Consider the following 57671-nt stretch of genomic DNA (forward strand, 5'->3'; position numbering starts at 1 on the left):
TTAATGGCCTCACAGCGTCAAACGCTTTTCATCAAATCCCTCGCTGACTGCTGCGTTTTATAGCAATCAACAGACCGTCTGGTAAAAAAAAGCGCAGCCGCGCCGCGCCGCGCTTACTTTTTCGCCGCCCTGGCCGATAACGATAGCGACACTACATACTCATAATAAGGTGCACCATGTTTTCCACTATTTCATCAGGTCTCCTGTCGCGCCTTGCGTGGCAAAAACAGGCGCGCTCCTCGGCGACGCTTAGCTCGCTCAACGACGCTATCGCGATGATTGAGTTTACGCCCGACGGCATCATCCTTAACGCTAACCCGCTGTTTCTCGACCGTATGGGCTATGCGCTGAACGACATCGTCGGCCAGCATCACAGTCTGTTTTGCACCGCCGACTTTGCGCGATCGTCGGACTATCGCGACTTCTGGCTGCGCCTGAAGCGCGGCGAAAGCTTTAGCGACAAATTCCTGCGCCTGGCGAAACACAGCCGTCCGGTCTGGCTAGAGGCCAACTATGTGCCGGTGCAGGACCGCAACGGCCGCGTGGTGAAAATCGTCAAGCTGGCGACCGATATCACCGCGCGTATCGTCGACGCCCAGGAGCAGCGCGCCATGACTACCGCGATTGAGCGGTCGATGGCGGTTATCGCTTTTAACCTCAAAGGCGAAGTGCTGAAGGCGAACGCCAACTTCCTCAAAACCATGGGCTATCGCGCCGAGGAGGTGATCGGCCTGCCGCACAGCCGCTTCTGTTCCGAAGCGCTGCGTCAGAGCGACGAATACAAAACGTTCTGGGAAAAGCTCAACCGCGGCGAGTTTATCTCCGGTCAGTTCCAGCGGGTAAATAAACAGGGCCGCACCATCTGGCTGCGCGCCACCTATAACCCGGTGTTTGATGACGAAGGCAAGCTCTATAAGGTGGTGAAGTTCGCCACGGACGTGACGGCGCAGGTGGAGAAAAACCAGCAGGAGCGCGACGCGGCGCAGCAGGCTTATCAGACCGCGCTGCAAACCCGCGAAAGCACCCGCCACGGCGCCAGCGTGATCGAAGAGAGCGTGCAGACCATTAATGCGCTGGCGGGCGAGCTGCACGGCATCTCTGATAATATCGCCGATCTCAGCGACTCCTCCGATCGCATTGGCGCGATAGTCGCCAGCATTCGACGCATCGCCGATCAGACCAACCTGATCGCGCTTAACGCCGCGGTAGAGGCGGCGCGCGCCGGCACGCACGGCCGCAGCTTCGCCGTGGTGGCCAATGAGGTGCGCACGCTGGCGGCCAATATCAATCAGGCCACCAGCGAGATTGAAAATCGGGTGCGGCAGAATCATCTGCTGGCGTCCTGGGCGCTGAAAGGCATAGCTTCCAACATGAAGCGCGCCGATCACGGCGTGGAGCTGGCCCAGCAGGCGGGCAGCGTAATCGGCGAGCTGCGCGACGGTTCGTCGGAGGTGGTGCGCGCCATCAGCCACGTTACCCAGACCTTAAGCCAGGAGTAGCGCGCAAGGCCGGCCCTGTGCCGGCTTTTCGCTGTGCGACTGCCCTGCTTTAGCCGTTTTTTACGGCTGATGCGCCATCTCGACCGGCGCCGTCGTCGTCGGCGGCAGGAAGATATGGTCGAGGATCTGCCGCATCACCGGCGCGGCGGTCACGCCTTCATTACCGCCGTTCTCCAGTATCAGCGCCACCGCCACCTTCGGGTTGTTAAACGGCGCGAACGCGGTATAGAAGATATGGTCGCGCAGGCGCACCGGGATCATCTTCGCGTTATAAGTCTGGTTCTGCTTCAGGCTGAACACCTGTGAGGTGCCGCTCTTCGCCGCAATGCCGTAAGGCGCGGTGTGGAAATACTTATAGCCGGTGCCGTTCGGCGCGTTGGCCATGCCAAACATGGCGCGGCGCACCAGCGCCCAGTAAGGCGAACGGGCGTCGCCGATCTGCGGCTGCGGCAGCGTCGGCTGATAGGGCTCCACGGTTTTGCCGCGCTCGGCTTTCGCCAGCAGATGCGGCGCAATCACCTTCCCGTTGTTGATCAGCGCCACCATCGCCTTCACCATCTGAATCGGCGTGGCGATCCAGTAGCCCTGCCCGATGCCCACCGACACCGTATCGCCCTGATACCACGCTTTTTTATGCACCTTGAGCTTCCATTCGCGGCTCGGCAGCAGTCCGCTGTACTCTTCGTTAAGATCGATACCGGTGGATTTGCCGTAGCCGAACTGACTGAGCATGGTGTGGATACGGTCGATGCCCATCATAAACGCCACCTGATAGAAGAAGGTGTCGGCGGACTCCTCAATCGCTTTGGTGACGTCCAGCATGCCGTGGCCGCTTTTTTTCCAGTCGCGATAGCGGCGATCGGTGCCCGGCAGTGTCCAGGTCGGCGCGCCGTAGAAACTGGTCTGCGGCGTGATGACCCCGGTCAGCAGCGCCGACATCGCCATATAGGGCTTCACCGTCGACGCGGGCGGATAGAGTCCCTGGGTGACGCGGTTAATCAGCGGCAGATTCTTGTCCTGCAGCAGGGACTTGTAGGCCTGATAGCTGATGCCCTTGACGAAGGGATTGGGATCGTAGCTCGGGCTGGAGACCATCGCCAGCACCGAGCCGTCGTGCGGATCCTCCACCAGCACCGCCGCGCGCTGCCCGGCCAGCAGGCTCTCTACGTACTGCTGCAGATGCAGATCGATGGTCAGCGTAATATTTTTGCCCGCCACCGGCGGCACCTCTTTCAGCACGCGCACGATGCGGCCGTGGTTATCTACTTCCACTTCCTGATAGCCCGGCTTGCCGTGCAGCAGCGACTCGTAATACCCCTCGATGCCCTGCTTGCCAATATTGTGGTCGGCGGCATAGTTCTCGGCGATGCCCGCGGCGTTGAGACGCTTGTAGTCGTTATCGTTGATTTTCGAGACGTAGCCGACGACGTGCGCCAGGTCGGCACCGTAGGGATATTCGCGATCCTGATAGGTCTCGACGCTGACGCCGGTGAAGCGATACTGATTCACCGAGAAGCGCGCCACCTCTTCGTCGGTCAGCTCCTCTTTCAGCACCACCGGCTTGTAGCGGCTGCTCTGCTTCAGCGTGCGGGTAAAGGCGTCGATCTCGTCGGGCGTCAGATCGACAATCGGCGTCAGCGCCTTCAGCGTCGCCTGCATATCGTCGATTTTGTACGGCGTCAGCGTGATGTCGTACCAGGTAACGTTATGCACCAGCGGGATGCCGTTGCGATCGAAGATCAGCCCGCGCGTCGGCGCGATGGGGATCATTTTGATGTCGTTCTGGTTCGATCGCGTCTGGTAGTAGCCGTGATCGCGCACCTGCAAACAGTAGAGATTGACGCCGAGAATAGTGAAACAGATAACGACTAACGCAAAGGCGACCAGCGCGCGGCGCGCGAAGAGCTTTTCTTCAGCTTCGAAATTACGGAAATTCATTAGGCGGCATTGGCGGACTGGTTATTTTTGTTGTCGCGCTAATGATAGGGAGCTAAGAGGTCAGCGCCAGCAGGAAGATGCACAGGAGTCGGGAAAAGTGTGTCATTTGGTGAGAATGTTACGAAAACGGCCTGAAACTCCCCGCCTCGCGCGGCAGAGCACGAGACGGGGAACAGGCAAGCGCAGGCTTAGTCGCCCAGCAGCACCGACTCCAGCGCGATCTTAATCATATCGTTGAAGGTGGTCTGGCGCTCGGCAGAGGTCGTCTGCTCATGGGTGCGGATATGGTCTGACACGGTGCAGATGGTCAGCGCTTTCGCGCCAAACTCCGCCGCCACGCCGTAGATGCCCGCCGCTTCCATCTCCACGCCGAGGATGCCGTACTTCTCCATCACGTCGAACATCTGCGGATCCGGGGTATAGAAGAGATCGGCAGAGAAGATGTTGCCGACGCGCGCCTCCACGCCCAGCGCTTTCGCCGCGTCAACCGCGTTGCGCACCATATCGAAGTCGGCAATCGCCGCGAAATCGTGATCCTTGAAGCGCATGCGGTTGACTTTAGAGTCGGTGCAGGCGCCCATGCCGATAACGATATCGCGCAGCTTCACGTCGGCGCGCACCGCGCCGCAGGAGCCGACGCGGATGATCTTTTTCACGCCAAAGTCGGTGATCAGCTCTTTGGTGTAGATCGAGCAGGACGGGATGCCCATGCCGTGGCCCATGACGGAGATTTTACGCCCCTTGTAGGTGCCGGTGTAGCCCAGCATGCCGCGCACGTTGTTGACTTCAACCGGATTTTCCAGAAAGGTTTCCGCAATGTGCTTCGCGCGCAGCGGATCGCCCGGCATCAGTACCACGTCGGCGAAGTCGCCCATTTCTGCATTAATGTGAGGAGTTGCCATTGTTGTTTGTCCTTTTTAAATTTAGCGGCTCTGTTTACAGCATGCTCTTGCCGTAGTCCATATCGGACAGGCCAAAATAGTGCGCAATCGTCTGACCGATATCGGCGAACGTTTCGCGATAGCCCAGCGAGCCGGGTTTCACTTTCGGGCCGTAGATCAGAATCGGAATATGCTCGCGCGTATGCTCGGTGCCCTGCCAGGTCGGATCGCAGCCGTGATCGGCGGTGAGGATCAGGATGTCATCCTCTTTTACCAGCGCCATCAGCTCCGGCAAACGACGGTCGAACAGCTCCAGCCCGCCCGCGTAGCCGGCGACGTCGCGGCGGTGACCCCAGGTCGAGTCGAAATCCACAAAGTTGGTAAAGACGATCGACTGGTCGGGCGCCTTCTTCATCTGCTCGATGGTGGCGTCGAACAGCGCGTCCAGGCCGGTCGCTTTCACCTTCTGCGTGATGCCCTGCTGAGCGTAGATATCGGCGATTTTCCCCACCGAAATCACTTCGCCGCCCTTTTCGTCCACCAGCTTTTTCAGCATGGTCGGCGAAGGCGGTTCTACCGCCAGATCGTGACGGTTGCCGGTACGCTCGAAATGGCCCGCTTTGTCGCCGACAAACGGACGCGCGATGACGCGGCCGATGTTGTAGCCGCCTTCGGTCAGCTCTTCACGGGCGATTTCGCACAGCTCATAGAGGCGATCGAGACCGAAGGTCTCTTCATGACAGGCGATCTGGAACACCGAGTCCGCAGAGGTGTAGAAAATCGGCTTGCCGGTTTTCATATGCTCTTCGCCCAGCTGGTCGAGGATCACCGTGCCGGAGGAGTGGCAGTTGCCAAGATAGCCCGGCAGCTTCGCGCGCTCGACCAGCTTGTCGAGCAATTCCTGCGGGAAGCTGTTCTCTTTATCGCTGAAGTAGCCCCAGTCGAACAGCACCGGCACGCCGGCGATTTCCCAGTGGCCGGACGGCGTGTCTTTGCCGGATGAGATTTCGCTGGCGTAGGCGTAGGCGCCGGTGATCTCCGCATTGGGATCGAGGCCCAGCGGGAAGCGGCCGGTAGAGAGCTCGGCGGCTTTACCCAGCCCCAGCGCGGTCAGGTTCGGCAGATGCAGCGGGCCTTTACGCCCCTGATCCGCTTTGCCGTTAAAGCACGCTTCGGCGATATGGCCGAGCGTATCCGATCCTGCGTCGCCAAATTTGTCGGCGTCTTTGCTTGAGCCGATTCCAAAGGAATCGAGCACCATAATAAAAGCACGTTTCATGCAAGTCTCCTGCGCCTGCGCGCGTGACAAGTCAAAAAAAAGCGATCAGATCAGTATACCCGAATGAGTGCGCAGCGGCAGCATAAAGCCGCATTTTTGCGGCTTTTTTGCGACAGCGTCGCGGATGACAGCGGCCGTTCGCAAAGAGAAACGCTCTGCCCATTCGGCCGCTGTCAGACGTGTTATGCCTGGCCGTCGCCGGCGCGCACGCGACGGTAAACCGCAGGCAGCGGCTCGGGCGCGCTGTCGCTCAGCGTGACCGCGGCACGCACCGCGGCGGCGGCCTGCTGCCAGCTCGCCTCGCTGCTGGCGTGCACAATCGCCAGCGGACGTTGCCCATCGGCGCGTTCGCCCAGCGCGATGGTCTCGCTCAGTCCGACGCTGTAGTCGATGGCGTCGCTGGCGCGCTGGCGCCCGCCGCCCATCGCCACTACCGCCATACCCAGCGCGCGCGTGCCCATGCTGCTGACGATGCCGGGACGATCGGCGTAGACCGCCTTGCTGAGCGTCGGCTGTGGCAGATAAGCCTCGTGCCGTTCGACGAAATCGGCGGGGCCGCCCTGCGCCGCGACCATACGCGCGAATACTTCGGCCGCCCGGCCGTTATCCAGCACCTGCTGCAGCTTGCCGCGCGCCTCATCTTCGCTGGCCGCCAGCTTGCCGGACATCAGCATCTCGCTGCACAGCGCCAGCGTCACCTCCAGCAGGCGCGGGTTACGCTCCGCGCCGGTCAGGAAGCGTACCGCTTCGCGCACTTCCAGCGCGTTGCCCGCGCTGGAGGCGAGCACCTGGTTCATATCGGTGAGCAGCGCGGTGGTGGTGCAGCCCGCACCGTTGGCCACGCCGACGATCGCCTGCGCCAGGTCGAGCGACGCCTCGAAGGTCGGCATAAAGGCGCCGGAGCCGACTTTGACGTCCATTACCAGCGCGTCCAGCCCTTCAGCCAGCTTTTTCGCCAGAATCGAGGCGGTGATCAGCGGAATAGAATCCACCGTAGCGGTGATATCGCGCGTGGCGTAAAAGCGCTTATCCGCCGGCGCCAGCGAGCTGGTCTGGCCGATAATCGCCACGCCGACCTGTTTGATAATCTGGCGGAAACGATCGTCGTGCGGGAAAATATCGAAGCCAGGGATCGCTTCCAGCTTGTCCAGCGTGCCGCCGGTATGGCCGAGGCCGCGTCCGGAAATCATCGGCACATAGCCGCCGCAGGCGGCCACCATCGGCCCCAGCATCAGCGAGGTGACGTCGCCGACGCCGCCGGTGGAGTGCTTATCCACCACCGGACCGTTGAGGTTCAGCGCCTGCCAGTTCAGCACGGTGCCCGAGTCGCGCATCGCCATGGTGAGCGCCACGCGCTCCGGCAGCGACATATCGTGAAAAAAGATGGTCATCGCCAGCGCGGCGATCTGACCTTCGGAAACGCTGTTATCGCGCACGCCGTTGATGAAGAAGCGAATTTCCTCTTCACTCAGCCTCTGGCCATCGCGTTTTTTACGGATAATTTCTTGCGGCAGAAACACAATCGCCCCCATGATCAGGGTTGAGATGAGAATGGCGGCCTGCGGCCGCCGTCACGCAATCAGTAGCCGGTTTTGCTGGTGGCGGTCTGATGGCCCAGCGCGTTCAGCAGGCTGGCTAACAGGCTGGAAGCGCCGAAGCGGAAGTGGCGCGCGTCTGCCCAGCCTTCGCCAAGAATATCGTCCGCCAGCTTGAGGTAGATGGCCGCATCCTCCGCCGTGCGCACGCCGCCCGCCGGCTTAAAGCCCACCTTCTCTTTCACGCCTTTGTCGCGGATAACGCTCATCATGATCTGCGCCACTTCCGGCGTGGCGTTGACCGGCACCTTGCCGGTAGAGGTCTTGATAAAGTCCGCGCCTGCGTCGATGGCGATCTCAGAAGCCTGACGGATCAGCGCCTCTTCTTTCAGCTCGCCGCTTTCAATGATGACCTTCAGCAGCACGTTAGCCTGCGCGCACGCCTCTTTGCAGGCTTTCACCAGGTCGAAACCGATCTGGGCGTTGCCGGCGATCAGCGCACGGTAAGGGAACACGACGTCGACTTCGTCCGCGCCGTAGGCGATGGCGGCGCGGGTCTCCGCCAGCGCGATGTCGATATCGTCGTTGCCATGCGGGAAGTTAGTGACGGTGGCGATGCGGATGTCGGGCGTGCCCTGCTCGCGCAGCGCTTTGCGCGCCACTGGAATAAAGCGCGGATAGATACAGATCGCGGCGGTGTTGCCCGCCGGTGATTTTGCCTGACGGCAGAGCGCGATCACCTTCTCGTCGGTATCGTCTTCGTTCAGGGTCGTCAGGTCCATGAGTTGCAGCGCGCGCTGCGCGGCGGCGGTAATGTCAGTCATGTTGTTCTCCAGATAACAAACAGACGCGGAAGCGCCGGTTTAATGTGATAATTCTAACAATATAAGGCGGCAAATAATGCGTATTTCATCACATTGCCTCGATGAACTATTAGCAATAGCGTCATTATAACGCAGAGAGGGGCGATGTTACTATTATCACATCGGAGAGATTAGTCAGGCAGGTTGAACAGCGTGCGCGTATTGCGCCACAACGCCTCGGCGATGACCTGCGGCGGTTCCGGGCGCAGTTCGCACAGGGTCTGCCACACCAGACGCGCCCGCTCCGGCCGGTTCGGCTCGCCCTGGAAGCCGTGCAGCGGCATATCGGGCGCGTCGGTCTCCAGCAGCAGCGCGTCGAGCGGCAGCTGCGCCAGCGTGTTGCGGGTTTTGCTGGCGCGTTCATAGGTCAGGGTGCCGCCAACGCCGATCGCGTAGCCGAGTTTGATAAACGCCTGCGCCTGCTGCAGGCTGCCGGCAAAGCCGTGCACCACGCCGCGCCGCGGCAAATCGTGACGGCGCAGATGCAGCGCCAGCTTGTCGTGGGTGCGGCGCGAATGCAGGATCACCGGCAAATCATACCGCTTCGCCAGCCGGAGCTGCGCGTCGAGCAAAAATTCCTGGCGCGCAAACTGCGGATTTTCCATATAGAGGTCGAGGCCGATCTCCCCTATCGCCGTCAGCTTGGGCGGCTGCTGCCGCAGCCAGTTTTCCAGCTGCTCGAGATGGGCGTCCTCGTGGCGATCGATGGCGATGGGATGAAGGCCGAGCGCGGCGTAAAGAGCGCGATGCTGCGCCGCCAGCGAAACGATGCGCGCAAAGCGGCTGGCCTCCACTGCCGGCACGATAATGCGCTCCACGCCCGCTTCGGCGGCGCGCGCGATGCTGGCAGACTCATCGCCGACAAAGGGCGGGAAATCGAAATGGCAGTGGGTATCGGTAAATCTCATGCCAGCGAACCTTCATCGTAGTCTGCGTCGTTGCCCGCCACCGGCGGCGTCATAATCGGCCGGTTGTCGGGCGCGTTGGCGACCGGCGCGGGCGGCGTAACGGTGGTATAGCGCACGAACGGCTCGGCGTCACTGAGCCACTGCCCCAGCGTGGCGAGAAAGTAGCGGCCGCAGCGCCGTCCCAGGTGATAATCCTGATTCAACGAGGCGACGCGGCTGCCCAGTGCCATGCTCGCCAGCACATGCGGCGGATAGATTTCGATGATACGCAGGTCGTCGGGCGGCTGCTCGATAAACTGCTGAATCTCGCGGTAGCTCGCCTCATGGTGATGCAGGATATTGATCATCGGCTGCAGCGCGCTGGCGTTGAGCCAGCGCTCCATGCGCTTCATCCATTTTGGCGTATAGAACATCTGCGACGGCACGGTGCGGATCACCACGATGGTGTCGGCACCGCGTCGCGCGGCTTCGCGCACTGGAATGGCATCGCTGATGCCGCCGTCAAGATAGCTGATGCCTTCCAGATCGACGCCAAGACGGTAAAAGCCGGGGATAGCGCTCGACGCCTTAATCAGATCGTGCCAGTTGGCGCTGGTCGGTGCGAAATAGCCGGGCGAGTAGTCGTCGCTGCGGCAGGCGCACATATAGAATTCGCGCCCGCCGTCGAACAGCAGCTTAGCGCTGTCCAGCGCCAGCGGCAGTTCGCGCTGGGTGACGTCTATCAGCCAGTCGAGATCGATTAAGTTGCCGCCGCGCACGAAACGCAGCGGATCGAAAAAGAGTTTGCTGGTGGTATAGCGGGTAATGACGCGCCGCGCGTAGCCCTGCTGTCCGCAGACAAAGGCTGAGAGATTCTGCGCGCCGGCCGAGGTGCCGATAAAAAGATCGAAGGGATTGAATTTGGCCCGCTGGAACTCATCCAGCACGCCTGCGGTGAAAATGCCGCGCTGACCGCCGCCTTCGCACACCAGGGCGATTTTTCGCGCTTTAAACGGGGATAGGGCCAGGGGCTCAATCGCGCCCAGCGTTACAGGGATCCGGATACCCACTTCTGTTCCTCAGAAAGGGTTCTGAGGTTTGCCGTTGCGTTTATCCGCTTTAGGTCGACAGCATCCCGGAGAACCAGCCATGTTTTACTCCTGACCTGCCGCAGAAAGTCTGGCGGCCGCCGCCGCGCCTGATGCGTTTTCCTTTACGCGGCGCGGCGGCTGGCTGGTCTCCGCTTTATGCATGCTCGTTGCGAAAATCAGAATGACACAACCGGTCAGGGTCGTTTGCGGCCGGTAAACAGGCTCACGAGGAACAGGATAATACCAACAACGAAGACAACTTTAGCCGCCCATGCTGCCGTACCGGCGAGGCCGCCAAATCCTAACGCCGCCGCGATCAGTGCAATTACCAGAAAAATAATACCCCAACGAAACATAAGCCTCTCCTTACCATAGTGAAATCGAACTGCTCGTTTCTTCCCATTTTGGGTTTGTTTTGTCAACGCGGCGCCACGCGGACGCCGCGCTCACGACGTTAAGACTTCACAGTCAGGTCATTCTTAACGCTTTTAACGCCTTCAATGGCTTTCGCGATACTTTCAGCGCGATCCGACTGCGCTTTAGTGGCGACGGTTCCTGAAAGCTGGACAACGCCGTCGGTGGTTTCTACCTTGACGTTACGTGACGGGACAATGTCGTCGGCTAACAGTTTAGCTTTAATTTCGCTAGTCGTTGCCGCATCCCCGGCATATCCCTTCATACTTTGTGATTTGCTGTCTTTAACGTGCAGTTTGTCGCTGACGGATTTAACACCCTCTACGTTTTTCACAACGGCGACGGCTTTTTCAGCCTGATCCTGCGAGGTGACAAAACCGCTCAGGGTCACTACGCCATCATGGGTTTTCACGGAGATATCCGTACTTTTTATTGCTTCGTCATCTACCAGAGCCGCTTTAGCTTTTGCAGTGACGGCGCTGTCATCCATAAATCCATCGACTTTTTTCATAGAACTATTGATTTTCGCACCGGCGTTGTCCGCGCTTTGCTGCGCTTTTTGCGTCAGCGAGTCGTCAGCCAGGGCGCTTCCGCTTAACAGGGCGGAACCAACCATTACCGCCATCAGCGTTTGGGCAATCTTAGTCTTATTCATCGATATCTTCCTTCTGTCAGTGAGCTCACCCACAACCGTGGGCGCAACAGCAGCAAACGGCGCTGCTGCATCGTTGGACGTAAGCGAGAAGCTATTTCTCTTTTCCCGTCCGACAGAATAATCATAGTCGGTGTTTGGCGTTTTGCTTGAATAACTGGTTGATAGCACGCCAGTTAAGCGAAAAAACAGAGTTTTTAGGAGGAGTCTGGAGAGGGAGAACAGGGCCAGCCAAAGCTGGGCGGCCCTGTTGCAGTGCGGATTAATGCTCGCGGGTTTTACGGAAAATCACGTCAGGATAGCGCTCTTGCGTGATGTTCAGGTTAACCATGGTCGGTGCGATGTAGGTCAGGTTATCGCCGCCGTCCAGCGCGAGGTTCACCTCGTTTTTACGCTGGAACTCTTCGAATTTCTTCGCATCGCTGCACTCGACCCAGCGCGCCGTCGAAACGTTGATCGCTTCGTAGATCGCTTCGACGTTATATTCGCTTTTCAGACGCGCCACGACGACGTCGAACTGCAGCACGCCCACCGCGCCCACGATCAGATCGTTATTGTGCACCGGACGGAACACCTGCACCGCGCCCTCTTCCGACAGCTGCACCAGCCCTTTCAGCAGCTGTTTCTGCTTGAGCGGATCGCGCAGGCGGATGCGACGGAACAGCTCCGGGGCGAAGTTCGGAATGCCGGTGAACTTCATGTTCTCGCCCTGGGTAAAGGTGTCGCCGATCTGAATGGTGCCGTGGTTGTGCAGACCGATGATGTCGCCCGGCCAGGCCTCTTCCACGTGCGAGCGGTCGCCCGCCATAAAGGTCAGCGCGTCGGAGATCACCACATCTTTGCCGGTGCGCACCTGACGCAGCTTCATGCCCTTTTCATATTTACCGGAAACCACGCGCATAAAGGCGACGCGGTCGCGGTGTTTCGGATCCATGTTCGCCTGAATCTTGAACACGAAACCGGTAAACTTCTCTTCCTGCGCGGTCACGGTACGCACGTCGGTCTCGCGCGGCATCGGCGCGGGTGCCCAGGAGACCAGGCCGTCAAGCATATGATCGACGCCAAAGTTGCCCAGCGCGGTGCCGAAAAAGACCGGCGTGATATCGCCGCTCAGGAACAGCTCGCGATCGAACTCGTGCGACGCGCCTTTCACCAGCTCCAGCTCGTCGCGCAGCTGCGCCGCCAGCTCTTCGCCGACCGCGCTGTCCAGCTCAGGGTTGTCCAGCCCTTTAACGATGCGCACTTCCTGAATGGTGTGGCCTTTGCCCGTCTGGTAGAGATAGGTTTCGTCGTTATAGAGGTGGTAAACGCCTTTAAACAGCTTGCCGCAGCCGATAGGCCAGGTAATGGGCGCGCAGGCGATTTTCAGCTCGCTCTCCACTTCGTCCAGCAGTTCCATCGGATCGCGGATGTCGCGGTCGAGCTTGTTCATAAAGGTCAGGATCGGCGTGTCGCGCAGACGGGTGACTTCCATCAGCTTACGGGTACGATCCTCGACGCCTTTGGCCGCGTCGATCACCATCAGGCAGCAGTCCACCGCCGTCAGAGTACGGTAGGTATCTTCCGAGAAGTCTTCGTGCCCCGGCGTGTCGAGCAGGTTGACCAGGCTCTCGCGGTAGGGGAACTGCATAACAGAAGTGGTAATAGAGATGCCGCGCTGCTTCTCCATCTCCATCCAGTCCGATTTGGCGTGCTGGCTCGAGCCGCGGCCTTTTACCGTACCGGCGGTCTGGATAGCCTGTCCGAACAGCAGCACTTTTTCAGTGATGGTGGTTTTACCAGCATCGGGGTGCGAAATGATCGCAAAGGTGCGGCGGCGCGCCACCTCTTGCATGAAATTAGACATGAGTGAGTTCTTCTCATCGAGGCAACGTCACACAGGAGGACGCTGCAGAGTAATCATGATGGCCGGAAATCCGGCAGGTAAACGGAGCCAGGCGTGACGCAACTGCGTCAGAAGGCGGTGGTTGATGCGCGTTCTACATTGGCGGCGATTCCGGTTACCCAGTCTTCGTTAAGGCGGCATAGCATACAATATTTTGCGCGCGGCGGCGAACAGGGCAGGGAAAATTTCAGCGCCGCCCGCAGGCATGCGGGCGGACGGCCTCTTATTTACCCCAGCACCTTTTTTACGCAGGATTTAAAAATATTCACCCCGATCTCCAGCGCGTTGAGATCGAAGCGCATGTCGGGATGGTGCAGGCCCGGCGTCAGGTTAGTGCCGAGACCCCAGAAGCCCGCCTTGACGTGCGGGCGCTTGACCGGATAGAAAAAGAAATCTTCGCTGCCCGGCGTGGTTTTCGCCTCCAGCAACCCTTCTGCGCCCAGCACCTCGGCAATCGCCGCGCGGATCACCGCCGTCGCTTCATCATGGATCTCCGCCGCCGGCATCTCTTTCAGCACCGCCACCTGCGCCGTCGCGCCCAGCGCCGCGACGCTGTGCTGGATCGCCTGAGCGACCTTCTCCTTCAGCTCCTCCATCGGCGCGTTCTCCTGCGAACGCAGATCCCAGACCACGCGCGCCTCGTCGGGCACCGAGTTGGTGACGCCGGCGTCGCAGAGAAAGCGAGTCGCCTTCACGCTCCAGTTAAGCCCCGGCGAGAGATGAATCGCGTTGACCGCATTGACCGCCTGCACCGCCGCGTCCAGCGCGTTGACGCCGAGATGCGGACGCGCGGCGTGCGCGGGCGCGCCTTTAATGGTGGCTTCCAGCGTCGAGCAGGCGGAGTAGAGTACCGCTGGCGTCGCCTGGCCCACCACGCACTCCTCCAGCGGCCGCAAATGGAAACCGAAGATCATCTCCACGTCATCCAGCGCGCCGCCCTCAACCATCGCCAGCGCGCCGGCGCCCAGCTCTTCGGCGGGCTGGAACAGAATTTTCAGCCGGCCTTTTCTCACCGCGCCTTCCGCCAGCAGCTCCTGCGCGGCGGTCAGCACCACGGAAGAGTGGCCGTCATGGCCGCAGGTATGGCGCGCGCAGGCGACGCCGTCGATGATATGGCCGAGCGCGTCCATGTCGGCACGCAGCGCCAGCACCGGGCCCGGTACTCCGCTGTCGATCTCCGCCACGATGCCCGTGGTCTGATTGATATTGCGCGTCACCTTCAGCCCGGCTTTCTCAAGCTGCTCGGCAATGTAGGCGGAAGTTTTAAACTCCTGAAAGCCCAGTTCTGGAATCTCATGCAGATAGTGATAGTGCTCTAAGACCTTTGACACCGCTTCTCTCCTAAACAAAAAGACGCATAACGAACATCGCGATCGCCGCATTGATGACGCTTACCAGCATCAGCAGCGGCCAGTATTTTTTCGGCACGTCGGCCACGCCCAGCAGGCGGCCCATGTACTGCAGCTGCGATCCCATCAGGAAAATGGCGGGGGCCAGAATAGTGACATCTGCGCCGGTCAGTATCCCTTTGGTCAGCAGGCTCACCGCCACGCCGGTACCGGCTGAAGAAGAGAGCCAGGCGGTCAGCAGTACGGTAATCGCTTCGCCCGGCAGGCCGAACAGCCCCATCACCGGCGCGAACAGCTGGCCGAGAAACGGCATAATACCGAGTAAATTAAGCACTTCTGCCAGCACATAGGCCATCACTACGTTCGGCATCAGGTTATGAATGGCAATATGGAAACCTTTGCGCGCGCCGGCGACAAAAATATCAAAAGGGTTCTGACTGCTTTTTACCGCGCCGTTATTTTCCATCGCCAAAATCCTTTTTATAGACACTGTTTAACACACAACGCGTCAGCGCCGCACCGACAAATTTAAGAACGAACATCAAGGCGAGCGGAATAATAATCGGCAATGTCATTGAGGCGAACAGCGCCGACCCGATAGCAAAATAGTTATTGATCAATCCTGCGCCGGAATATTGCCAGGCGCTCATCACCACAATATCTTTTTTCGTTACCTGACCGCGGTCATACATCTCTTTGGTCAGCGCAGCGCCCGCATCGGTGCTCTGCAGATCGGTGATTAGCGCCAGGCCGCAGCGCCCCGGCAGTCCCATCAGCGGCTGCAGCAGCGGCGTCAGCAGCTTGTGCGCCGCGCGCATCGCGCCGTAGTGGGTAAAAATTTCCAGCACGCCCAGCGCCAGCATAACGGTTGGCGTCAGCGAGAGCGCGAAGAGAAAACCCGCTTTGGCACTCAGTCCGCCTGCGCCGAGAAAGGTATTGCTGGCGGGATCCTTCATGGTGCCGAAGCTGCCGCCCAGCGTGGTGAAGTCAAAGGCGCCGAGCCAGTGGAAGCCGTCGACCCGGTAGAGCAATCCTGAAAAAAAGAGGATAGCTACAATCAGCGCCAGATAACTTCCTTTGCTGGCTGAAACCCGTTCGCCTGTCAGCGTTATTTTTTCTTCAGACATGGTTATTCCTGCGAATAGTTTATCAGTTGCGATATATGGAACTCTGACGGTTGCAGGATTTATGCCAGCCGCCACGTAACCTCTCTTTTGAAAATAAAGTTTTTCTCTCTTTGGTTTTTGAATAGACAGTTGATTAAATCTGCATCGCTTTATATTTCTTAGCGGCAGGGTGGCGTGGCGAATATCGCTTTCTTTTTGCATCGCAACCGGAAATAAACCGTTCTGCACCATCAATGCGCAAAGGCTGCGCACTGACGTAGTGCGAAGCGCAACCGCTCGAGGAATGATAATCGCTCGCATTCAAATAGCTGAATAATTCTATTTAAATCAATTAGATAAAATGTGATTTTTCAGTAAAAAACTATCTTTCTCTACGATTCATGGTGCATAATTCACCACTTCTCACCTGTTTACTTATTCTGCTTCTATAAAGGAATCGCTCATGCTGACTGCTGAAATGACTGCGCGTCTTAACGATCAACTTAACCTCGAATTTTTCTCCGCGAATCTCTATTTACAGATGAGCGCGTGGTGCAGCGATAAAGGTCTGGAAGGCGCAGCGGCGTTTCTGAAAGAGCATTCCCGCGAAGAGATGGAGCATATGCAGCGCCTGTTCGACTACCTGAGCGATACCGGCGCGATGCCGGTGCTGGGCTCTATCGCCGCGCCGCCGGTCGCCTTTAACTCGCTGCCGGAGCTGCTGGAGCAGGCGCTGGAGCACGAGAAGCTGATCACGCGCAAGATCAACGAGCTGGCGCATGCGGCCATTACTTCTCTCGACTACTCCACTTTTAATTTCCTGCAGTGGTACGTGGCTGAGCAGCACGAAGAAGAGAAGCTGTTCAAAACCGTGCTGGATAAGCTGGCGCTGGTGGGCAACAAAGGCGAAGGCCTGTTCCTGGTCGATAAAGATCTGGCGCGTATGAATGCGGAAAGCCACGGCGCTAACTAGTACCTCTGTTGTTGCCTTTAAAGGCGTACAGACAGCATAAAAAGTCAATAAGCGGGTGAGATGGCCCGAAGAGCAAAGCGTCCCGCGACAGGGATGTCGCGGGCCGAGCGAGCAAGGATGCGTAAAGCGACTTTGCGATCGGGCCATCTCACCTGCTTTCGCGCCTCGCTCGCAAACATCTCTTCTTCGTTTTTACAAGCTAAACCGCCCGCCCTTCTCGCCGTTGATCCACAGTTCGCGCCGCTCGCCTGCGGGCAGCAACACCTCGATCTCACGCCAGGCCGGCTGATAGTCGCCGCGCTTCTCCAGCGTCAGCTCAAGCCGATCGCTGCTGCTGCGCAGCGCCCAGCGTATCCAGAGCGCATTGCCCTGCCGCCAGCCGTGACTTTCGCCGTCGTCGTCAAAAAACTCGCCCTCGGTGCGCGCGTCCCCCGGCGCAGGCCACAGCTGCAGTTCGCGCACGCTGTCGAGCCGCGCATCGGTGGTGCTTTCGCAGCGTCCCAGCGGAATGGCGGAACCGGCGCGCGCCAGCAGCGGCAAGCGATCGAGCGGCGCGTCCAGCGTCACGGTCTGACCGCCCGCCAGCCACTGGCCGCTGTGCCAGTCATACCAGCCGTGGGCGTTGCGCGGCAGATAGACCTCGCGCTCGCGACTGCCCTCCTCCACCACGCTGGCCACCAGCAGATCGCGCCCCAGCAGAAAGTCGTCGTTTTCCCGGTACGTCTCGCTGTCTTCTTCATGATCGAGGAAAGTTGGACGCAGCATCGGCTCATCCTGCGCGCTCGCCTGCCACAGCAGCGTGTAGAGATAGGGCATCAGGCGGTAGCGCAGACGGATCGCCTCGCGGATCAGCGGCGTCACCTCTGGATACATCCAGGGTTCGTTCACGGTGTGATCGTCGTTCCATGAGTGGATGGTGAAGCGCGGATGCATCACGCCGTTCTGCACCCAGCGCACAAACAGTTCGGCATCCGGCTTGTCGCCGGAGAAGCCGCCGACGTCGTGACCGACGTTAAACAGGCCCGAAAGGCTCATGCCCAGCCCCATGCGGATGTTGTAGCGCAGCGTCTGCCAGCTGGTGCGGTTATCTCCGCTCCACGTCTGCACATAGCGCTGCATCCCGGCGCAGCCGGAACGGGAGATCAGATAGGGCCGCTTCTCCGGCGCGAAGCGCTGCTGAGCCTCCAGCGAGGCGCGCATCATCAGCAGCGGCATCACCGGGCGAATGTGTTTAATGGCGATGCTCTGCCCGAAACCGTGGCAGCGCGCTTCGCCGTCCCATACCTCATATTCGTTGTTATCGTTCCAGGTCGCGTCGATCCCCTTCTCCAGCAGCTGCGCGGTCACGTTCTCCTGCCACCAGCGCACCGCCTGCGGATGCGTAAAGTCGAGGTGCGATCCTTCATCGTCCCAGAACACCGAACGTTCGGGGCGATCCTGCTCCGAGTCGCGAATAAACAGCCCCTGCGACGCCACTTCCTGATAGCGCGGATGATCCTGCAGCAGACAGGGTTTGATATTGGCCGCCAGCTTCATGCCCGCCGCGTGGAACGCCTCGCTCATGCCGTTGGGATTCGGCACTTTGTCGTAGTTCCAGTTAAAGACATAGCGCTTGTTGTTGATCGAGGTATAGCCCGACGAGAGCTGAAACGAGTCGCAGGGGATCTCATGTTCGCGGCAGAGGCGGATAAAGCCCTGCAGCTGCTGCTGCGCGTCGGGGGCGTCGGTGTAGTGCATGGTCGAGCCGCTGTAGCCCAGGCTCCACTTCGGCTGAAAAATAGTGCGGCCGGTCAGGCGCACGAAGGCCTGGGTTACATCCAGCAGCTTCGGCCCCAGCATCAGGTAATAGTCGAGATCGCCTGCTTCGGCGCGGTAGCGGCGATACGGCAGATGGTAGTTGTCCAGCTCGTTGCCGAGATCGAGCCAGCTGCTGCTCAGGTTGTCATAGAACAGGCCGAAGCTGACGCCGTCGCGCTGCGTCAGGGTAAAGGGAATATGCTTATAGAGCGGATCGGTGCTGGCGGCGTTATAGCCCATCGCGTCGAGGTTGCGCATTTCGAAGCGACGGCCGCTGCGGTTCAAATCGCCGCTTTTTTCGCCGAGGCCGTAGACGCGATCCTGCGGCTGACGACGCTGATAGTGCTCGACGCCGTCGCCGTGCGCGTTCAGCAAATAGGCGCCGGTGTGGCGATCGGCCGCCAGCGGCTGCCACTGCCCCTGATGATAATGCTCCCAGCTCAGGCAGAGCGGATGATGCACCGTCACGCGCAGCCGGTCGGTGCTGATGCGCAGCTGGTTCGCCTCGTGCTCCAGCTGAAAGCCCGGCAGCCCGAACCCGTCGAGGGATTCGCGATCGCGCCCCTCCCAGGGCACGTCGTCCCCTGGCGCGATGCTCCAGGTCCGGTTCAGGGCCAGCTCGCCGTCGCGCTTCAGCAGCACGCGCATCAGACCCGACTCCAGCACATACAGGCGCAGCAGATGGCGGTTATCCACTTTCAGCTCGACAAAATGATCGGCGTGCTGACTCAGCGTCCAGTTCTTCAGGGTTTTCATAACGGTGTCCTTATTATTCCGCGCTGCGCTGACGACGTTCGGCGATAAACATCACCAGGAAAATCGCGCCCACCAGGTCGAAAAAGCCCATGGCGACGAACAGCGGATTGAAACCAATGGTGTCGGCGGTGACGCCGATAATCAGAGAGAAGATAAAACTGGCGATCCAGGCGCAGGATCCGCGCATGCCGTTAACCGTTGCCATCTGGCGACGATCGAAGCGCTCCACCACCAGCGCGCTGAGCATGCAGGAGATCACCTGATGGCCGAAGCCGCCGATCGAGATCAGCGCGATCGCCAGATAAGGATCTTTAACGAGGGTCATTAGCGCCAGCGAGATCATCAGCACGGCGCCGGTGATCGAGCTGGCGACGATAGAGTTGACGCGCGTCAGGCCGAACCACTTCACATAGATTTTGGTCAGGTAGCCGCTGGCGACGCTGCCGAGATCGGCGGCGAGAAACGGCAGCCAGGCGAACATCACGATCTGCTTAAGATCCATGCCGCGCTCGTTAGCCAGATAGAGCGGCACCCAGAAGCTCAGCACGGCCCAGGCGGGCTCGGCGAGAAACGCCGGAATGGCGATGCCGTAGAATTTCTTCTCTTTGCCGATGGTTTTCAGCGCCTGAAAGAACGGCAGCTTTTCGCCCACGGCTTCGTTGTCCTGCGTAATCCAGGCGCGCTCTTCATCAGAAAGCCGGGCATGCTTTTCCGGCGACTGATAGCCCCACCACCAGAGGCCGACCCACAGCAGCCCCAGGCCGCCGGTGAGCAGAAACGCGCCCTGCCAGCCGAAGGAGATATGCGCCACATAGATGATCGGCGGCGCCAGCATCGCGCCGACCGAAAAGCCGACGCCCGCCCAGCCTGCGGCGACCGGACGCTCTTTTTTCGGGAACCAGTCGCCGATCGCCTTGGCGTTGGCAGGCGTCGCCGCCGCCTCCGATGCACCCATCACAAAGCGCAGCAGCGCCAGATGCAGCCAGCTTCCCGCGCCGGCGTGCAGCAGACAGGTCACCGACCAGATGAGCGCGCAGATCAGGAAGCCCATCTTCAGGCCGATGACGTCGATTAGCCAGCCGCAGAGCGGCTGAAACAGGGTATAGGCAAGCTGAAACGCCGCCACCACCCAGGAGTAGTGTTCGGTGCTCATATTGAGGCTGGTTTTCAGCTCCGGCGCCAGAATGCCGAGCGAATTGCGCGTCACATAGTTGACCGTCACGCCCAGCAGAAACAGTCCCAGCATCCACCAGCGGAGATTTTTAACGGCGCGTATCGTTCGTGCGGCGCCGATAGGTTTAGTCGTTGATTCAAGGCTCATTTGTCAGCTCCTGTGCAGGCTTTTAACGGCCGGTTTGATCCTTCACACCGCCCTCCGGCGTACTGCGTGAACCTGTCTGGCACCTTAAAAAAGCGCGAAACGTCGGTATAGCCTCTTTTTTGCAACTTTTTTCATGGCAAACTTTTTGTCGCGTTTAAAGCGGGTTCGCTGCCTTATCTGACGCGATTCAGCACGCAATGAAAATTTTTTCATCAGCAGATTTGAGGACGATCACAAAATGAAACAAAGGCTGAAAATCAGCGAAATTGCGGCGCTGAGCGGCGTCTCGATCAGCACCGTGTCGCGCGTGCTGGCCGGCAAAGCCAATACCCGCGCCAGCACGCGCGACAAAGTGCTGGCGGTGGCGCAGCAGCAGGGCGTGCTGGATAACCTGCACAGCGGCCGCCTGCTGCTGAATAATTTGATGGTGTTCGCGCCGCCCCGCGCGTTCGACGTGCGCAGCGATATCTTTTACTACAAGGTGATTCAGGGCATCGCCCAGGCGATCGCCCCGCACGAGGTGCGTTTACGCTACTGCGCGCTGGAGGAGAATGAGAGCGACACGTCGCTGTTTCTGGAGAAGATGCAGCAAACCGACGCCGCGCTGCTGGTCGGGATCGACGACGATCATATCCACCAGCTCGCGGCGGAGATCGATAAGCCCTGCGTGTTGATCAATGCGATGGATCGCCGCATGCGGCTCTCCTCGGTCTCGCCGCATCATCAGCTGATTGGCGAAAGCGCCGCCCGCTATCTTTTCGAGCAGGGGCACCGCCAGATTTTGTCGCTGCACTGCCTGCGCCGCTACACCATGGAGCAGCGTCTGCAGGGCGTACGCGATGCCTGGCACGCCATGAATCTGCGCTTCGACAGCCGCCAGCATCTGTTGACGCTCAACAGCTTCAGCCGGATCGAGGCGGCGGAGAGGCTGAGCGAATATCTGAAGCACTGTCCGCACGCCCAACGCCCTACCGCGATTCTGGCCAGCGGCGACTATATCGCCGCCGGCGCGGTGGAGGCGCTGCAGCAGGCCGGACTGCGCGTGCCGCAGGATGTTTCGGTGATGAGCATGGACGGCTTTAATCTCGCCGCTATTCACGATATTCCGCTCACTTCCGTGCAGGTGCCGCGCGACGAGCTGGGCGCGGAGGCGGTGCGCATGGTGCAGAGCATGCGCCTGAACGCGCAGACGCTGCCCGGCACGCTGCTGCTGCACGGCAAGCTGGTGGTGCGCGAGTCGGTGCGCCGCATCCGCGACAACCTCAGCCACGCGCCGGTGCAGCAGCACGGCCTCTACGATTAGGTCGGGTCGGACAGCGCCTTCAACCGCAGCTCCGACGGCTGCGGACGGCCGAAGTAGTAGCCCTGGAACAGGGTGCAGCCCTCTTCGCGCAGCTTCGCGAACTGTTCGCTGCTCTCCACGCCTTCGGCGGTGATCTGAATATCCAGGCTACGGCTCATGCCGGTAATGGCGCGGATAATCGCCAGCGCCTCGCGACTGTCGCCCATATCGCTAATAAAAGATTTGTCGATTTTGATTTTGTCGAACGGAAAAGATCGCAGATAGCTGAGCGACGAGTAGCCGGTGCCGAAGTCGTCCAGCGCGATTTGCACGCCGAGTTTCTTCAGGCTCTCCAGCGTGCGAATATTGCCGAGCGAATCGTCGAGCAGCACCGACTCGGTGATCTCCACCTCCAGCCGGCTCGGCTCCAGCCCGGAGTCGCGCAGCGCGGCCTCCACTACCGAGACCAGCGAGCTGTTTTTGAACTGCAGCGGCGACAGGTTGACCGACACCGACTGCTTGCCGTCCCAAGTGGTCGCCTCGCGGCAGGCTTCGAACAGCGCATAGGCGCCAAGCATATGGATCAGCCCGCTCTCTTCCGCGATGGGAATAAAGTCGTTCGGCATAATCAGCCCTTTCACCGGATGGTGCCAGCGCATCAGCGCCTCGTAGCCGATAATCGACTGTACCGCTTCACCGTCGGTAATCGGCTGGTAGTAGAGCTTAAGCTGCTGGCTGCCGATCGCCTCGCGCAGATCGTTCTCGATCACACGGCGGCTGCGCGCCATGTCGTCCATCTCCAGCGTAAAGTGCTCGTAGCGGTTGCGCCCGTTGCGTTTGGCTTCATAGAGCGCCATATCGGCGCAGCGCAGCATCTGTTCCGGCGTGTTGGTAAGGGTCGCGCTCAGGGCGATGCCGACGCTGAGGCCGACGCTCAGGTTATGGCCTTCGATATTGACCGGCGGCCGTATCGCTTCGATCAGCCTCTGAGCGACCAGCGCCGCCTCTTCCGCGCTGCCGATAGAGGGCAGCACAATGGCGAACTCGTCGCCGCCGATGCGCGCCAGCGTGTCGCGATCGCGCAGCGCGGCGCGCAGGCGTTTAGCCACCGCGCGCAGCAGTTCGTCGCCGATCTGGTGGCCGAGCGCGTCGTTAACGTTCTTGAAGTTGTCGAGATCGAGGCAGAGCGTGGCGGTGTGTCGGCCGCTCTGGGTATCGCTGCGCAGCGCCTCGCTCAGCCGCTGACGGAACAGAATACGGTTCGGCAGGCTGGTGAGGTTGTCGTGGTGCGCCATATGGTGAATGCGCGCATCGGCGGCGCGCTGGTCGGTGACATCCTCGACGAGCAGCATAATGTAGTTCTGGCGCGCGTCCTGACCGCGAATGGTGGTGGCGCGGGTATGCAGGATGCGTTCGCCGCTCGCGGTAAGCAGCTGCTGTTCGCGCTGGTGGATGCCTTCGCTGCGCAGGGCGATATCCGCCAGGCTGTCGAAGTAGTCGCTGAGTTCCGCCGACATGCATTCGTGCGGCTTTTTGTTGAGCAGCAGCGCTTTCGAGACGCCGAACAGCCTTTCCGACCGGTCGTTGACCAGCAGGATTTCGCGCGTAATGGCGTCTTCAACCACCACGCAGGAGGGAATATTGGCGATGATATTGTCGAGGAATTTCGACAGCGCCGACATCTTCGCGCTCTGCGCTTCCGCCAGATCTTTGGCGCGCAGCAGCTTCTGCTCCTGCTCGCGGCGTTCGGTGATATCGCGCGTGATTTTGGCGAAGCCGATCAGCCGCCCTTCGTCGTTATGGATGGCGTCAATCACCACGTGCGCCCAGAAGGCGCTGCCGTCTTTGCGGTAACGCCAGCCTTCATCTTCGAAGCGGCCGTTCGCCAGCGCAGTCGCCAGGTTGGCGTCCGGCGCGCCCAGCAAGCGCTCCTGCGCGCTGTAGAATACCGAGAAATGTTCCCCGACAATCTCTTCGGCAAGGTAGCCTTTGGCGCGCTGCGCCCCGGCGTTCCAGTTCACCACGCAGCCCTGCAGATCCAGCATATAGATGGCGTAGTCGGTCACCCCTTCCACCAGCAGCCGGAAGCGCTGCTCCTGCTCGCGCTGCGCGCGCAGCATCGCCTGCTGTTCGGTGCAGTCACGGGTGATCTTGGCGTAGCCGATCAGCTTGCCGCCGTCGTCACGCACCGCGTCAATGATGACGTGCGCCCAGAAGGCGCTGCCGTCTTTGCGGTAGCGCCAGCCCTGGTCTTCGAAACGGCCGGTGCGGAACGCCGTTTGCAGGTTTTCTTCCGGGATATGCGCCTGACGATCCTGGGCGCTGTAGAAGCGGGAGAAGTGCTGACCGACGATCTCTTCCGCCACGTAGCCTTTGGCGCGCTGCGCGCCGGCGTTCCAGTTCACCACCAGCCCGTCGTGATCCAGCATATAGATGGCGTAGTCGGTAACGCCTTCCACCAGCAGGCGGAAGCGCGCTTCCTGCTCGCGCTCTTTGCGCTGCTGCGCCTGCTGCTCGGTGCAGTCGCGCGTAATCTTGGCGAAACCGATCAGCTCGCCGTGCGGGTCGCGGATAGCGTCGATGACCACATGGGCCCAGAATGCGCTGCCGTCTTTGCGGTAGCGCCAGCCTTCGGTTTCAAAGCTGCCGGTGCGTGCGGCGGTATCCAGACCGCGCTGCGGCACGCCGTTTAAGCGATCGCTTTCGCTGTAAAACAGCGAGAAATGCTTACCTACGATCTCATCCGGCGTGTAGCCTTTCGCCCGCTGCGCGCCAGCGTTCCAGTTAGCGACCGTGCCGTCTGGTTTTAGCATATAGATGGCGTAGTCGATCACGCTCTGTACCAGTAACCGATACATAACATCAGCATTTTTATCCATTGTTATTAGCCTGTTGCTGCGCTGCCTGAAATTGCCCCGAAAATTTAAGAATGGTCTTAATGACGACCCGACTACATCTGAAACGACCTGCTTTGACAAGTACAAATGAGCGGAACACGAAAGTTAGTAGGTGAGTTATCGGCAGTGACGAGAAAATGTTCAACTGTAAATGCGCTTATGTTAATTCGGGGAATTTGGCGGTGAAGGATAAGCAGATCACTATCAAAATGCACGCAAAGCCCAGCGCGAAACGCCGGGCTTAACCGCGCCGTGCAGCGCGCTGCAGGCGATGAGGCGTAAGGCGCACGCCAGCGGCGCCTGATTTAGCCTGACGCTTTCTGCGACGCTTGCTGATGCACTGCAATATAGCGGTCGTAGCGCGACGCTTTTAGCCGCGTAAGATCCACCAGCACCAGCCCGTCGATGCAGTGATTGAAGTCGGGATCGCTGCCAAAATCGATAAACTGCACGCCGCCGGGCTCGCACAGCTCGGAATACTGCTTATAGAGCGGCGGGATGGCGCAGCCAAGGTTGCTCAGCAGCTGCTTGAGCCTGCGCAGATCCGCCTGATAGTCGCCGCCGCTGAACTGCGCCAGCACGTCCGGCAGCGACGCGGGATAAGGCTGGCGCGACGTTGCCAGCGGCAGTTCGGTGGGAAAATAGAGACGATAGAAGGCCACCAGCAGATCGCGCGCCGCCAGCGGCAGGCCGCCGGAGATAGAGACCGGGCCGAACAGGTAGCGCGTCTGCGGATAACGCGCCAGATACGCGCCGATGCCAAGCCAGAGATAGTCGAGCCCGCGCTTGCCCCAGTAGGCAGGCTGAATAAAGCTGCGCCCCAGCTCGATGCTCTGCTGCAAAATCGGCATCATGCGCTCGTCGTAGTGGAACAGGCTATGGCTGTAGAAGCCCGCCAGCCCACGCCTCGCGAGCTGCTCGTCGCCGGGAATAAAACGGTAGGCGCCGACGATCTCCAGCTGCGCGTCGTCCCACAGGATCAGGTGATAATAGTCGTCGTCGTAATTATCCAGATCGCGGCGGCGGCCGCTACCCTCGCCCACCGCGCGAAAGGCGATTTCACGCAGCCTTCCCAGCTCGCGCAGCAGCGGCACCCAGGTGGCGCCGTTGCGCCGCCACAGATAGATCTGCTTGCCGTCGCCGGTGGTGCCGAGATGCTCGCTCTCGCGCAGCGCGCGCTTCAGCTCGCCGCGATCTTCGGCGCGGGCGATCGCTTTTTCAGTCTGGAACAGGCCGGGACGCTGCTGGCCGATGCGATAAAGGTGCTTGCGCAGCCGCTTCGCCAGCGCTTTGCCCGGCGTATGGCCGTCATGCCAGTGCGCAAAGGGGATCTGCGCGCCGATATGCAGCTTGATGCGCGAGCCGCGCTGGCGGAACATCTCGCGCACCAGCATCAGCAGCGCCAGCGGCTGGGCGATTTTAGCCGCCGCGTAGAACAGGCCGCTGTTGCGCCCGTCGACAAAGACCGGCACCAGCGGCGCGCGGGCACGCGCCGCCAGGCGTAGAAAGGCGTGATGCCAGCGACCGTCGCGCACGCCGCGGCTGCCGAGGCGCGACACTTCGCCCGCCGGGAAAATAATCAGCACCCCGTCGTTGTTGAGGTGCTGCTGCATACGCTGAAGCTGGTCGCGGCTGGTGCGGTTGCCCATGTTGTCCACCGGCAGCATCAGCATGCTGAGCGGCTCCAGCATCATCAGCATGCGGTTGGCGACGATTTTCACATCGCGCCGCACCTGCGCCACCGCCGCCAGCAGCGCCAGTCCGTCGAGGGCGCCAAGCGGATGGTTGGCGACGATCACCACCGGCCCGCGCGACGGGATCTGCTCCAGATCGCGCTCGCTCAGCTCGCAGCGCACGTCGAGATGCTCCAGCATCTGCTCGACCATATCCAGCCCTTTCAGGTGCGGATAGCGCGCGGCGAAGCGCTGAAACTCCTCTTCATGCAGCGCCCAGCGCAGCACGCGACGCTGCCAGCCGGCAGGCTGAGCCTGCGGCCAGAAGCGCTCGACAACCTGATCGACAGAGAACATAACGCGCCTTTTTTTCGACGATGATGACGCCAAAAATAAGCGGAGATGTTTTCAAATTTATGACGCGGCGCAGGTCAGAAATGGTCGGCGATCGGCGTCCAGATCTCGGTCACCGCCCCTTCTTTGCCGGTAAAGGGATCGCGCGTCGGCAGCGGCACTCGCTTCACCTGCTGCTCCGCCGCGTGCAGTTTTGCCGGCTCGTCGCGGCTGGTTTCCGGCGCAAAACCCTCCGGGTACGCGCCGACCACCATAAAGTCCTCGCTGGCATAGACCTGCTTATGGCCGACGCCCGCCGGGATCAGCACCGCGTCGCCCGCGCGCAGCGTCACCATGCGGCCGGTGTCGCCGCCGAACAGCACTTCCGCCCAGCCCTCCGCCACGCCCAGCAGCTCATGCGTATTGGGATGGTAATGGGTATAGGGAAAAATGTCGTAACGCCATGAGGGCGGCCAGCCGTTGCGCGCAAAGGTCCGCTCGAACCAGCCGGCGAGATCGGGCTCCTCCTCCTGCGCCTCATCCAGCGCTACGCGCGGCCAGATAATCAGCGGCAGAGGATTGTTTGGCACGCCGCCCGACGGGCTGGCGAGCATCAGATGCTGCGGATTATTTGACGAACCGGCGGCAAAGGTGCCCGCCGCGAAGGACATCAGCAACATCAGACTGGAAGAAGAGGCAGTCATACAGGTTCTCCGGGTAGCTTTCCGCTCATTGTGGCAAACCTGATGGTTGTTGCAATGTGCGCCCGCCAGCAGATCCGCCATAAAAGCATGATTTTGCTAACCAAACACAAATAACGAAGCAACAATTCTGCTACTTTGTGCGGTCAGCTTACCCCGGCAATGCCGCGCAGAGCGCAGACGACGGCAGAACGCCTGTTTTCTGCTCCGGCTCCGACGCGAAATTGGGCAGATCCTCGACCTTTTCCGGCGGTACGGGCTTGCCCAGCAGATACCCCTGCAGGGTATTGCAGCCTAAGCCGGTTAAAAAAGCCTGCTGTTCGGCGGTTTCCACTCCTTCCGCCACCACTTTGAGATCCAGCGACTGCGCCAGCGCGACGATAGCGGAAACGATGGTGGCGTCTTCGGTGTGGTGCTGCAGCTCGTTAACGAACGCCCGGTCGATCTTGAGTTCGCTGGCCGGCAGGCGCTTGAGATAGAGCAGGCTCGAATAGCCGGTGCCGAAGTCATCTATCGACGCCTTAACGCCCAGCCGCGTTAGTTCGGTCAGGATGCGCACGCTCTCGTCCGGATCGCGCATCGCGGTGGTTTCCGTCACTTCCAGCGTCAGCAGCTCGGGGGGAATAGCATGCGCCGCCAGCGCCTCGGTCACCGTCTCCACCAGATTGCTCTGCTCAAACTGCAGCGCCGACAGGTTGACCGCCACCGACCAGTGGGTATGCCCCTGCTGACGCCACTCATGCAGCTGTCGGCAGGCCTCGTTGATCACCCAGCTGCCGATACTGACGATCATGCCGGTCTTCTCCGCCAGCGGCAGGAAGATATCGGGCGTCAGCAGGCCGCGCGTCGGATGCTGCCAGCGCAGCAGCGCTTCGAAGCCGATAATCGGACCGCGCGGCGCGCAATATTTCGGCTGGTAAAACAGACGCAGCTCCTGATTTTCCTGGGCGTGCCACAGATCGTTGTTGAGCTGCAGCTGGCTCTGCGCCAGGGTATTCATCGAGGGCTGGAAGAAGTTATGCCCGTTGCGGCCGTTGTTTTTGGTGTGGTACATGGCGGCGTCGGCGTTGAACATCAGCTCGCGCTCGTCGTTGCCGTCGCCTGGATAGACGGCGATGCCGATGCTCAGCGACACCATCAGCTCGTAGCGGGAGATCTCAAACGGACGCTCGATAGCCTTCACCAGCGTGTCCGCCACCGTCGCGGCGTCGTTGGGATCGTTGATCTCAATGAGCAGCACGAACTCATCGCCGCCCATGCGCGCCAGGGTGTAGTAGCCCTTCATCTGATCGCTCATGCGCTCGGTGACGGCGATCAGCAGGTTGTCGCCGACGTGGTGGCCAAAGGCGTCGTTGACCGCTTTGAAGCCGTCGAGATCCATAAACATCAGCGCAAACTGGGTGCGTTCGCGGTTGGCTTTATTGATCGCCTGCTCCAGACGATCCTCCAGCAGAATGCGGTTCGGCAGGCGCGTCAGGTTGTCGTGCAGCGCCAGCTGCGCCAGTTCGCGGTTCGCCTCCGCCAGCGAACGCGCCAGAATCGCGGTGCGCGCCTGCATGCGCGCGTCGAGCATCGACACCAGCAGCGTAATCCCGAGGATCGCCAGCGTTACCACCGTCACCAGAATCGCCAGCCAGTTGCTGTTGACGCCCATGTTGCCGGCGTGGCTGTGCGCCGGAAAGCTGGCCGCCGCCATGCCGGTGTAGTGCATGCCCGCGATAGCGCACCCCATTACCACCGAGGCGCCGACGCGCAGCAGCGTCGTGCGGCCGGTGGTGCCGTCGCGCAGGTTGAACGCCAGCCACAGCGCCGCGCACGACGCCACCAGCGCAATCACTACCGAGAGCGCAATCCAGCCCCAGTTCCAGCTGATCCCGGGCGAGAACATCAGCGCCGCCATGCCGGTGTAGTGCATCGCCACCACGCCGCTGCCCAGCACCAGCGCGCCGCCCAGCAGTTTTTTCAGCGGCAACTCGCCCTGACAGACCAGCCAGAGCGCGAAGATCGAGGCGACAACGGCAATCACCATCGAGACGCCGGTGAGCGACGCGTCGTAGCTCATCACCATCTCCATGGTCATCGACAGCATACCGATAAAGTGCATCGCCCAGATGCCGACGCCCATGGCGAAGCCGCCGCCGAACAGCCATATCAGCGCGACTTTTCCTGTCGAGGTGGCGACGCGGCCCGCCATATCCAGCGCGGTAAAGGACGCCAGCATCGCAACGAGAATGGAAACGATGACGGTAAACGAATCGTATGAGGTCACTAACATAGTGAAGTCCCGTTAAAGCGCAAAATCGCAGCCATGGTGTTGTAATGAAAAAGTCACAAGGATGAATTATCTGCTCAGGTTATCGGCAAAAAGCCGGGGGTAATTAGCCTGCCACGATGAAAGCTTCCGATGCCTGTGAGCGTTAAAATCTATCGTCAGACGGTGGCGAAGTCGGCGATGCGATCGGCCGGCGTCGGTTTGCCCAGCAGATAGCCCTGCAAAGCGTCGAAGCCCAGCCGGGTCAGCAGCGTCTGCTGCTCTTCGGTTTCGACGCCTTCCGCCACCATATGCAGGTTAAGCGTCTGTGCCAGCGCCAGCATCGCGCTCACCACGGTGGCGTCCTGGGTGTCGGCGCGCAGGCTATTGATAAAGCTGCGGTCGATCTTCAGCTCGCTGGCCTCGAGGTGTTTCAGGTGCAGCAGGTTAGCGTAGCCGATGCCGAAATTATCGATCGCCACCCTGACCTCGATTTTTTGCAGCTCGCTGATGCGCTGCTGGCTGAACTGCGGATCGCGCATCGCGATGTTCTCCGTGATCTCCAGCGTCAGCGCGCTGCCGGGCAGCTGATGGCGCAGCAGCGCCTGACGCACCGTCTCCAGCAGATCGCGCTGGTGAAACTGCAGGGCCGAGAGGTTAACAGAGACCGTCCAGTGCGGATGCCCGTCGCGGTGCCACTGTTTGAGCTGGCGGCAGGCTTCGTTAATCACCCAGTTGCCCAGCGCGACAATCTGCCCGGTCTTTTCGGCGCGCGGCAGAAAAATATCGGGCATCAGCAGACCGCGCGTCGGGTGCTGCCAGCGCAGCAGCGCTTCGAAGCCGATCAGTTCGCTGCTGCTGGAGCGGAACTTCGGCTGGTAGAACAGCTGCATCTCCTGACGCTCCAGCGCCTGCCACAGGTCGTTGGCCAGCGCCAGCTGATGCTGCGCGCTGGCGCTCATCGCCGGCTCGAACAGGCAGTAGCCGTTACGCCCGCTGTGCTTGGTGTGGTACATCGCCGAATCGGCGTTGAACATCAGCTCCTGCTTGCTGCGGCCGTGCTGCGGATAGAGCGCGACGCCGACGCTGAGCGAGACGCGCAGCAGGTAGCGATCCAGCTCGAACGGCTCGTCTATCGTATTGACCAGCCGCTGCGCCAGCGCCGCCGCCTGCCGGCTCTCGTTGCCCTGCGCCAGCAGCACAAACTCATCGCCGCCGAGGCGCACCAGCAATATGCTGTCGTCGCGGAGCTGGCGGCGCAGGCGGTCGGCAACCGCTATCAGCAGGCGATCGCCGACGTAGTGCCCCCAGGTATCGTTGACCGCCTTGAAGCCGTCGAGATCCATATACATCAGGGTAAAGCCCGGCATATCGCGCGTTGTCTGGCTGAGTGCGATGTCGAGCCGCTGCTCCAGCATCACGCGATTAGGCAGCGCGGTGAGATTGTCGTGCATCGCCAGCTGATGCAGCTCCTGATTCGCCTGATTCAGGCGCTGCGCCAGACGCGCGGCGCGCAGCTGGGCGTCCAGCATTGAAGCGAGCAGCGTAAAGCCGAGAATAGAGAGCGTGCCGAGCGCGACCCACACCGCCAGTCCCTGGCCGCTGACGCCCTGCGCCAGCGGCATGCTGTGGCGGCTGAACTGCGCCGCCGCCATGCCGGTGTAGTGCATGCCGGCAATGGCGACGCCCATCACCAGCGCGCCGAGCGCGCGCATGGGCAGCAGATATTTTTCGCCCTGGCGCAGATAGAACGCCAGCCAGAGCGCGGCGGCGGAGGCGAGGTAGGCGATGGCGACAGAGAGCGCCACCAGCGAAAAGCGCCAGTGCGGCGCGGGCGAGATCAGCAGCGCAAGCATGCCGGTATAGTGCATCGCCACAATGCCGCTGCCGAGCATGGCGCTGCCCGCCAGCCAGCGTCGGCGGCTAAAACGCCCGTGCTGGGTCTGCGCGAACGCCAGCATACAGGCGGCGCAGGCCGCCAGCAGCGACAGCAACGTCAGGCTCATGTCGTAGCGCATCGGCATCATCATCGCCAGCATGCCGATAAAGTGCATCGCCCAGATGCCGATGCCCATCGCCATGCCGCCGGCCATCAGCCATATCCGCGCCATCCAGCCGTGCGACACTGCGACGCGCCCCGCCGTGTCCAGCGCGGTGAAGGCGGCAATAAAAGCGACGATCAGCGAAACGCCGACCAGAGCGCAATCCCAGGTGACCAACAGCATCTGCAACTCCCCACAGCCCGCCTGTGGGCAGGCGCTGTGTTGTAATCAAAAAAGACTTCAAAAAAAACAGTCGGATAAAAAAGCGATCGGCCGTGCAGTTTATTATTTTCAGGATCGTTTAGCGCTGTCCCGGTGCGGGCAGGACATGATTAAGACTTTTCCTGGCATGATAACTAAAAGGGTAACTGGACCTGATTAATGTATGAACATATCACTGTTCACGAGGCGGCGGTAGAGGGCAAAATACCCCGCGCTTTGCTTTTTTTTCTTCAACACAAGGTATTGGTATTACAGGCTTATCAGTCTGAAATGCCGATTGATTAAGGAAAATTTGCGGTATCGCTTCACCGGCGCTTGCACGCTGTTCTATATTAAGTAAAATTTATAAAAATCCCTTAGCTCAAAACTAATATTATCCTCAGGATGAGGCGCTATTTTCGGCGTTACGCGGGCAACCGCCGCCAGACTTTGTTTGATTTGATAATTAATCACCGGGCCAACAAGAACTGACTCTGAATAATCGGTAAGGATTAATTATGAAATTCAAGCTATTTCTGTTTGCCGCTGCAGGCCTGACCTCGGCCCTCCCTGCTGTGACTTTCGCGGCGACGACGACAGGGACGATTAATGCCACCCTGACGCTGACCACCGGCTGCCTGGTGAACGGCCAGTCCGCCACAACCGGCGTTAACTTCGGTACCTTGAACTTCGGCAGCAGCGCGGCGACCTTCGATACCCTCAACGCCACGCTGGTCGGCGCGTCCGGCAACGGCATCTACGTGCGCTGCACCACCGGCCAGACCTACAACGTGCAGGTCACCAGCAGCAACGCGGCGCCCGCCACCATCTTCGGCACCGTTTCCGGCCAGCCGCGCTACCTGATCCTGGGCTCCAACAACACCCAGGGGATCGCCTATACCCTCTACAGCGACGCGGCCTTTACCACCGCTATCGCCAACAACACCAATATCGCCGCCAGCGGCACCACCGATCCGACGCTGGGCACCAACTACGCCATCTACGGCCGCGTCGTGGGCGGCGGCTTTAACCCGCTGATTCCGGCAGGCACCTATACCGACACCATTAACGTTGCCGTGAATTACTGATCGCACGGTCAGGAGCATCCGGGTGGCTGCGCCGCGCGCTTTGCGCAGGCTGATCTGTGCGCTGCCCCTGCTGACAGGAAGTCTTAGCGCCTGGAGCCTGCCCACCAGCACGTTTCAAGTCTCGGCTTCCATCGTGGCGGGCTGCGTCGTCTCCGGTACCAATACCGGCGTCTTCGGCACGCTTGATTTCGGCTCGCAGTCGGGCGTCGCCAGCAACAGCGTCAGCGCCAGTTTTGTGCAGAGCACCGCTATTACGCTCGCCTGCACCCCCGGCACGACGCTGAGCATGAGCATCAGCGGCGGCAGCAACTACACCACGACGCGCAACCTGAAGCACACCAGCAATACCAATACTGTGCCCTACGCCCTCTACACCAACGCCAGCCATACCACCGCGATCCCGGTGAACAGCGCCGTCGCGCTGAGCTACAGCAATGCCAATAACATTACGTTGCCGATTTATGGCCTGCTGAAACTGCCCGGCCCGACGCGCGCCGGCGTCTACACCGACACGCTGACCGTGACGCTGAGCTGGTAGCCGCATGCTTAAAGGAGAAAGTTGATGATGCGCGCCCTGTTGTTCTTTGTTTCCCTGCTGGCGGCCAGCGCCCAGGCGGCAAACTCGCTGATGATCTGGCCAATCGATCCCGCCATCAATCCAGAGGAGAAAGCGAGCGAGCTGTGGCTGGAAAATCGCGGCAGCGTCACCACGCTGATGCAGGTGCGTATCTTCAGCTGGCAGCAGGTGGGCGGCAAAGAGCAGTACGCCACGCAGCAGAGCGTCGTCGCCAGCCCGCCGCTGGTGCGCATCGAGCCGGGGAAAAAACAGCTGGTGCGCCTGATTAAGCAGACGCCGCCCGGCGCGGGCCAGGAGCTGGCGTACCGCGTGGTGCTTGATGAGATCCCGACGCCGCGCACGCCGGGCGAAAACCAGGCGGGCCTGAATTTTCAGATGCGCTACTCGGTGCCGCTGTTCGTCTACGGCGACGGGCTGACGCGCGACGGGGCGAAGCCGGATCTGAGCTGGCGGCAGGTAAGCGAAGGCGGTCGATCCTGGCTGCTGATCGCCAATCGCGGCAGCGGCCATGCGCGCCTCAGCAACGTCACCGTAGGCGGGCGCAAGCTGGGAGACGGCCTGTTCGGCTACGTGCTGGCGCGCAGCGAAAACCGCTGGCCGCTGAAAACGACCCTTAGCGGCCAGATCGCGGCAGACACCAACGCCGGCGCGTGGCGCAGCGCGCCCAGCCGCTAAATGCCGCGCGCACTTCACCCCTGCGCGCTGGCGGTGGCCAGCGTCTGCGCCTGTCTGACGCCGGCCGCCGCGCTGGCAGAGACCTTTTCGTCTCTGCCGCCGCCGCCGTCGCAGGAGAGCAGCAGCGATCGCCAGCGCTATATGCTGGAGCTGGTGATCAACCAGCGCGAAAGCGGCGCTATCGTGCCGGTAGAGCGGCGCGACGGCCGCCTGCTGGTACGTGCCGGCGATTTGCAGCGCGTCGGCATTCCCTCGGAGAAATTGCCCGACCCGCAGCAGGTCGACGTCAGCCAGTGGCCCGACGTCAAAGCGGATTACGACGATCGGCGGCAGCGGCTGCTGCTGACGGTGCCGCCCGCCTGGCTTCCCGGCCAGGTGATCGGCGAGGCGCAGAAGGGGCCGCGCTATCCCGGACGCGCCACCACCGGCGCGCTGTTCAATTACGACCTCTACGCCACGCGCACCACCAACGCGGGCACCCGACTTTCCGCCTGGAACGAGCTGCGCCTCTTCGGTTCCGCCGGCCAGTTTTCCAGCAACGGCGTCTGGCAGCAGCAGATCGAGGGCCGCGCGCCCGCGCAGGACGACGGCTATATCCGCTACGACACCTGGTGGAGCAACGAGGATGAGAACAACGCGGTCAGCTGGCGCGTCGGCGATCTCACCACCGACGCGCTGAGCTGGAGCAACAGCGTGCGTCTCGGCGGGATACAGGTCGGCCGCGATTTTAGCGTGCGGCCCGATCTGGTGACCTATCCGCTGCCCGCCTTCTCCGGCCAGGCGGCGGTGCCTTCCACCGTCGATCTCTTTATCAACGGCTATCGATCCAGCCAGGCGAACGTGCAGCCGGGCCCCTGGTCGCTGACCAACGTTCCTTTCGTCAACGGCGCGGGCGATGCGGTGATCACCACCACCGACGCGGTGGGACGTCAGGTCACGACGACGCTGCCCTTCTATGTTTCCAGCACGCTGCTGAAAGCGGGCCTGAGCGACTACTCTTTTTCCGCCGGCGCGTTTCGCGACAACTATGGCGTCCGCAACGTCGATTACGGCGAGGCGGCGGCGAGCGGCTCGCTGCGCTACGGTGCCACCGACTGGCTGACGCTGGAAACCCACGCCGAAGGCAGCGACAGCCTGGCGATGGGCGGCGCCGGCGCAATGTTTCGCGTCGGCAGCCTCGGCGTGCTAAACGGCGCGGCGGCGCAAAGCCAGATGAGCGGCGCGGGCGGCACGCAGTACAGCTGGGGCTACCAGTACAACAACAGCTGGTTCAGCATCGGCACGCAGCATATTCTGCGCAGCCGCGACTTCGGCAACCTCGCGCTGCTCAGCAGCCGCACCGGCAACAGCGACACCAGCAATACTACCTATAGCCTGGCGCGCCGCAGCGCCCAGTACAACGCCAGCCTGTCGCTGAGCCAGTACGGCAGCCTCGGCGCCGCTTATATCGATATCAGCGGCGGCGACGGCCAGCACACGCGGCTGCTCAACCTCTCCTGGAGCAAAACCCTGTGGGGCAATTCCAGCCTCTACGTTTCCGCCAGCCGCGATCGGCAGCAGGGCGCATGGAGCGGCGCGATCTCGCTGGTGATCCCGTTTGGCGAGCACGGCAGCGCCTCGGTCAGCATGGAGCGCGACCAGCAGGGCGAGAATAATCAGCGGCTCTACCTGTCACGCTCGATGCCGAGCGACGGCGGCTTCGCCTGGGACGCCTCCTGGGCTAATCAGGGCGGCAACAGCGGCGACTACCGCCAGGGAAGCCTGCGCTGGCGCAATAACAAAATCGACACCTCGGCGGGCTTCTACGGCGACGACGACTACAACACCCAGTGGGCGGATCTCACCGGTTCGCTGGTGCTGATGGACAATCAGACCTTCGCCGCCAACGCCATCAACGACGCCTTCGTGGTGGTGAAAACCAGCTATCCCGACGTCAACGTGCGCTATGAAAACCAGTCGATGGGGCGCACCGACCGCAACGGCTATCTGCTGGTGCCGTCGATCAGCAGCTACTATCCTGCGAAGTACGATATCGACACGCTCGATTTGCCCGCCGATATGACGACGCCCAGCGTCGAACAGCGCTTCGCGGTGAAACGTCAGAGCGGCTATCTGCTGCACTTTCCGGTAGAGAAGCTGCGCGCCGCCAGCGTGATCCTGCAGGATGCCGACGGCCAGCCGCTGCCGGTTTCCAGCCAGGTGCTGCGCGAAGGTCAGGCGACCGAATATGTCGGCTGGGACGGCATCGCCTGGCTGGAAAACCTGCGCGCCCGCAACCCGATGCGCGTCGCTACGCCGGACGGACGTACCTGCAACGCCGAGCTGAACATCGCCAGCGGCCAGCCGCAGGCGCTGAAAACCTATGGCCCCATCACCTGTCCGCTGCCGCCGCGCCCGGCGGGCGCGCCGACGCCCAGTCTCGATAACTCCACCTCGGGGATTATTCCATGAAAAAAATCCTGCTGCTGCTGGCGCTGATGGCGCTTTTCCCGACGCTCGCGCGCGCCGCCTGCGCCCTGCCCGCCTCCACCGCCAGCTTCGGTTCGGTGACGACCTTCGTGGTCAACAGCACGGCGCAGGCGACCTCGACCAATGCCAACGTTAACTGCGGGTCCGGCTCCGCGCTCTCGCTGCTCGGCAATAACCAGATCACCTTTCAGCTGACCGGCGCCACCAACGTCAGCGGCACGCGCGGCACGCTCAAGCGCAGCGGCGATGCCGGCACCGATAATATTCCGGTGCAGCTCTGCATCGACAGCGCCTGCGCCACCGAACTGACCATCGGCGCCGCCGCCTACGTCATCAGCCAGTCGGTACTGGTCAATCTCGCCGGCCTGTTAGGCAGCCTCAACTTCGCCATTCCGGTCTATCTGCGCAGCGTGCCGGGCCAGACGGTGGCCGCCGGCACCTATACCACCACGCTGAACCTGGCGGTGACCTATAACATCTGCACCAGCGTCGGCGTCGGTAACCTTTGCCTGTCGCCGCAGACCGGCAGCGGCGTGATTCCCATTAGCGTCACCATGGTGGTCACCAACGACTGCACCACCATTACCGCGCCCAATATCAGCTTCGGCAGCGCGCCGCTGGTCGGCAGCTTCTCCGCCGTGTCGCAGACGATCAACGTGGTGTGCAGCAAAGGCAGCACCTACACGGTGGGATTAAGCAACGGCAGCTACGTCAACGGCACGCAGCGTCAGATGGCGAGCGGCGCTAACCGGTTAAGCTACGAGATTTACAAGGGAACCAGCAGCAACCGCTGGGGGCCGAGCGGCACCGAGCGCTACAGCAGCGCCAGCTCCACCAGCGTCAGCACGGACGGGCTGACGCGCGGCTACAGCTATACCGCGCGCATCCTCACCACGCAGAACACGCCGCCCGCGGGGAACTACACGGACAGCGTGGTGGTGGACCTGTCGTTTTAGATGGAGGCGCCGGCGGTCGCGCCGCTGTGGCGCGCACGGTACTGCCTGACCATGCGGCCAATCAGCAGCGTGCCGATCAGGCCGCAAACGGCGGCGAAGGTGAGCCAGACGCCGGGCATCGCCTTATCGCCGGTGGCGTGGATCAGATAGCTGGAGATGGCGGGCGTAAAGCCGCCGAATAAGGCGGTCGCCAGGCTATAGGCAAGCGAAAAGCCTGAGGCGCGCACTTCGGCAGGCATGATTTCCGCCAGATAGACCACCATCGCGCCGTTATAGCTGGCATAGAGGAAAGAGAGCCAGAGCTCCGCTTCCATCAGATGGGCGAAGGTCGGCGAGCCCACCAGCCAGTGCAGCACCGGCCAGGTAGTGAAAATCATCAGCAGCGTAAAGGTAATCAATAGCGGGCGGCGGCCGATACGATCCGACAGCGCGCCCATCAGCGGCAGCCAGATCAGGTTGGAGAGGCCGACGCACAGCGTCACCAGAAAGCTCTCTTTATCGCTCATCATCAGCACGGTTTTGCCGAAGGTGGGCGTAAAGGCGGTGATCATATAGAACATCACGGTGGTGGTGACCACCATCAGCATGCCTGCCAGCACCAGCGCCCAGTTGCTCGCCAGCGAATGCATAATCTGCCGCATGGTCGGATGCTGTTTGCGCTGGCTGAAGGCTTCGGTCTCTTCCAGCATGCGGCGCACCCAGAACAGAAAGGGCACGATCATACAGCCAACGACGAAGGGAATACGCCAGCCCCACTCCGTCACCGCCTCTTTCGCCAGCAGATGATTGAGCAGCAGGCCGAGCAGCGCGGCGAAGATGACCGCAATCTGCTGGCTGCCCGACTGCCAGCTAACGAAAAAGCCTTTGCGCCCTTTTGGCGCCACCTCGGCCAGATAGACTGAGACGCCGCCCAGCTCGACGCCGGCGGAGAAGCCCTGCAGCAGGCGGCCAAGCAGGATCAGAATCGGCGCGGCGGCGCCCAGCGTGGCGTAGCCCGGCACCAGCGCGATAGTGAGCGTGCCGATCGCCATCAGCCCTAACGTCAGCAGCAGCCCCTTGCGGCGGCCATACTGGTCGATATAGGCGCCAAGCACGATCGCCCCTAACGGCCGCATCAGGAACCCGGCGCCAAAGGTCATCAGGGTCAGCATTAGCGACGCGAATGGATCGTCGCCGGGAAAGAAGGTTTTCGCAATGGCGGTGGCGTAATAGCCAAACACCATAAAGTCATACATTTCAAGGAAGTTACCGCTGGTAACGTTAAAGATGGTTCGGGCGCTGCCCTGAGGCTTTTGTAAAGATGGAGTGTGACTCATAGTGGCTTCCTGCGTTTTTTCTCCGTTTTAGCCTGACAGAGTCGCGATTAACGTGACGCGCCTCACCATTTCACTTTACAATACTGAAACTTAAAGTAACAAACAGTTAACCTGGCAATTATGCAGCATAATTCACCTTTGCACGCATTTACGCTGGCTGACTCTGCTCTCAGGTAGGCAGGTATGTCGGAAAAGGTGTCTGAAGAGGCCAATAGCGATTCACAGTGGCTTAAATTGCTCAACTTAACCGGGAAATATCATGCATATTCGTGCCCTGTTCGGAGGAACGCTTTTATTAATGTCACTCCTGTTCTCAGCAACCGCCGCTCAGCCTTTTCCCCAGCTTTCTCCCCGCGTGCAGCGTATCTCTGTACAGACGCAAGGCGCAGGAACGGATGTGATATTGATTCCGGGGCTGGCGTCGTCTCGCGAAGTCTGGGCCGATTTAGCAGCAGAATTACGTAAGAAACACCGCATTCATCTTGTAGAACTTGCGGGTTTTGCAGATACACCGGCCATTTCCAACCCTGAGGGGAGAGTCATCGCGCCGGCAGCTGAGGCCATCGCAGAATATATCCAGGCACAACACATCAAAGCGCCGGCGATTATCGGCCATTCTCTTGGGGGAGAGATTGCCCTGATGCTGGGGGCGCGCTACCCCAACCAGGTTGGTCGCCTGATGATTGTCGATGCTTTACCCTTCTATACGCTGACGATTGACCCCGCCGCGACCAGCGAAACGGCTGTGCGGCACGCCGCCTCTATGCGGAACTGGCTGCTGCAGCAGTCGCCGGAGCAATTCGAAGCGTCGCAAAAAGCATCCGTAGCCCGTTTAGCCAGGAGCGAGGCGGTGAGGCCTGCACTGGTGGCGGCGAGCATCCGTTCCGATCGCAAAACCGTTGCGGATGCCGTGTATGAACTGATGGTGACCGATTTGCGTCCCGAGCTTGGCCGCATCAAAGCGCAGATGGCGATCGTCTACGCGTATGACGCCTTGTTTGGGATACCGGCAACCAGCGTAGAGGCGATGTACCGTCAGGCCTATGCCTCTGCACCTCATATCCGTTTCACGCGCATTGATGACAGTTTTCACTTTGTGATGCTTGATCAGCCAGAACGGTTCGCCAGCGCGGTTAACGCTTTTTTAAATGAGTAAAGGATGATCGGGGCGCAAGCACCGCTTTTGGCACAAAGCGCACTGACGCGCAGATCGATGTCCGCTATGAGCGAGAAGCGGACATTGCTAACAGCGTTCTAGGTGAACCCGCGAGGCACAGGTTACGCAATGCCGGTTGGCCTACCATCAAACCGAAGGTCAGAATTTCGCTCATCACCTTAATCTCGATACAGTTTGGTGGTTATTGAGATACCATTGGGCATTGATGTGATGGACTAGCCTCTTTTCCAGTGCAAATCCATCAAAGCTCAATGAACCTATCAGTCTGAGCATACTGAACTTTTGATCTAGTCATTGACTAATAAAAGATCGAAGAATCGCTTCTTTATACTCAGCTGAGCCATCATCATTTTTTAAAAAATTGTCACTGTTACCCTCTAGGCTGAAATCTTTCGAGAACGAATCAATTCTTCACGTAAGTAATAAGCTCTAGCAGAGCCAGTTTCTACAATTCCTGTTAAGAGAAGCAGGCATATATCGTACATTCTTCTACTGAGAGTTCCGCGATTTTCTATCTGCAAAAATCTTCCAACCACCATTTCTATATAGAATGCTGTATTGACTTGCTTCCCGATAATATGTCGATTGGCACTATAATGCTCAGCTAAAATCAGAATGCCTTCTTCGAAGAATACGTTGTAGAAGTTATAAATCAATGAAGATAAGGCTTCAAACACATGGCTATTATGTGCAGATTGCCTAGCAAAACCGAGCAAATATTTAGCACCTCGCTTCATATCTTTCTCTTCATTCTCATGTCCTTGCCAAGGGCAATCCGCATACATCATTCCACGCAGTAGCTGATTTAGGTCATTCTGTAAACCGATATAATGATCATTAACATCATTCAAAGCTATCTTGTGTGCTTCTGGTGCTAACAGGCACCAAAGTGCCCATATAGCATCATAATCACCTTCTTTTTCTACAGCGACATGATAGGAGAGTGTTAAAGAATAAATGAAGCCGGGAGCTTTTGTACACCCTAATACCAATAGATCTTTAAAGGGCATGAAGTTATTGTTTTTTGAAGAAACAACATGTTCAGAGAGACAGTCTTGAATCTGCTTTTTAATTTCATGATTTATTTTTTCATCATTACTCGAACGATGATTTTGATACTCCGTATCAAATACAAAACTCATTAACCTATTGACCAACTGAATTTGTATGTCATCCTTAGTACAGTAAGGAACCATTAGCATTGGTAAATGAATAAACCACGAACAGTGGCTTTCCAAAGATATATCGTTAACTGAAAGCTTAAACTTTCCCTCAATCAAGTCGTTACGAAAAGCTGTTAAAAGATCATTCCATTTTTCGAGTGCGGCTTGCAATTCAGCACCTTGTAAATGATAAAACCTACGTACCTCACTATATTCCCTTCGTAATCTGGCATACTCAACTATTCCACCTATACAACGGGATGCTAATTCAGCGTCTCTAGACCAAAGAAACTCTCTTACTCCCTTAGCTGCACAAGCACTAACGTTCAGGTTCTCATGCGTTAATGCTGTAGCTAACGCAAACTTCAAATATTCTATTTGTTCTGAATCTAGATCTAAATCAAATAACTTAGGTAAGACAAATGCGCATGCTCCAGAGCCATAATAATCAGTCTTATCATGTGCAGCTGTCCCAATCATATTGTCTGCGTGCATGAATATTGATTCTAGGATGATTTCTAAGCACCACTTTTTATCTTCATAGCTCAATTCTAAAAGAACATCACGAACACAAACAGCTGCAACAGTTGTGATTGTGCCAACCGCCATATCAGCAAAGTTGTGAACTTCACCTTTTTGGAGGGCGCTGAGCAATCCCTTAGTAGCTATTAACGCATCCTGATATGAAGAGAAGTATTTTTCTTCTAGTAATTGCTCATCGAATAGTTTTTTACCCCATAAGCTTAAACTAGTTACGGTGTTATCCATTGCGTGCTTTTCATTAAATTCTTGTTGATCCAGTTTTAAATCTTCCGGAAGCTCTGATGAGCTTTGAAACAATACTCTGTCATTTTCTTTGTCTTCAACTACTTCCCAAGTCCTTGTATCGACTCTGTGCACCATATACCGAAGGCTTTTTTCATTACTTGCAGTAGCTTCATTTTTCAGTTCATCAACAATTTTTAAAATATCATCCCTTAGCTCATTTACGAACTGAAGCCTTGTTAATAAGGTTTCTAATGACTCTTTTCTCCATGGTCGAAGTGCTGCTTCTCTTCTCTCTTCTAGGTATATTTTCGACAATGCATCCCTATTAATACCAAAGAAATGCATCTCATTCCCACCCATTTCTTGTGTCATTCGAATCAAATCTAAATGGTATAAATCAGCAGTTTTAAGTAAAGGAAAGGCGGCTTTGCCTACTTTATTAGGGAAGCCTGTGGCCACAGAAGATAAAACAGATGTAGGCATTACTGAATTACTAGAGCGAAGAACATAATCAAAAATCCAATCTATTTCATTATTCTTACCACAATTTTCAACGTACTCAACTAACCAGTTCTCCAACGCCATAAGAGCACTCTGTAATAAGTAGGGCAACGTAGACTGTCCTCTATATCCCTTCCAGAGGTGGGGAGATGCATACTGTTTAACTACTGTGCCATCATTCAGGGTTATATCGACTTGTTTAGCTACTGTTTCGAAGGCGTAAATAGTGTCTTCTTCATTGTCTTGAGTTTTAGAAAAATCCGATTCTGAATATTTTTGTGCTGTCAAATTGCACAATCTAATAATGAAATCCAAGCCTAGCCTTGGCTTGAATTGAAGAAGATATTTGAAAGGGCCTTTGGCACCGCTTGCAGGGAAAAAATCTCGTTCTGTATCTAGCCCAAATGATTCCTCTACGTCTACTCGATATGACCCGTAGCCATAATCGTTCTCTTCGGATTTTTCCAACAGCCACTCATGCATTGAAAGTTTAACTACGAAGTCAGGATAAAACTTACACAACATAGGAACATTGAAGCCTATAAGTGCCAAACTACTCAGTTCATCAACATAACTTAATCGTCTAGGCTTTATCTTTGAGGTGAAAACGTCCTGTTTCATCAATTCATCAAAATCATCTTTAATAGCCGTTGAAACTTTTAATAAAGCATTTAATATTTTTTTTCTTTGCCCCTCACCACGATATGAATCTTTAACCTTTTCAAGGAGCCATAAACTTAAAAAACCAACCTTTTCAGACGCTTTTGGCAACTCATCATGTATATTAATGAGACCAGTCCATTCATCTATCAATTCAATAACTTGAGTACGTACAGAACTACTCAAATTATCTTTTTCCTCATAAATAAAATGGAATAGTGCTTCCCAACCTTCTCCATATGGTTTCAGGAAAAGGGATTTGAGCAATCCCGATTTTTTATCTTTTATCAATAGCCCGTTGTGTAGAGATATTGGTCTTTGACACGTTATTCTGAGAATAAAACAAAATCGTGTCAAAAGAGCACAATCATCTTTAAGAAGCTGGCGCTTGAGTGAATTAAGGAACATCCCAGGAGAGTCATGTTGCATGATTGCAGAAATTGCCTCGTCCTTCCAATAACTCTCTATCTCGTCCGAAGATAATAAACCTTCTACGAATTCATTAGTTGTATCATCAAATTTTAGCTTCCTATATAGCCATAACCTGAACGCCCTACTTATCGCAGGTTCATTTCCTATATTTAACAAAAAGCTTGCAACATTATGAGAATTATCAAAATGCTCTCTATCGATGAACTCCTCTAAAGCCCAATCTTCCAAAACATCATGCATAGGACTTACACAAGATGATTTTTGATCTCTGTAGATCAAATGGTCTTCTTCCAACTTTGCGATTACTTCCGGGTCAAAACCGCTTGCTCTGACACCAAAAAGCATCTTTTTAGCTCTCTCTATTGCTATTTTAATAAAGGTTGCTCTTCTTCTATCTGGCATCCCTGACTTTCTATCAGCTTCTTTTGCAATGACAGTCCGCCACACTGTATCCCTAAAGTCTTCTTCAGTATCTCCAATCCCAAATTGAGCGCCATTTTTTATAGCTCTTACAGCAATCTCAATAAAAAATGGTATTCTTAGTAGTTCTACTAATGAGTTATTAGATATTAAAGATTTTAGCTCTGGAATATGCTCGCAAACTTGCTCAACTTGACTATCTTCAAGCCCTTCAATATTCATGCTGCTAAAATTTATAGAGCAAGGCTGTAGGAAATTAAATGACAATTGTTGATAAGCATAGTCCCGGCCAGTTGCAATGATAGTCCAACCAGACTGTTTTCTAATGTATTGCAATAACTCAACAAAAGTATTTGGATAATTTAGTTCTAAAACTTTTTCTAGGGACTCTATTACGAGTACTTTTTCGTGAAGCAATGAGAAATGACTTTCAATTTCTCCTAAAGAAGATGTAATTCCCATGGAAGTGAAAACTTCATTTAAGTTACTTTTATCTAAATCTTCAGCTCTTAAGTAGAAGACTGGAACATCTAAATTTTTTGTTGTGATGAAATCTTTAACAACGCCTGACTTTCCAGCCCCTCTTGCACCGGTAACAAATACAAACTCACTATCTCTATAGCAGTTAGATAGTGCTGCTAGTTGTTCTGCCCTATCAACATGGAGTCCATTTATAGTTGTAGAAATACCTTCGAAAATATGCTGACTGCGCTCATAAAGCTTTATCAAGTCATTCTCGAAATATAAATAGCTTGATTTATTAAATAATCCTTTAACGTCTTCTGGTATATTATTTTGAGTTAAAACCCCCGCATTCTGGTTGAAACTTTGAACGCAGGAAACAAGTCTAGCTAAGACTAGAGAAGGTAATACGTCTGAGTAACACTGAATCAATGAACAAAGTAAGTTTGCTACGATTGAATGTTCTGCGTCTAAGTCAAAAGGTAAAATCTGAAACGATTTTAAGAAAGACCACAATTCTTCTTCTGAGATAGCCACCCCGTTATTCGCATGAGTAAGTTGATCTCTAAATATTCCTAATCTTTCGAGCTTTGCTTCACTGGTAAATCCTTGGGTTTGAGATTTCTTTATAAAATCTTCTGAGTTCGATGAAAACTTAGCCCATTCAAGTAACGGCAAAGTATTATTTATGTCAGTTTTGGGTAAATTACCTGTTATTAACGCGATAGAATCTCTTTCTGCCTTAAAGCCCACACTTTTAAAGTCCGCCCAAGCACTATTTATAACTTCTGCAAATACTGAGTTTGATGAGCCACTAATAGTTATTTCATGCTTAATCTGAGCAAAGATCTTACTTTCATTATTTGAGTTGTCTGTGGCAGTCAATACAAAATCATCAGTATTTACACCATCATATTTGTTCTGGAATTTTAACTCTTTAGCCCTCATGTAGTTACTCAAACAAGGAACACAAGATTTAGTCAATAAGGATAGTGCGAAAGCTGCTTGAACTCTTGTTTCGAAATTAACTCCTCCACCGCCAGTAGAAAACGGGTTACTTTGTTTTTTATTTCTAGACTCATTTTATATTCTCCCTGAAGGTGGAATTTCTTTATCAAAAGGCCGGAGTGTCTGCGCGGTTTCAGTATTATAAGGCAGCTCAGCCCTTTGAGTAGAGGTTTTATCCACACTAGCCATCTGTATGCCTTTCTGCCGCATATGAAAGGCGATTTGCTGCCAGCGGCGTAGCCATTGTTCTTCCTTTCCCTTGTAGGCCTCTAGCTCGGCCTTGAGGCGATCTACCTCCACCTGTAGCTCTTCGGGCCTCTTTGTTCGTCTGCTCTTTGATTTTCACCAGTCCGCCCGACAGTGCTCGTTTGGCGTTGTCATAAGCGCTTTTGATCTCGGATTGCGGATGATGTGGCTGCAGGAAGGCTTGTTGTTGCGTTTCCACAGTACAAACTTAAGGCTCAGCGAGGATACGATTTAGTCTACCGTTCAGTATTTTAAATAAGCATTCTAAGACAATGGCTCTCTGAAGAATTGAGCTCTCTGAAAGATTGAATGACGGTCTAAAAAGGTCCGCTTCTGGCACGAAGCCGAGGAGTTTACTGGTTTGAATGTCCGCTGTGAGCGAGAAGCGGACGTTCGAGTGGTCTAGCAAGCAGGTGGGGGTTTTGCTAACGTGGTTGCGTATCAATAACAAGGGGCAGGTCACATTGGGCTACAGTGAATACCAAAAGTGGTTTGTTTAATTAAGCGGGATAATTACAGCATCGGTGGGTTTATACTTATCGTTGGGAGAAGATCCTAGTGATTGGTGCCCCTCTCTTCAGCATAATACCTTGCTATAAAAAGAACAGATCAAGAAGCTGGCAAAAGCTGGAATGATTACTTGTTGAGACACATTATCCTGTAAGGAAACACAGCATGTTTAAAGAACTTATAGAGCAGAGCCTAAACGAGGCAAAAGCCGCCAGAGCTGCGCTGAACAAGGTTAACGGCGTAGTTGTCGGAAAGATGCATAATCCTGATCAGGGGTTGTATCTCGCTAACTATGCAAATTTGCTAATGAACAGGCAGATAGATATCTTTGATGATGCGCTTCTCCTCCTCGAAAACGAACGATACCAAACCGCTTGTGTCGTTAGCCGGGGGATGATTGAAACACATGCTTTCTCACGACTCTTAAACAAGAAAGTGGAGAAGATCCTGACGAACCAAAGCGGCCGCGAAAGTGTAGATAAAGCTCTCGATGTCATCCTGGGCTTTACGAACAGTTCCCGATTTAAAAAGTCAGAGCAAGAAAAGATTCAGAAAGGAGTATTTGACCCTAACGACTACATGTTTACTGAAGAGACTAAGCATCGTTTTGAAAACCTGCTTGCTGTCAGTCAGCATGTGATGAATGCTTTACGCGATCTCTATGAAGATGAGATGAAACAGACTAAGGAGAGAGAAAGCGATTTTGAACTGACGTATGACATACTTAGCGAATATGTTCATCCTTCACAAACGAGCATCTACCAATACTACACACCTGAAACCCACTTAGTTCCTACTTCAGTTGGTAATATCCATGCTTATGAGTCTGCTCAGATACAGTGCGCGAGAGCGCTACACTTCATATTAGATGCGAAGAATCAACATTATTGGTCTTCACAGTTAGCAGATGAGATGACTAAACGTGGTAAACAGTAAAAACTCAGCCCCTGTAGAGGGGCTTTTTATTTGACAGTCTTTTAATTTCTTCTTTATATACTGCAAATGACATGCGCCCCATAGAACAATTTATATTGATGTTAGCAATGCCCGCTTCTGGCACGAAGCGGACATTCGCACTAAATCGCCGTCATCTGCGTACAGCGCCTTCTTTAGAGATAAAAGTCTGACGCCATGAGAGCAAGCCTCCCGCGACAGGACAAAAACAAAAAAGGCTGCCCTCAGGCTGCCCTTTTCTCACGCGCGCAAATTTACTTCGCGGCGGTTTCCATCCCCATCAGGCCAATCTTGAGATAACCCGCGCCGCGCAGCTTATCCATCGCGCTCATCAGGGTCTCATAATCGACAGACTTATCAGCCTGGAAGAAGATAGTGGTCTCTTTGTTGCCTTCGGTCTGGCTGTTCAGTACCGCCACCAGCGTCTCCGGCGTCACCTGCTCATTGCCGATATAAAACTGCTTATCCGCTTTAATCGACAGGTAGACCGGCTTCTCCGGCCGCGGCTGCGGCGCGCTGGTCGAGGCGGGCAGATTAACGCGAACATCCACGGTCGCCAGCGGCGCGGCCACCATAAAGATGATCAGCAAAACCAGCATAACGTCGATAAACGGCGTGACGTTGATTTCATGCATCTCGCCATCGGTTTCCAGGTCGTCGTTTAATCGCATCGCCATAAACTTAACCTACGCGTAATTTCTGAGCGGTCGGGCGAGCTTCAGCGCTTTTCGCGTTAAGGTTGCCCAGGTCGATATCGCGGCTCTGCAGCAGCAGGATCTGCGCGGCCACGTCGCCCAGCGACGCTTTGTAGCCCGCGATCATGCGCGCAAAAACGTTATAGATCACCACCGCAGGAATCGCCGCCACCAGGCCGATAGCGGTGGCCAGCAGCGCTTCGGCGATGCCGGGCGCGACAACCGCCAGATTGGTGGTCTGGGTCTGCGCGATACCGATAAAGCTATTCATGATGCCCCAGACCGTCCCGAACAGGCCGATAAACGGCGCGACGGAACCGATGGTGGCGAGGAAGCCGTTGCCGCGACCGGCGTGGCGGCTAAAAGCGGCGACGCGGCGCTCAAGGCGAAAGCTGGTGCGCTCTTTAATGCCGTCGGTATCTTCAACGCCCGCTGAAAGCGCGATCTCGTTTTGCGCGTCATTCAGCAATGCCGCGCTGTGGCTGTGGCTCTTGAACTGCGCGGCGGCGCGGGCGGCGTCGCCCAGGCTGCGGGCTTCGCCCAGCGCCTGCTGCTCGCTTTTCAGTCGACGTTTCGCCGCGCTAAGCTCGGCAAACTTTCCGAAAAAAATCGCCCAGGTCACGACCGACGCCAGCAGCAGGCCGATCATCACCACTTTTACCACGATATCGGCATGTTGATACATGCCCCAAACAGAGAGATCCGTTTGCATTAAGTCACTGGCTACCACGCTGCGTCTCCAACTTCATATGCAGGAATAATGGATAAGCGCGAATAATAGCAAAAAAACGGCGAATTGATAGTAGTTCTCATTACTATTTACAAACAGTACGCCGCTCTCACCGGGCTGTTGCCGCCCTTTTATGACGCTTTTCAACGCCATTTCAGAAATGTGATTTCCCGTATAATTTTATTAAAACATCGTTTCAAAATGTGAGCTTGTTCATTCAATCAACATTGCCGCATTTTCAGCCAGCGCGATTTGCCTATTCTGGCAGCACGCGGGCCACTTCCTCTGCCGCCTATGACCTGTGCCCTCCTCTATCTGCCTGGAGAAAAAAATAATGAGAGTGAATAAATGGATTCTTGCCGTTTCCGTCTCTGCTGCGCTCGGCCTGAGCGCGGCTCCGGCATCGGCGAAGGTATTAAAAGTGGCGGAGGTCCAGCCCGCTGGCTATCCCACCGTCGTGGCGCTGCAGCATATGGGTGACAAGCTGAAACAGGCTACTAACGGACGGCTGGAGATGAGAGTCTACGCAGGCGGCGTGCTGGGCGACGAAGATCAGACGCTGCAGCAGGTGCAGCTTGGCGCCATCGACATGATTCGCGTCTCGCTGGCGCCGGTCACCACCATCGCGCCGGAAACCAGCGTGCTGACGCTGCCCTATATTTTTCGCGACGTCGACCATATGCACAAGGTGCTGGACGGCGAGGTCGGCAAGCAAATAGTCGACAAATTCGACGCCGACGCCAACGCGCGCATGGTCTTTCTCGGCTGGACCGACGCGGGCGAGCGCAACATGATCACCAAAAAGCCGCTCGGCAAGCCGGACGATCTCAAAGGGATGAAAATCCGCGTGCAGAACAGCGCCATCTCGCTGGCGACGCTGAAAGCGATGGGCGCGAATCCGGTGGCGATGGGCGTCAGCGAAGTCTTCAGCGCCATGCAGACCGGCGTGGTGGACGGCACGGAAAACAACCCGCCGACCTTCGTCGCCCACAACTATCTGCCGGTCGCCAAGTACTACACCCTGACCGGCCACTTTATCCAGCCGGAGATGATCCTCTTTTCCAAAACCTCGTGGGCGCGCCTGTCGCCGGAAGATCAGACCCTGCTGAAAAAGCTCGGCAAAGAGGCGCAGGATGAGGAGCGCCAGCTGTGGGCGACCTACACCCAGCAGTCGATCGAGAAGATGAAAGCGGGCGGCGTGACCTTTCAGGAGACCGACAGAGACTATTTCATGAAAGCGACGCAGCCGGTGCGCGATCGGTTTGGCGGCAAGTATCAGGATCTGATGACGCAAATCGCCGACGTTAAATAACCTTCCGCCGCCGCGCCTTCCGCGCGGCGCTATTCAGGTAACGCATATGAACCGATACTCTCGTCTGATGGATGGGCTCTATCTGCTGTGCATGGGCATCGCCGCCGTCGCGCTGTTGATTATGGTGACGGTCATCCCTGTCGGCATTTTTGCCCGCTATGTGCTCAACGGCGCGCTGGCCTGGCCCGAGCCGGTCGCCATCGTCTGCATGATCATTTTCACCTTTATCGGCGCGCCGGTCGGTTTCCGCGCCGGCACTCATATCTGCGTCTCGATGGTGACCGATCGCCTGTCGCCCGCCGCGCAGCGGCTGATGCTGCGCCTGTGCGATCTGTTGATGGTGGTGACCTGTTTGATCATCTTCCAGGCGAGCTACAACCTGTGCGTGGCGATGTGGATCCAGCCGCTCGCCTCGCTTCCCTCGGTGACCTACGGCGAAATGTATTTGCCCATCCCCATCGGCGCGCTGTTTACCCTGCTGTTTGTTATCGAGCGGCTGCTGAACGGCGATCAAAGCCAGCGGCCGGTGGTGGTTTTAGGCGGCACACATTAAGGAGCGACCATGGACGCATTGATGTTGATCGGCAGCCTGATTGTGCTGCTGTTGTTGGGATTTCCCGTCGCCTTCGCCGTAGGCCTTAGCGCCTTTATCGGCGCCTGGTGGATCGATCTGCCGCTGGAAGCGGTGGTTATTCAAATTACGAACGGCGTAAACAAGTTCTCGCTGCTGACCATCCCCTTCTTTATCCTGGCGGGGGCGATTATGGCGGAGGGCGGCATCGCGCGGCGGCTGGTGAACTTCGCCTATATCTTTGTCGGCTTTATCCGCGGCGGTTTGTCGCTGGTGAATATTGTCGCATCGACCTTTTTCGGCGCGATTTCCGGCTCGTCGGTGGCGGATACCGCTTCGATTGGCTCGGTGATGATCCCGCAGATGGAGCAGAAAGGCTATCCGCGCGACTTCGCGGCGGCGGTCACCGCCAGCGGATCGGTGCAGGCGGTGCTGACGCCGCCCAGCCATAACTCGGTGATCTACTCGCTGGCGACCGGCGGCGTGGTGACTATCTCCTCGCTGTTCGTCGCCGGCATTTTTCCCGGTCTGCTGCTGGGCTTCTGCCTGATGGTGATGTGCCTTGCCTTCGCGCGCAAGCGCGGCTACCCCAAAGGCGAGCGCATTCCATTTCGCCAGGCGGTGAAGATCTTCTTCGACGCCTTCTGGGGCCTCTTTACCATCGTGATCATCCTGGGCGGCATCCTCTCCGGCATTTTTACCGCGTCGGAGTCGGCGGCGATCGCCTGCCTGTGGGCCTTCTTCGTCACCATGTTTATCTATCGCGACTTTAAGTGGAGCCAGCTGCATATCCTGCTGTTCCGCACGATCAAGACGGTGACTATCGTGATGGTGCTGATCGCCTTCGCGGCGGGCTTCGGCGCGGTCATGACCTTTATGCAGCTGCCGACCCTTATCACCGACGCCTTTACCAGCCTGTCGGACAACAAGTACGTCATCCTGATGTGCATTAACGTCTTGCTGCTGGTGATCGGCACGCTGTTGGATATGGCGCCGATTATCCTGATCCTGACGCCGGTGCTGCTGCCGGTGGCGACTGCGCTCGGCATCGATCCGGTGCACTTAGGCATGATCATGATGACCAACCTCGGCATCGGGTTGATCACCCCGCCAGTCGGCACGGTGCTGTTTGTCGCCAGCGCGGTGAGCAAACAGAAAATCGAGCAGGTGGTGGGCGCGATGCTGCCTTTTTACGGCCTGCTTTTTATCGTGCTGATGCTAATCACCTATATCCCGGCGATTTCGCTGTGGCTGCCGCATATGATGGGGGTGATGTAACCGGCTGAAAGGCGGCGCTTCGCGCGCCGCCCGTCCGCCCTCGGGCAGGTTCTGAATATCAGGATTTGGGGTCAACCCTGACCGGCAATTCGTGGTAACGTGAAGGCTTTGTAGCAGGCCGCAGGGCAGAGACGAATGACGACCAAAAAAATCGATACCACCTTAGTCAGCGCCGGACGCAGCAAACGTTATACGCAGGGCGCAGTCAACAGCGTGATTCAGCGCGCCTCGTCGCTGGTGTTCGATAGCGTCGCCGATAAAAAGCGCGCTACGGCGGGACGCGCCGCCGGCGAACTCTTCTATGGCCGCCGCGGCACCCTGACCCACTTCTCGCTGCAGGAGGCAATGACTGAGCTGGAGGGCGGCGCGGGCTGCGTGCTCTACCCCTGTGGCGCGGCAGCGGTTGCGAACGCCATTCTCTCGTTCGTCGACGCGGGGGATCATGTGCTGATGTGCGGCGCCGTCTACGAGCCGACGCAGGACTTCTGCACCAAAATCCTCAGCAAGCTCGGCGTCGCCACCACCTTTTACGATCACACCCTCGGCAGCGAAATCGGCGCGCTGGTGCGCCCGGAAACCCGCGTGGTATTTCTCGAGTCTCCAGCCTCCATCACCATGGAGGTGCAGGACATCCCGGCGATCGTCGCGGCGGTGCGCGCAAAGGCGCCGGACGCGGTGATCATGATGGATAACACCTGGGCGGCGGGCTTTTTCTTCAACGCGCTGGCGCACGGCGTCGATATCTCGATTCAGGCGGGCACCAAATATCTGATCGGCCACAGCGACGCGATGATCGGCACCGCGGTGGCGAACGCGCGCTGCTGGGAGCAGCTGCGCGAGAACTCCTATCTGATGGGCCAGACGGTAGACGCCGACAGCGCCTATATGGCGAGCCGCGGCCTGCGCACCCTCGCCACGCGCCTGCGCCAGCATGAGGCGAGCGCGCTGCAGGTAGCGGAATGGCTGGCGACGCGACCGGAAGTGGCGCGCGTCAACCATCCGGCGCTGGCGCAGAACAAAGGTCACGCCTTCTGGAAACGCGACTTCAGCGGCAGCAGCGGCCTGTTTTCTTTCGTGCTGCATGAAAAACTCAGCGGCGAAAAACTGGCGCATTATCTCGATCGCTTCCACCATTTCAGCATGGCCTACTCGTGGGGCGGCTACGAGTCGCTGATTCTGGCGAATCAGCCGGAAGAGCTGGCGGCGATCAGGCCAGCGGGCGGCGTCGACTTTGACGGCACGCTGGTGCGTCTGCATATTGGTCTGGAGCATGTCGACGACCTGATTGACGATTTAACGGCAGGTTTTGCACGCCTGACGCAGTAATAACTTAAACAGAACCTCAACCACGCCATGGTGACCGGCCGCAGATCAAATCTCTCTGCCGGATTGCCGCTAAAATAGACTCCTTGTGACTCGATGGGATAGCAGATGAGTGTTTTACACGAGATTGTTCATGCGCTCTGGCATCAGGATTTCGCCGCGCTGGCCGATCCAAATGTGGTTTGGGTAGTTTACGGCGTGATGTTTCTGACGCTGTTTCTGGAGAACGGGCTGCTTCCCGCCTCTTTTTTGCCGGGCGACAGCCTGCTGCTGCTGGCGGGCGCGATGGTCGCCAAAGGCGTGATGGATTTTGTCCCCACCATGGTGATCCTTACCACGGCCGCCAGCCTCGGCTGCTGGCTGAGCTACCTTCAGGGACGGTGGCTCGGCAACACGCGCCTGGTGAAAAGCTGGCTGATGCACCTGCCGGCGCAATATCATCAGCGCGCGTGGCAGCTGTTCAATCGTCACGGCCTGATGGCGCTGCTGGTTGGCCGCTTCCTGGCGTTCGTGCGCACCATTCTGCCAACCATGGCGGGCATTTCCGGCCTGCAGAACGGCCGTTTCCAGCTGTTTAACTGGCTGAGCGGGCTGCTGTGGGTGGCGATTGTCGTGGCGTTTGGCTACGGCATCAGTCAGGTGCCCTTTATCAAACGCCATGAAGATCAGGTGATGGCGATCCTGATGGTGCTGCCGATGGTGCTGCTGTTTGTCGGCCTCGCGGGCAGCATCGTGGTGATCTGGAAAAAACGTCGCCAGAAACAGGCCTGATCGCGCGGCGTCAGGCCTGTGGTTCCGCCACTGTCTGACGCACGCGGCTAATCTCCTCTCCCGGCGTCACGCCGAAATAGCGCTTAAACTCCCGTGAAAACTGCGATGGGCTTTCGTAGCCCACCCGCACCGCCGCCGCGCTCGCCTTCAGCCCGTCATGCAGCATCAGCAGCCGCGCCTGATGCAGACGGTAGCGCTTCAGGTACTGCAGCGGCGAGGTTTGCGTCACCGCCTTGAAGTTGTGATGAAACGCCGAGACGCTCATGTTTACCTCCGCCGCCAGCGCATCGACGCTGAGGTTGTCCGCATAGTGGTTTTCAATGCGGCGCAGCGCGCGGGCGATCTGGCTAAACTGGGTCTGGCGGCTCACCAGCGACAGCAGCGCGCCGCCCGTCGGCCCGGTCAGCACGTAGTAGATAATCTCCCGCACGATCTGCGGCCCCAGCACGCGCGCGTCGCGCGGATGCACCATAACGTCCAGCAGGCGCTCCGCCGCGCACAGCATCGGCTCGGTCAGCCAGGCAGAGTGAATGCCGGAAGTCTGCGGCTGCGGCTGGAAATCTTCGTCGTCGCCGATTTCGATCAGCAGATCCTGCAGGCTGGCGGTGTCGACCGTCAGGAACATGCCGGCGACCGGCTCTTCCGGCGACGCCCAGGTTTCGCACTCGACCGGCAGCGGCACGGTGAGCATCAAATATTTCGTGGCGTCATAGGTAAAAACGGTGCTGCCGAGATAGCCGGTTTTGCTGCCCTGAAACAGAATCACGATACCGGGCTGGTACATCATCGGCGTACGCGGCTGATATTGATTAAGGTAGATCAGGTTGACGTTTTGCACCGGGCAAAGGCGGTTGCGTCCGTGGGTCATTAAGGTCACGACCTGGTTCGCCAGGTGCTGACACAAAGCTTCGTGCGCCATGCATATCTCTCGCAGGATAAAGAAACCAGTCTGCCAGGCTGCTGCGAAATTCGCCACTGAAATGGAGAAACAGGCAAGACTTCCGCAGAATCAGGCAGGGCGGGAAACGGAATTGCCGCCCACAATGAAACGGGGGCAGGTTTGTTGACTAGACTTAAGCCTCACAGGTTCACTGCAACAGAAAGGAGCACCTATGGCAGATCAACCGATTATCAAACTGCACGACGGCAATATGATGCCGCAGCTGGGGCTTGGCGTATGGCAGGCAAGCAACGAAGATGCCCACCGCGCCGTGCTTAAGGCGCTGGAGGTCGGCTACCGCTCGATCGACACCGCTGCCGCCTATAAAAACGAAGAGGCGATCGGCCAGGCGTTACAGGATACCGACGTGCCGCGCGAAGAGATTTTCGTTACCACCAAACTGTGGAATGACGATCAGCAGAATGTGCAGCAGGCGATGGAAACCAGCCTGAAAAAACTGCAGCTGGAGCAGGTCGATCTCTACCTGATGCACTGGCCGTGCCCGGAGAAAGATCACTATGTCGATGCCTGGAAAGAGATGATCAAGCTGCAGCAGCAGGGGCTAACCAAAAGCATCGGCGTCTGTAACTTCCACGAAGCGCACCTGAAGCGCCTGCTGGATGAAACCGGCGTCTCGCCGGTCGTCAATCAGATCGAGCTGCATCCGATGCTGCAGCAGCGCACGCTGCACGCGTGGAATGCCATGCATCAGATCCAGACCGAGTCCTGGAGCCCGCTGGCGCAGGGCGGCGAAGGCGTGTTCGATCAGGAGATTATTCGCCAGCTGGCGAAGAAGTACGGCAAAACCCCGGCGCAAATCGTTATCCGCTGGCACCTCGACAGCGGGCTGGTGGTGATCCCGAAATCAGTGACGCCTGAGCGTATCGCGGAGAATTTCGCCGTGTTCGATTTCCGGCTGGAGAAGCCGGAGCTGAGCGAAATCGCGAAGCTGGATCGCGGCAACCGTCTGGGACCGGACCCGGAAACCTTCAATTAATGCAGGCTACGCGCGCTGTCCTTGCGGGCAGCGCGCCCTTTTCGCCTGGCTCCTTACGCCGTCGGCTGCACCAGCAGCTGCCCCGCCGTGCCGAGATCGGCCAGCTCCAGCGTCTGGCTGTAGTAGACGAAGGGGAAATGATCGGACGAGCTTTGCGGAAAGCTCACCAGCAGCTCGACCTCGCCATCCACCCAGACGGTGTCTTTCCAGCCGCGATCTTCGCCCATCGGCTGCGCGCCGTTGACGCTCTTGATCAGGAACATCGCCCCCTGAATATGCATCGCCTGCGGCCGGTCGGCGCGCAGGATCCAGCGTTCGAAGGTGCCCTGCTGCACGGTGGTGTCGATGCGGTTCATATCCCACTGCGCGCCGTTGATGCCCGGCAGATCTTCGCCGATGCGGAATTCGCGCGTGCGCGTCGCCATGCCGTCGAGGATCTGATCCGCCAGCAGGCGCATCGGCAGATTATCGGTCACCAGCGGCAGCAGACCGGTCGGACGCAGCGTCAGCACCAGCGTGTTGGTGAGGATCGATGAGGGTTCGAACAGGCCGCGCAGGCGGTCCATAATGCCCGCCGCCGTGCCGGCGGTAATCGATACCTCGTCGCCCTGAGACATATCGATCAGCACTTCGCGGCGCTCGCCTGGCGCCAGCGAGAGCTGCTGCACCGCCACCGGCGCGGGCAGAAAGCCCTGATCGCTGGCGATAACGGTAAAGGGGCGGTTATCGCTCAGCGACAGCTGGTAGCGCCGCGCGTTCGAGGCGTTGAGCAGGCGCAGGCGCACCCAGCCGCGCGACACCTCGACAAAGGGATTCTGCACGCCGTTGACCAGCAGCACGTCGCCGAGAAAGCCGCCGTCGCGCGGCGGATCGTAGGCGGGCGTGCCGAAGTTATCGAGGCGCTTGTCCTGAATGATCAGCGGGAAGTCGTCGACGCCGTAGTGGCGCGGCAGCGGCAGCTGCTTGCTCACCTCATCCTCGATAAGCCACATGCCCGCCAGCCCGTTGTAGATGTGCGGCGCCATGCGGTTCGGCGTGCTGGCGTGATACCAGCAGGTCGCGGCGTTCTGGCGGATCGGCAGCACCGGCGCCCAGTCAGCGCCGGCGGACATCATGCGCGGCGCGCCGCCCATCAGCGCGCCAGGCACCTGCAGGCCGCTGACGGTCATCGCCACCGGCTCGTTAAGACGGTTGCTGTAGATGAGCTTAACGTCGTCGCCGCTGTAGACGCGCACCGTCGGGCCGAGATAGAGCCCGTTTACGCCCCATACCGGCACTTTGTTGTTGTTGCCGAGAAAGGACCAGTGGCTGCGCATCAGCGTCAGAAAGATCGGCTGACCGCGACGCGATTCGATAAGCGGCGGCACCGGCAGCGGCGTATCGCCGCCGGGCGCGGAGGCGGCGCGCGCCGCAGAAGGTAGGAGACCTGCGCTAAGCGCAGCGCCAGCAGAAAGCTGGATAAACTGTCGTCTGCTGAAAGACATAGAACGTCAAACCCTTTACGCGTGGCGCTTGCGCGCCAGCCGATTGTTATTCTTGATTTATTGCTGTGTTGCGTCGCGGCGGGCAGAGCGCGCCGCGTGCATCCGTGCGGGTGCCGACGAGAGGCTGGCCGGTCAGAGTTTACCGCTTTTTTCGCGCGCTTCGACTTCGGCGTTGAGCGCTTCCAGTTTCTCCATCATCATCTCACGACAATGGGTGGCGAGCTTGCGCACCGACTGCGTGGTGTAGCCGCTGGTGTCGACCGGCGGCAGCATCTCGACGATCACCAGCCCGTTTTTCAGGCGGTTAAGGTCGATCTTGCCGTGCGTGTTGGAGACCACGATAGGAATAATGGGCACGCCTGCCGCCACGGCCGCATGGAACGCGCCGGTTTTAAAAGGTAGCAGACCACGGCCGCGGCTGCGCGTGCCTTCGGGGAACATCCAGAACGAGATGCGCTTCTTTTTAAACTGATCGATCAGCTGGCTGATGGTGCCGTGCGCCTTCGAGCGGTTGTCCCGGTCAATCAGCAGGTTGCCGGTCAGCCAGTAGAGCAGACCGAAGAACGGTACCCACAGCAGGCT

General features: G+C 58.0%; 44 protein-coding genes (1 of these 44 running past the window's edge). 16 read left to right on the top strand and 28 right to left on the bottom strand.

Features of this window, described 5'->3' with window-relative positions; genetic code table 11:
- The first annotated feature begins 176 nt into the window (after window positions 1-176).
- On the top strand, window positions 177-1499 hold the full coding sequence (locus tag HA46_RS07205; RefSeq protein ID WP_084883315.1) for a methyl-accepting chemotaxis protein: 1323 nt from the start codon (window positions 177-179) through the stop codon (window positions 1497-1499).
- A gap of 60 nt (window positions 1500-1559) precedes the next feature.
- Here HA46_RS07205 and mrdA read toward each other — a convergent pair whose 3' ends face one another.
- From mrdA to HA46_RS07270, 13 genes are all read right to left on the bottom strand, one after another.
- Window positions 1560-3437, bottom strand: a complete 1878-nt coding sequence (gene mrdA, locus HA46_RS07210) for a penicillin-binding protein 2 (protein ID WP_084883318.1) — start codon at window positions 3435-3437, stop codon at window positions 1560-1562.
- Window positions 3438-3625: 188 nt separating this feature from the next.
- Window positions 3626-4339: a purine-nucleoside phosphorylase gene (gene deoD / locus HA46_RS07215; RefSeq protein ID WP_033792187.1), complete on the bottom strand. Its 714-nt coding sequence runs from the start codon at window positions 4337-4339 to the stop codon at window positions 3626-3628.
- A gap of 34 nt (window positions 4340-4373) precedes the next feature.
- The gene (gene deoB / locus HA46_RS07220; RefSeq protein WP_033752381.1) at window positions 4374-5597 is read right to left on the bottom strand and encodes a phosphopentomutase; all 1224 of its coding nucleotides are present in this window, start codon (window positions 5595-5597) and stop codon (window positions 4374-4376) included.
- Between the two features lie 182 nt (window positions 5598-5779).
- The gene (gene deoA / locus HA46_RS07225; RefSeq protein ID WP_084883517.1) at window positions 5780-7117 is read right to left on the bottom strand and encodes a thymidine phosphorylase; all 1338 of its coding nucleotides are present in this window, start codon (window positions 7115-7117) and stop codon (window positions 5780-5782) included.
- A 59-nt stretch (window positions 7118-7176) separates the two neighbouring features.
- Complete coding sequence (deoC, locus tag HA46_RS07230; RefSeq protein WP_084883321.1) at window positions 7177-7956, bottom strand: deoxyribose-phosphate aldolase; 780 nt, start codon at window positions 7954-7956, stop codon at window positions 7177-7179.
- Window positions 7957-8126: 170 nt separating this feature from the next.
- On the bottom strand, window positions 8127-8903 hold the full coding sequence (locus HA46_RS07235; RefSeq protein ID WP_084883324.1) for a TatD family hydrolase: 777 nt from the start codon (window positions 8901-8903) through the stop codon (window positions 8127-8129).
- Window positions 8900-9952, bottom strand: a complete 1053-nt coding sequence (locus HA46_RS07240) for a patatin-like phospholipase family protein (protein ID WP_084883326.1) — start codon at window positions 9950-9952, stop codon at window positions 8900-8902. Before HA46_RS07240 ends, HA46_RS07235 begins: the two co-directional genes overlap by 4 nt.
- Before the next feature lie 215 nt (window positions 9953-10167).
- Complete coding sequence (locus tag HA46_RS07245) at window positions 10168-10329, bottom strand: DUF1328 domain-containing protein (RefSeq protein ID WP_065426276.1); 162 nt, start codon at window positions 10327-10329, stop codon at window positions 10168-10170.
- 98 nt (window positions 10330-10427) lie between these two features.
- Window positions 10428-11042, bottom strand: a complete 615-nt coding sequence (gene osmY, locus HA46_RS07250; RefSeq protein WP_033752389.1) for a molecular chaperone OsmY — start codon at window positions 11040-11042, stop codon at window positions 10428-10430.
- Between the two features lie 259 nt (window positions 11043-11301).
- Window positions 11302-12885, bottom strand: coding sequence for a peptide chain release factor 3 (gene prfC / locus HA46_RS07255; protein WP_033792191.1), 1584 nt, complete (start codon window positions 12883-12885; stop codon window positions 11302-11304).
- A 266-nt stretch (window positions 12886-13151) separates the two neighbouring features.
- Entirely contained in the window at window positions 13152-14255 is a 1104-nt protein-coding gene (locus tag HA46_RS07260; protein WP_084883330.1) for a M20 peptidase aminoacylase family protein, read from the bottom strand.
- 10 nt (window positions 14256-14265) lie between these two features.
- Window positions 14266-14739, bottom strand: a complete 474-nt coding sequence (locus HA46_RS07265) for a YjiG family protein (RefSeq protein WP_033792193.1) — start codon at window positions 14737-14739, stop codon at window positions 14266-14268.
- Complete coding sequence (locus HA46_RS07270) at window positions 14729-15400, bottom strand: nucleoside recognition domain-containing protein (protein WP_084883333.1); 672 nt, start codon at window positions 15398-15400, stop codon at window positions 14729-14731. The genes HA46_RS07265 and HA46_RS07270 overlap by 11 nt, the downstream gene beginning before the upstream one ends.
- Window positions 15401-15842: 442 nt before the next feature.
- On the opposite strand from HA46_RS07270, the gene ftnA reads away from it, so the two are divergent.
- Window positions 15843-16352: a non-heme ferritin gene (gene ftnA, locus HA46_RS07275; RefSeq protein ID WP_084883336.1), complete on the top strand. Its 510-nt coding sequence runs from the start codon at window positions 15843-15845 to the stop codon at window positions 16350-16352.
- A 192-nt stretch (window positions 16353-16544) separates the two neighbouring features.
- On the opposite strand, the gene HA46_RS07280 is transcribed toward ftnA, so the two are convergent.
- Window positions 16545-18905: a glycoside hydrolase family 31 protein gene (locus HA46_RS07280; RefSeq protein WP_084883338.1), complete on the bottom strand. Its 2361-nt coding sequence runs from the start codon at window positions 18903-18905 to the stop codon at window positions 16545-16547.
- A 13-nt stretch (window positions 18906-18918) separates the two neighbouring features.
- The gene (locus tag HA46_RS07285; RefSeq protein WP_033792197.1) at window positions 18919-20226 is read right to left on the bottom strand and encodes an MFS transporter; all 1308 of its coding nucleotides are present in this window, start codon (window positions 20224-20226) and stop codon (window positions 18919-18921) included.
- A 238-nt stretch (window positions 20227-20464) separates the two neighbouring features.
- Between HA46_RS07285 and HA46_RS07290 the strand changes: the two genes are divergently transcribed.
- Window positions 20465-21529 (top strand): LacI family DNA-binding transcriptional regulator, encoded by a 1065-nt coding sequence (locus HA46_RS07290; protein WP_033792198.1) that lies wholly within the window; start codon window positions 20465-20467, stop codon window positions 21527-21529.
- Here HA46_RS07290 and HA46_RS07295 read toward each other — a convergent pair.
- From HA46_RS07295 to HA46_RS07315, 5 genes are all read right to left on the bottom strand, one after another.
- Complete coding sequence (locus HA46_RS07295) at window positions 21526-24387, bottom strand: EAL domain-containing protein (RefSeq protein ID WP_084883341.1); 2862 nt, start codon at window positions 24385-24387, stop codon at window positions 21526-21528. The genes HA46_RS07290 and HA46_RS07295 overlap by 4 nt on opposite strands.
- A gap of 323 nt (window positions 24388-24710) precedes the next feature.
- Entirely contained in the window at window positions 24711-26435 is a 1725-nt protein-coding gene (olsF, locus tag HA46_RS07300) for a bifunctional ornithine lipid synthase OlsF (protein WP_084883343.1), read from the bottom strand.
- A 74-nt stretch (window positions 26436-26509) separates the two neighbouring features.
- Entirely contained in the window at window positions 26510-27115 is a 606-nt protein-coding gene (locus HA46_RS07305; protein WP_033792202.1) for a cupin domain-containing protein, read from the bottom strand.
- A gap of 148 nt (window positions 27116-27263) precedes the next feature.
- Window positions 27264-29387: a putative bifunctional diguanylate cyclase/phosphodiesterase gene (locus tag HA46_RS07310; protein ID WP_051563649.1), complete on the bottom strand. Its 2124-nt coding sequence runs from the start codon at window positions 29385-29387 to the stop codon at window positions 27264-27266.
- Between the two features lie 155 nt (window positions 29388-29542).
- Entirely contained in the window at window positions 29543-31588 is a 2046-nt protein-coding gene (locus tag HA46_RS07315; RefSeq protein WP_084883346.1) for a putative bifunctional diguanylate cyclase/phosphodiesterase, read from the bottom strand.
- Window positions 31589-32124: 536 nt separating this feature from the next.
- Here HA46_RS07315 and HA46_RS07320 point away from each other — a divergent pair.
- From HA46_RS07320 to HA46_RS07340, 5 genes are read left to right on the top strand one after another with little or no spacing between them, the layout of a single operon-like run.
- Window positions 32125-32694, top strand: a complete 570-nt coding sequence (locus HA46_RS07320) for a spore coat protein U domain-containing protein (RefSeq protein WP_033792204.1) — start codon at window positions 32125-32127, stop codon at window positions 32692-32694.
- Window positions 32695-32743: 49 nt separating this feature from the next.
- The gene (locus tag HA46_RS07325) at window positions 32744-33232 is read left to right on the top strand and encodes a Csu type fimbrial protein (protein WP_244269295.1); all 489 of its coding nucleotides are present in this window, start codon (window positions 32744-32746) and stop codon (window positions 33230-33232) included.
- Window positions 33233-33256: 24 nt separating this feature from the next.
- Window positions 33257-33946 (top strand): fimbrial biogenesis chaperone, encoded by a 690-nt coding sequence (locus HA46_RS07330; protein WP_208857404.1) that lies wholly within the window; start codon window positions 33257-33259, stop codon window positions 33944-33946.
- Window positions 33947-36397, top strand: a complete 2451-nt coding sequence (locus tag HA46_RS07335) for a fimbria/pilus outer membrane usher protein (RefSeq protein WP_084883351.1) — start codon at window positions 33947-33949, stop codon at window positions 36395-36397.
- Entirely contained in the window at window positions 36394-37371 is a 978-nt protein-coding gene (locus HA46_RS07340) for a Csu type fimbrial protein (protein WP_084883354.1), read from the top strand. Before HA46_RS07335 ends, HA46_RS07340 begins: the two co-directional genes overlap by 4 nt.
- Here the strand turns inward: HA46_RS07340 and tcuC are convergent.
- Window positions 37368-38687, bottom strand: coding sequence for an MFS transporter (gene tcuC / locus HA46_RS07345; RefSeq protein ID WP_084883357.1), 1320 nt, complete (start codon window positions 38685-38687; stop codon window positions 37368-37370). The two genes, HA46_RS07340 and tcuC, sit on opposite strands and share 4 nt — an antisense overlap.
- Before the next feature lie 259 nt (window positions 38688-38946).
- On the opposite strand from tcuC, the gene HA46_RS07350 reads away from it, so the two are divergent.
- Window positions 38947-39843, top strand: coding sequence for an alpha/beta fold hydrolase (locus HA46_RS07350; protein ID WP_084883360.1), 897 nt, complete (start codon window positions 38947-38949; stop codon window positions 39841-39843).
- Window positions 39844-40241: 398 nt separating this feature from the next.
- Here the strand turns inward: HA46_RS07350 and HA46_RS07355 are convergent, their stop codons facing one another.
- Both HA46_RS07355 and HA46_RS07360 read right to left on the bottom strand, forming a co-directional pair.
- Window positions 40242-45230, bottom strand: coding sequence for a hypothetical protein (locus HA46_RS07355; RefSeq protein ID WP_244277511.1), 4989 nt, complete (start codon window positions 45228-45230; stop codon window positions 40242-40244).
- Between the two features lie 123 nt (window positions 45231-45353).
- Complete coding sequence (locus HA46_RS07360; RefSeq protein ID WP_084883366.1) at window positions 45354-45578, bottom strand: protein kinase; 225 nt, start codon at window positions 45576-45578, stop codon at window positions 45354-45356.
- Window positions 45579-46199: 621 nt separating this feature from the next.
- On the opposite strand from HA46_RS07360, the gene HA46_RS07365 reads away from it, so the two are divergent.
- Entirely contained in the window at window positions 46200-46970 is a 771-nt protein-coding gene (locus tag HA46_RS07365) for a DUF5677 domain-containing protein (RefSeq protein ID WP_084883369.1), read from the top strand.
- A 272-nt stretch (window positions 46971-47242) separates the two neighbouring features.
- Here the strand turns inward: HA46_RS07365 and exbD are convergent, their stop codons facing one another.
- Window positions 47243-47665, bottom strand: coding sequence for a TonB system transport protein ExbD (exbD, locus tag HA46_RS07370; protein ID WP_033792211.1), 423 nt, complete (start codon window positions 47663-47665; stop codon window positions 47243-47245).
- A gap of 4 nt (window positions 47666-47669) precedes the next feature.
- Window positions 47670-48395 carry a tol-pal system-associated acyl-CoA thioesterase gene (gene exbB, locus HA46_RS07375; RefSeq protein ID WP_071997460.1) on the bottom strand — a complete coding sequence of 242 codons (726 nt, stop codon included), beginning with the start codon at window positions 48393-48395 and terminating at the stop codon, window positions 47670-47672.
- Between the two features lie 352 nt (window positions 48396-48747).
- Between exbB and HA46_RS07380 the strand changes: the two genes are divergently transcribed.
- From HA46_RS07380 to HA46_RS07400, 5 genes are all read left to right on the top strand, one after another.
- Window positions 48748-49725 carry a TRAP transporter substrate-binding protein gene (locus tag HA46_RS07380; RefSeq protein ID WP_084883372.1) on the top strand — a complete coding sequence of 326 codons (978 nt, stop codon included), beginning with the start codon at window positions 48748-48750 and terminating at the stop codon, window positions 49723-49725.
- Window positions 49726-49771: 46 nt separating this feature from the next.
- Entirely contained in the window at window positions 49772-50278 is a 507-nt protein-coding gene (locus HA46_RS07385) for a TRAP transporter small permease (RefSeq protein WP_084883375.1), read from the top strand.
- Window positions 50279-50287: 9 nt separating this feature from the next.
- A complete protein-coding gene (locus HA46_RS07390) occupies window positions 50288-51574 on the top strand; it encodes a TRAP transporter large permease (protein ID WP_084883378.1) in 1287 nt (428 codons plus the stop codon).
- Window positions 51575-51709: 135 nt separating this feature from the next.
- The gene (gene metC / locus HA46_RS07395; RefSeq protein ID WP_084883381.1) at window positions 51710-52900 is read left to right on the top strand and encodes a cystathionine beta-lyase; all 1191 of its coding nucleotides are present in this window, start codon (window positions 51710-51712) and stop codon (window positions 52898-52900) included.
- A 105-nt stretch (window positions 52901-53005) separates the two neighbouring features.
- Window positions 53006-53668 carry a DedA family protein gene (locus HA46_RS07400; RefSeq protein ID WP_033792217.1) on the top strand — a complete coding sequence of 221 codons (663 nt, stop codon included), beginning with the start codon at window positions 53006-53008 and terminating at the stop codon, window positions 53666-53668.
- Window positions 53669-53678: 10 nt separating this feature from the next.
- On the opposite strand, the gene HA46_RS07405 is transcribed toward HA46_RS07400, so the two are convergent.
- The gene (locus HA46_RS07405; RefSeq protein ID WP_033792218.1) at window positions 53679-54587 is read right to left on the bottom strand and encodes an AraC family transcriptional regulator; all 909 of its coding nucleotides are present in this window, start codon (window positions 54585-54587) and stop codon (window positions 53679-53681) included.
- A 193-nt stretch (window positions 54588-54780) separates the two neighbouring features.
- Here HA46_RS07405 and dkgA point away from each other — a divergent pair, with 193 nt between their 5' ends.
- Window positions 54781-55605: a 2,5-didehydrogluconate reductase DkgA gene (gene dkgA, locus HA46_RS07410; protein ID WP_033792219.1), complete on the top strand. Its 825-nt coding sequence runs from the start codon at window positions 54781-54783 to the stop codon at window positions 55603-55605.
- A 53-nt stretch (window positions 55606-55658) separates the two neighbouring features.
- Here dkgA and ftsP read toward each other — a convergent pair whose 3' ends face one another.
- Window positions 55659-57089 (bottom strand): cell division protein FtsP, encoded by a 1431-nt coding sequence (ftsP, locus tag HA46_RS07415; protein ID WP_084883384.1) that lies wholly within the window; start codon window positions 57087-57089, stop codon window positions 55659-55661.
- A gap of 132 nt (window positions 57090-57221) precedes the next feature.
- Window positions 57222-57671 carry the 3' portion of a 1-acylglycerol-3-phosphate O-acyltransferase gene (locus tag HA46_RS07420; protein WP_084883388.1) on the bottom strand. It continues 288 nt past the right edge of the window, so 450 of the gene's 738 nt are visible here — the last part of the coding sequence; the start codon falls outside the window, past its right edge; the stop codon is at window positions 57222-57224.

This window comes from Pantoea septica, assembly GCF_002095575.1.
GTDB classification, from domain to species: domain Bacteria; phylum Pseudomonadota; class Gammaproteobacteria; order Enterobacterales; family Enterobacteriaceae; genus Pantoea; species Pantoea septica.

What these genes read in the sequence shown, in the direction of transcription:
- HA46_RS07205 (WP_084883315.1), top strand. Translation starts at nt 177, where the DNA reads ATGTTTTCCACTATTTCATCAGGTCTCCTGTCGCGCCTTGCGTGGCAA.
- mrdA (WP_084883318.1), bottom strand. Translation starts at nt 3,437, where the DNA reads ATGAATTTCCGTAATTTCGAAGCTGAAGAAAAGCTCTTCGCGCGCCGC.
- deoD (WP_033792187.1), bottom strand. Translation starts at nt 4,339, where the DNA reads ATGGCAACTCCTCACATTAATGCAGAAATGGGCGACTTCGCCGACGTG.
- deoB (WP_033752381.1), bottom strand. Translation starts at nt 5,597, where the DNA reads ATGAAACGTGCTTTTATTATGGTGCTCGATTCCTTTGGAATCGGCTCA.
- deoC (WP_084883321.1), bottom strand. Translation starts at nt 7,956, where the DNA reads ATGACTGACATTACCGCCGCCGCGCAGCGCGCGCTGCAACTCATGGAC.
- HA46_RS07235 (WP_084883324.1), bottom strand. Translation starts at nt 8,903, where the DNA reads ATGAGATTTACCGATACCCACTGCCATTTCGATTTCCCGCCCTTTGTC.
- HA46_RS07245 (WP_065426276.1), bottom strand. Translation starts at nt 10,329, where the DNA reads ATGTTTCGTTGGGGTATTATTTTTCTGGTAATTGCACTGATCGCGGCG.
- osmY (WP_033752389.1), bottom strand. Translation starts at nt 11,042, where the DNA reads ATGAATAAGACTAAGATTGCCCAAACGCTGATGGCGGTAATGGTTGGT.
- prfC (WP_033792191.1), bottom strand. Translation starts at nt 12,885, where the DNA reads ATGTCTAATTTCATGCAAGAGGTGGCGCGCCGCCGCACCTTTGCGATC.
- HA46_RS07265 (WP_033792193.1), bottom strand. Translation starts at nt 14,739, where the DNA reads ATGGAAAATAACGGCGCGGTAAAAAGCAGTCAGAACCCTTTTGATATT.
- HA46_RS07270 (WP_084883333.1), bottom strand. Translation starts at nt 15,400, where the DNA reads ATGTCTGAAGAAAAAATAACGCTGACAGGCGAACGGGTTTCAGCCAGC.
- ftnA (WP_084883336.1), top strand. Translation starts at nt 15,843, where the DNA reads ATGCTGACTGCTGAAATGACTGCGCGTCTTAACGATCAACTTAACCTC.
- HA46_RS07280 (WP_084883338.1), bottom strand. Translation starts at nt 18,905, where the DNA reads ATGAAAACCCTGAAGAACTGGACGCTGAGTCAGCACGCCGATCATTTT.
- HA46_RS07285 (WP_033792197.1), bottom strand. Translation starts at nt 20,226, where the DNA reads ATGAGCCTTGAATCAACGACTAAACCTATCGGCGCCGCACGAACGATA.
- HA46_RS07290 (WP_033792198.1), top strand. Translation starts at nt 20,465, where the DNA reads ATGAAACAAAGGCTGAAAATCAGCGAAATTGCGGCGCTGAGCGGCGTC.
- HA46_RS07295 (WP_084883341.1), bottom strand. Translation starts at nt 24,387, where the DNA reads ATGGATAAAAATGCTGATGTTATGTATCGGTTACTGGTACAGAGCGTG.
- olsF (WP_084883343.1), bottom strand. Translation starts at nt 26,435, where the DNA reads ATGTTCTCTGTCGATCAGGTTGTCGAGCGCTTCTGGCCGCAGGCTCAG.
- HA46_RS07305 (WP_033792202.1), bottom strand. Translation starts at nt 27,115, where the DNA reads ATGACTGCCTCTTCTTCCAGTCTGATGTTGCTGATGTCCTTCGCGGCG.
- HA46_RS07310 (WP_051563649.1), bottom strand. Translation starts at nt 29,387, where the DNA reads ATGTTAGTGACCTCATACGATTCGTTTACCGTCATCGTTTCCATTCTC.
- HA46_RS07315 (WP_084883346.1), bottom strand. Translation starts at nt 31,588, where the DNA reads ATGCTGTTGGTCACCTGGGATTGCGCTCTGGTCGGCGTTTCGCTGATC.
- HA46_RS07320 (WP_033792204.1), top strand. Translation starts at nt 32,125, where the DNA reads ATGAAATTCAAGCTATTTCTGTTTGCCGCTGCAGGCCTGACCTCGGCC.
- HA46_RS07330 (WP_208857404.1), top strand. Translation starts at nt 33,257, where the DNA reads ATGATGCGCGCCCTGTTGTTCTTTGTTTCCCTGCTGGCGGCCAGCGCC.
- HA46_RS07335 (WP_084883351.1), top strand. Translation starts at nt 33,947, where the DNA reads ATGCCGCGCGCACTTCACCCCTGCGCGCTGGCGGTGGCCAGCGTCTGC.
- HA46_RS07340 (WP_084883354.1), top strand. Translation starts at nt 36,394, where the DNA reads ATGAAAAAAATCCTGCTGCTGCTGGCGCTGATGGCGCTTTTCCCGACG.
- tcuC (WP_084883357.1), bottom strand. Translation starts at nt 38,687, where the DNA reads ATGAGTCACACTCCATCTTTACAAAAGCCTCAGGGCAGCGCCCGAACC.
- HA46_RS07350 (WP_084883360.1), top strand. Translation starts at nt 38,947, where the DNA reads ATGCATATTCGTGCCCTGTTCGGAGGAACGCTTTTATTAATGTCACTC.
- HA46_RS07365 (WP_084883369.1), top strand. Translation starts at nt 46,200, where the DNA reads ATGTTTAAAGAACTTATAGAGCAGAGCCTAAACGAGGCAAAAGCCGCC.
- exbD (WP_033792211.1), bottom strand. Translation starts at nt 47,665, where the DNA reads ATGGCGATGCGATTAAACGACGACCTGGAAACCGATGGCGAGATGCAT.
- exbB (WP_071997460.1), bottom strand. Translation starts at nt 48,395, where the DNA reads ATGCAAACGGATCTCTCTGTTTGGGGCATGTATCAACATGCCGATATC.
- HA46_RS07380 (WP_084883372.1), top strand. Translation starts at nt 48,748, where the DNA reads ATGAGAGTGAATAAATGGATTCTTGCCGTTTCCGTCTCTGCTGCGCTC.
- HA46_RS07385 (WP_084883375.1), top strand. Translation starts at nt 49,772, where the DNA reads ATGAACCGATACTCTCGTCTGATGGATGGGCTCTATCTGCTGTGCATG.
- HA46_RS07390 (WP_084883378.1), top strand. Translation starts at nt 50,288, where the DNA reads ATGGACGCATTGATGTTGATCGGCAGCCTGATTGTGCTGCTGTTGTTG.
- metC (WP_084883381.1), top strand. Translation starts at nt 51,710, where the DNA reads ATGACGACCAAAAAAATCGATACCACCTTAGTCAGCGCCGGACGCAGC.
- HA46_RS07400 (WP_033792217.1), top strand. Translation starts at nt 53,006, where the DNA reads ATGAGTGTTTTACACGAGATTGTTCATGCGCTCTGGCATCAGGATTTC.
- HA46_RS07405 (WP_033792218.1), bottom strand. Translation starts at nt 54,587, where the DNA reads ATGGCGCACGAAGCTTTGTGTCAGCACCTGGCGAACCAGGTCGTGACC.
- dkgA (WP_033792219.1), top strand. Translation starts at nt 54,781, where the DNA reads ATGGCAGATCAACCGATTATCAAACTGCACGACGGCAATATGATGCCG.
- ftsP (WP_084883384.1), bottom strand. Translation starts at nt 57,089, where the DNA reads ATGTCTTTCAGCAGACGACAGTTTATCCAGCTTTCTGCTGGCGCTGCG.